The organism is Vibrio cortegadensis (genome assembly GCF_024347395.1).
Classification (GTDB): Bacteria; Pseudomonadota; Gammaproteobacteria; order Enterobacterales; family Vibrionaceae; genus Vibrio; species Vibrio cortegadensis.
Genome location: NZ_AP025472.1, coordinates 1,324,515 through 1,381,270, shown reverse-complemented (window position 1 = coordinate 1,381,270; position 56,756 = coordinate 1,324,515). Strand labels below are relative to the sequence as shown.

General features: G+C 40.8%; 65 protein-coding genes and 1 pseudogene (1 of these 66 only partly in view). 21 read left to right on the top strand and 45 right to left on the bottom strand.

Annotated elements, in window-relative coordinates; all coding sequences use genetic code 11:
• A protein-coding gene (locus OCV39_RS06585) for a hypothetical protein (RefSeq protein ID WP_261889340.1) crosses the window boundary here: on the bottom strand, positions 1–172 show its beginning. It extends 506 nt beyond the left edge of the window; the window shows 172 of its 678 coding nt (coding positions 1–172); its start codon is at positions 170–172; its stop codon lies beyond the left edge, outside the window.
• A 187-nt stretch (positions 173–359) separates the two neighbouring features.
• Positions 360–1,544, bottom strand: coding sequence for a tyrosine-type recombinase/integrase (locus OCV39_RS06580; RefSeq protein ID WP_261889339.1), 1,185 nt, complete (start codon positions 1,542–1,544; stop codon positions 360–362).
• A 181-nt stretch (positions 1,545–1,725) separates the two neighbouring features.
• Here OCV39_RS06580 and sbcB point away from each other — a divergent pair, with 181 nt between their 5' ends.
• From sbcB to purT, 5 genes are all read left to right on the top strand, one after another.
• Positions 1,726–3,150, top strand: a complete 1,425-nt coding sequence (sbcB, locus tag OCV39_RS06575) for an exodeoxyribonuclease I (protein ID WP_261889338.1) — start codon at positions 1,726–1,728, stop codon at positions 3,148–3,150.
• A 39-nt stretch (positions 3,151–3,189) separates the two neighbouring features.
• A complete protein-coding gene (locus OCV39_RS06570) occupies positions 3,190–3,555 on the top strand; it encodes a CidA/LrgA family protein (protein WP_017052304.1) in 366 nt (121 codons plus the stop codon).
• Positions 3,555–4,232, top strand: a complete 678-nt coding sequence (locus OCV39_RS06565) for an LrgB family protein (protein ID WP_113795711.1) — start codon at positions 3,555–3,557, stop codon at positions 4,230–4,232. Before OCV39_RS06570 ends, OCV39_RS06565 begins: the two co-directional genes overlap by 1 nt.
• A 337-nt stretch (positions 4,233–4,569) precedes the next feature.
• Positions 4,570–5,457 carry a cytidine deaminase gene (gene cdd, locus OCV39_RS06560; RefSeq protein ID WP_017052306.1) on the top strand — a complete coding sequence of 296 codons (888 nt, stop codon included), beginning with the start codon at positions 4,570–4,572 and terminating at the stop codon, positions 5,455–5,457.
• Positions 5,458–5,663: 206 nt separating this feature from the next.
• Positions 5,664–6,839 carry a formate-dependent phosphoribosylglycinamide formyltransferase gene (gene purT / locus OCV39_RS06555; RefSeq protein ID WP_261889337.1) on the top strand — a complete coding sequence of 392 codons (1,176 nt, stop codon included), beginning with the start codon at positions 5,664–5,666 and terminating at the stop codon, positions 6,837–6,839.
• Positions 6,840–7,077: 238 nt separating this feature from the next.
• On the opposite strand, the gene OCV39_RS06550 is transcribed toward purT, so the two are convergent.
• Positions 7,078–7,725, bottom strand: coding sequence for a thiopurine S-methyltransferase (locus OCV39_RS06550; RefSeq protein WP_029203337.1), 648 nt, complete (start codon positions 7,723–7,725; stop codon positions 7,078–7,080).
• Positions 7,726–8,025: 300 nt separating this feature from the next.
• Between OCV39_RS06550 and OCV39_RS06545 the strand changes: the two genes are divergently transcribed.
• On the top strand, positions 8,026–8,796 hold the full coding sequence (locus OCV39_RS06545; RefSeq protein WP_261889336.1) for a RelA/SpoT domain-containing protein: 771 nt from the start codon (positions 8,026–8,028) through the stop codon (positions 8,794–8,796).
• Between the two features lie 125 nt (positions 8,797–8,921).
• Here OCV39_RS06545 and ihfA read toward each other — a convergent pair whose 3' ends face one another.
• Complete coding sequence (ihfA, locus tag OCV39_RS06540) at positions 8,922–9,218, bottom strand: integration host factor subunit alpha (protein WP_017052310.1); 297 nt, start codon at positions 9,216–9,218, stop codon at positions 8,922–8,924.
• A gap of 515 nt (positions 9,219–9,733) precedes the next feature.
• Positions 9,734–10,864 carry an HD-GYP domain-containing protein gene (locus OCV39_RS06535; RefSeq protein WP_261889335.1) on the bottom strand — a complete coding sequence of 377 codons (1,131 nt, stop codon included), beginning with the start codon at positions 10,862–10,864 and terminating at the stop codon, positions 9,734–9,736.
• Between the two features lie 484 nt (positions 10,865–11,348).
• Between OCV39_RS06535 and OCV39_RS06530 the strand changes: the two genes are divergently transcribed.
• The gene (locus OCV39_RS06530) at positions 11,349–11,540 is read left to right on the top strand and encodes a hypothetical protein (RefSeq protein WP_017052313.1); all 192 of its coding nucleotides are present in this window, start codon (positions 11,349–11,351) and stop codon (positions 11,538–11,540) included.
• A 171-nt stretch (positions 11,541–11,711) separates the two neighbouring features.
• On the opposite strand, the gene OCV39_RS06525 is transcribed toward OCV39_RS06530, so the two are convergent.
• Both OCV39_RS06525 and OCV39_RS06520 read right to left on the bottom strand, forming a co-directional pair.
• The gene (locus OCV39_RS06525; RefSeq protein WP_136994501.1) at positions 11,712–12,050 is read right to left on the bottom strand and encodes a cytosolic protein; all 339 of its coding nucleotides are present in this window, start codon (positions 12,048–12,050) and stop codon (positions 11,712–11,714) included.
• Positions 12,051–12,063: 13 nt separating this feature from the next.
• Positions 12,064–12,306: a hypothetical protein gene (locus OCV39_RS06520; RefSeq protein ID WP_253825308.1), complete on the bottom strand. Its 243-nt coding sequence runs from the start codon at positions 12,304–12,306 to the stop codon at positions 12,064–12,066.
• A 518-nt stretch (positions 12,307–12,824) separates the two neighbouring features.
• Here OCV39_RS06520 and OCV39_RS06515 point away from each other — a divergent pair.
• The 3 genes from OCV39_RS06515 to OCV39_RS06505 are packed head-to-tail and all read left to right on the top strand — an operon-like array spanning position 12,825 to position 17,349.
• Positions 12,825–14,255, top strand: coding sequence for an ABC-three component system protein (locus OCV39_RS06515; RefSeq protein WP_261889334.1), 1,431 nt, complete (start codon positions 12,825–12,827; stop codon positions 14,253–14,255).
• Positions 14,252–14,965 (top strand): ABC-three component system middle component 1, encoded by a 714-nt coding sequence (locus tag OCV39_RS06510; protein WP_261889333.1) that lies wholly within the window; start codon positions 14,252–14,254, stop codon positions 14,963–14,965. The genes OCV39_RS06515 and OCV39_RS06510 overlap by 4 nt, the downstream gene beginning before the upstream one ends.
• Positions 14,962–17,349 carry an AAA family ATPase gene (locus OCV39_RS06505; protein WP_261889332.1) on the top strand — a complete coding sequence of 796 codons (2,388 nt, stop codon included), beginning with the start codon at positions 14,962–14,964 and terminating at the stop codon, positions 17,347–17,349. The genes OCV39_RS06510 and OCV39_RS06505 overlap by 4 nt, the downstream gene beginning before the upstream one ends.
• Before the next feature lie 235 nt (positions 17,350–17,584).
• Here the strand turns inward: OCV39_RS06505 and pheT are convergent, their stop codons facing one another.
• From pheT to OCV39_RS06485, 4 genes are all read right to left on the bottom strand, one after another.
• Entirely contained in the window at positions 17,585–19,990 is a 2,406-nt protein-coding gene (gene pheT, locus OCV39_RS06500; protein ID WP_261889331.1) for a phenylalanine--tRNA ligase subunit beta, read from the bottom strand.
• Positions 19,991–20,008: 18 nt separating this feature from the next.
• The gene (pheS, locus tag OCV39_RS06495) at positions 20,009–20,992 is read right to left on the bottom strand and encodes a phenylalanine--tRNA ligase subunit alpha (RefSeq protein ID WP_113795726.1); all 984 of its coding nucleotides are present in this window, start codon (positions 20,990–20,992) and stop codon (positions 20,009–20,011) included.
• 452 nt (positions 20,993–21,444) lie between these two features.
• Positions 21,445–22,563, bottom strand: a complete 1,119-nt coding sequence (locus OCV39_RS06490) for a GGDEF domain-containing protein (protein WP_261889330.1) — start codon at positions 22,561–22,563, stop codon at positions 21,445–21,447.
• A 158-nt stretch (positions 22,564–22,721) separates the two neighbouring features.
• Positions 22,722–23,576 carry a sulfurtransferase gene (locus OCV39_RS06485; protein ID WP_261889329.1) on the bottom strand — a complete coding sequence of 285 codons (855 nt, stop codon included), beginning with the start codon at positions 23,574–23,576 and terminating at the stop codon, positions 22,722–22,724.
• A gap of 342 nt (positions 23,577–23,918) precedes the next feature.
• On the opposite strand from OCV39_RS06485, the gene OCV39_RS06480 reads away from it, so the two are divergent.
• From OCV39_RS06480 to OCV39_RS06470, 3 genes are all read left to right on the top strand, one after another.
• A complete protein-coding gene (locus OCV39_RS06480; protein WP_084654970.1) occupies positions 23,919–25,526 on the top strand; it encodes an ABC-F family ATPase in 1,608 nt (535 codons plus the stop codon).
• Between the two features lie 70 nt (positions 25,527–25,596).
• On the top strand, positions 25,597–26,010 hold the full coding sequence (locus OCV39_RS06475) for a VF530 family protein (protein WP_113795730.1): 414 nt from the start codon (positions 25,597–25,599) through the stop codon (positions 26,008–26,010).
• A 428-nt stretch (positions 26,011–26,438) separates the two neighbouring features.
• The gene (locus OCV39_RS06470) at positions 26,439–28,394 is read left to right on the top strand and encodes a BCCT family transporter (protein ID WP_261889328.1); all 1,956 of its coding nucleotides are present in this window, start codon (positions 26,439–26,441) and stop codon (positions 28,392–28,394) included.
• A 402-nt stretch (positions 28,395–28,796) separates the two neighbouring features.
• On the opposite strand, the gene OCV39_RS06465 is transcribed toward OCV39_RS06470, so the two are convergent.
• Complete coding sequence (locus OCV39_RS06465) at positions 28,797–29,045, bottom strand: DUF3297 family protein (RefSeq protein ID WP_029203587.1); 249 nt, start codon at positions 29,043–29,045, stop codon at positions 28,797–28,799.
• A gap of 531 nt (positions 29,046–29,576) precedes the next feature.
• On the opposite strand from OCV39_RS06465, the gene OCV39_RS06460 reads away from it, so the two are divergent.
• Entirely contained in the window at positions 29,577–30,533 is a 957-nt protein-coding gene (locus OCV39_RS06460) for an IS110 family RNA-guided transposase (protein WP_261889315.1), read from the top strand.
• 579 nt (positions 30,534–31,112) lie between these two features.
• Here the strand turns inward: OCV39_RS06460 and catB (OCV39_RS06455) are convergent.
• Positions 31,113–31,745, bottom strand: a complete 633-nt coding sequence (catB, locus tag OCV39_RS06455; RefSeq protein ID WP_261889327.1) for a type B chloramphenicol O-acetyltransferase — start codon at positions 31,743–31,745, stop codon at positions 31,113–31,115.
• Between the two features lie 153 nt (positions 31,746–31,898).
• A complete protein-coding gene (locus tag OCV39_RS06450) occupies positions 31,899–32,291 on the bottom strand; it encodes an NUDIX hydrolase (RefSeq protein WP_261889326.1) in 393 nt (130 codons plus the stop codon).
• A 198-nt stretch (positions 32,292–32,489) separates the two neighbouring features.
• Here OCV39_RS06450 and OCV39_RS06445 point away from each other — a divergent pair, with 198 nt between their 5' ends.
• Together OCV39_RS06445 and OCV39_RS06440 are read left to right on the top strand one after the other, a co-directional pair.
• A complete protein-coding gene (locus OCV39_RS06445) occupies positions 32,490–32,741 on the top strand; it encodes a type II toxin-antitoxin system Phd/YefM family antitoxin (protein ID WP_113796440.1) in 252 nt (83 codons plus the stop codon).
• Positions 32,738–32,998: a Txe/YoeB family addiction module toxin gene (locus OCV39_RS06440; RefSeq protein ID WP_113796438.1), complete on the top strand. Its 261-nt coding sequence runs from the start codon at positions 32,738–32,740 to the stop codon at positions 32,996–32,998. Before OCV39_RS06445 ends, OCV39_RS06440 begins: the two co-directional genes overlap by 4 nt.
• A 135-nt stretch (positions 32,999–33,133) precedes the next feature.
• Here OCV39_RS06440 and OCV39_RS06435 read toward each other — a convergent pair whose 3' ends face one another.
• Complete coding sequence (locus tag OCV39_RS06435) at positions 33,134–33,583, bottom strand: hypothetical protein (protein WP_261889325.1); 450 nt, start codon at positions 33,581–33,583, stop codon at positions 33,134–33,136.
• An 837-nt stretch (positions 33,584–34,420) separates the two neighbouring features.
• On the opposite strand from OCV39_RS06435, the gene OCV39_RS06430 reads away from it, so the two are divergent.
• Both OCV39_RS06430 and OCV39_RS06425 read left to right on the top strand, forming a co-directional pair.
• Positions 34,421–34,666, top strand: coding sequence for a type II toxin-antitoxin system CcdA family antitoxin (locus OCV39_RS06430; RefSeq protein ID WP_261889324.1), 246 nt, complete (start codon positions 34,421–34,423; stop codon positions 34,664–34,666).
• Complete coding sequence (locus tag OCV39_RS06425) at positions 34,666–34,983, top strand: CcdB family protein (protein WP_171757578.1); 318 nt, start codon at positions 34,666–34,668, stop codon at positions 34,981–34,983. Before OCV39_RS06430 ends, OCV39_RS06425 begins: the two co-directional genes overlap by 1 nt.
• Before the next feature lie 127 nt (positions 34,984–35,110).
• Here OCV39_RS06425 and OCV39_RS06420 read toward each other — a convergent pair whose 3' ends face one another.
• The 13 genes from OCV39_RS06420 to OCV39_RS06360 all read right to left on the bottom strand — a co-directional run bounded on the left by OCV39_RS06420 (position 35,111) and on the right by OCV39_RS06360 (position 43,565).
• Positions 35,111–35,590, bottom strand: coding sequence for a DM13 domain-containing protein (locus OCV39_RS06420; protein ID WP_261889323.1), 480 nt, complete (start codon positions 35,588–35,590; stop codon positions 35,111–35,113).
• A gap of 743 nt (positions 35,591–36,333) precedes the next feature.
• Positions 36,334–37,185, bottom strand: coding sequence for an IS3 family transposase (locus tag OCV39_RS06415; RefSeq protein WP_261889306.1), 852 nt, complete (start codon positions 37,183–37,185; stop codon positions 36,334–36,336).
• On the bottom strand, positions 37,182–37,490 hold the full coding sequence (locus OCV39_RS06410; RefSeq protein ID WP_261889322.1) for a transposase: 309 nt from the start codon (positions 37,488–37,490) through the stop codon (positions 37,182–37,184). Before OCV39_RS06410 ends, OCV39_RS06415 begins: the two co-directional genes overlap by 4 nt.
• A 191-nt stretch (positions 37,491–37,681) precedes the next feature.
• Positions 37,682–38,164 (bottom strand): MazG-related protein, encoded by a 483-nt coding sequence (locus tag OCV39_RS06405; protein ID WP_261889321.1) that lies wholly within the window; start codon positions 38,162–38,164, stop codon positions 37,682–37,684.
• A gap of 720 nt (positions 38,165–38,884) precedes the next feature.
• Positions 38,885–39,367, bottom strand: coding sequence for a putative signal transducing protein (locus OCV39_RS06400; protein WP_136996049.1), 483 nt, complete (start codon positions 39,365–39,367; stop codon positions 38,885–38,887).
• A gap of 101 nt (positions 39,368–39,468) precedes the next feature.
• Complete coding sequence (locus OCV39_RS06395; RefSeq protein ID WP_261889320.1) at positions 39,469–40,074, bottom strand: ATP-binding protein; 606 nt, start codon at positions 40,072–40,074, stop codon at positions 39,469–39,471.
• 210 nt (positions 40,075–40,284) lie between these two features.
• On the bottom strand, positions 40,285–40,548 hold the full coding sequence (locus tag OCV39_RS06390) for a Txe/YoeB family addiction module toxin (RefSeq protein ID WP_113795376.1): 264 nt from the start codon (positions 40,546–40,548) through the stop codon (positions 40,285–40,287).
• Positions 40,541–40,795: a type II toxin-antitoxin system Phd/YefM family antitoxin gene (locus OCV39_RS06385; protein WP_113795377.1), complete on the bottom strand. Its 255-nt coding sequence runs from the start codon at positions 40,793–40,795 to the stop codon at positions 40,541–40,543. Before OCV39_RS06385 ends, OCV39_RS06390 begins: the two co-directional genes overlap by 8 nt.
• 207 nt (positions 40,796–41,002) lie before the next feature.
• Positions 41,003–41,470, bottom strand: a complete 468-nt coding sequence (locus OCV39_RS06380; protein WP_261889319.1) for an RDD family protein — start codon at positions 41,468–41,470, stop codon at positions 41,003–41,005.
• Between the two features lie 164 nt (positions 41,471–41,634).
• Complete coding sequence (locus tag OCV39_RS06375) at positions 41,635–42,069, bottom strand: GNAT family N-acetyltransferase (RefSeq protein WP_261889318.1); 435 nt, start codon at positions 42,067–42,069, stop codon at positions 41,635–41,637.
• A 155-nt stretch (positions 42,070–42,224) separates the two neighbouring features.
• Complete coding sequence (locus OCV39_RS06370) at positions 42,225–42,617, bottom strand: NUDIX hydrolase (protein WP_261889317.1); 393 nt, start codon at positions 42,615–42,617, stop codon at positions 42,225–42,227.
• A 138-nt stretch (positions 42,618–42,755) separates the two neighbouring features.
• Positions 42,756–43,115 (bottom strand): VOC family protein, encoded by a 360-nt coding sequence (locus OCV39_RS06365; protein WP_171757591.1) that lies wholly within the window; start codon positions 43,113–43,115, stop codon positions 42,756–42,758.
• Between the two features lie 156 nt (positions 43,116–43,271).
• A complete protein-coding gene (locus OCV39_RS06360; RefSeq protein WP_261889316.1) occupies positions 43,272–43,565 on the bottom strand; it encodes an STAS domain-containing protein in 294 nt (97 codons plus the stop codon).
• A gap of 409 nt (positions 43,566–43,974) precedes the next feature.
• On the opposite strand from OCV39_RS06360, the gene OCV39_RS06355 reads away from it, so the two are divergent.
• The gene (locus tag OCV39_RS06355) at positions 43,975–44,931 is read left to right on the top strand and encodes an IS110 family RNA-guided transposase (protein ID WP_261889315.1); all 957 of its coding nucleotides are present in this window, start codon (positions 43,975–43,977) and stop codon (positions 44,929–44,931) included.
• A 34-nt stretch (positions 44,932–44,965) separates the two neighbouring features.
• Here the strand turns inward: OCV39_RS06355 and OCV39_RS06350 are convergent, their stop codons facing one another.
• From OCV39_RS06350 to OCV39_RS06340, 3 genes are all read right to left on the bottom strand, one after another.
• Positions 44,966–45,361: a DUF3465 domain-containing protein gene (locus tag OCV39_RS06350; RefSeq protein WP_261889314.1), complete on the bottom strand. Its 396-nt coding sequence runs from the start codon at positions 45,359–45,361 to the stop codon at positions 44,966–44,968.
• Positions 45,362–45,509: 148 nt separating this feature from the next.
• Positions 45,510–45,734 (bottom strand): hypothetical protein, encoded by a 225-nt coding sequence (locus tag OCV39_RS06345; protein ID WP_261889313.1) that lies wholly within the window; start codon positions 45,732–45,734, stop codon positions 45,510–45,512.
• 453 nt (positions 45,735–46,187) lie between these two features.
• Positions 46,188–46,520 carry a zinc ribbon domain-containing protein YjdM gene (locus tag OCV39_RS06340; protein ID WP_261889312.1) on the bottom strand — a complete coding sequence of 111 codons (333 nt, stop codon included), beginning with the start codon at positions 46,518–46,520 and terminating at the stop codon, positions 46,188–46,190.
• Positions 46,521–46,836: 316 nt separating this feature from the next.
• Here OCV39_RS06340 and OCV39_RS06335 point away from each other — a divergent pair, with 316 nt between their 5' ends.
• Both OCV39_RS06335 and OCV39_RS06330 read left to right on the top strand, forming a co-directional pair.
• A complete protein-coding gene (locus OCV39_RS06335) occupies positions 46,837–47,058 on the top strand; it encodes a TA system antitoxin ParD family protein (protein WP_102577755.1) in 222 nt (73 codons plus the stop codon).
• The gene (locus OCV39_RS06330; RefSeq protein WP_261889311.1) at positions 47,051–47,341 is read left to right on the top strand and encodes a type II toxin-antitoxin system RelE/ParE family toxin; all 291 of its coding nucleotides are present in this window, start codon (positions 47,051–47,053) and stop codon (positions 47,339–47,341) included. Before OCV39_RS06335 ends, OCV39_RS06330 begins: the two co-directional genes overlap by 8 nt.
• A 188-nt stretch (positions 47,342–47,529) precedes the next feature.
• Here OCV39_RS06330 and OCV39_RS06325 read toward each other — a convergent pair whose 3' ends face one another.
• The 14 genes and pseudogenes from OCV39_RS06325 to OCV39_RS06255 all read right to left on the bottom strand — a co-directional run bounded on the left by OCV39_RS06325 (position 47,530) and on the right by OCV39_RS06255 (position 56,653).
• On the bottom strand, positions 47,530–47,943 hold the full coding sequence (locus OCV39_RS06325) for a hypothetical protein (protein WP_261889310.1): 414 nt from the start codon (positions 47,941–47,943) through the stop codon (positions 47,530–47,532).
• 790 nt (positions 47,944–48,733) lie between these two features.
• Positions 48,734–49,264, bottom strand: a complete 531-nt coding sequence (locus tag OCV39_RS06320) for a DUF1294 domain-containing protein (protein WP_261889309.1) — start codon at positions 49,262–49,264, stop codon at positions 48,734–48,736.
• Between the two features lie 154 nt (positions 49,265–49,418).
• Positions 49,419–50,021 carry a hypothetical protein gene (locus OCV39_RS06315; RefSeq protein WP_261889308.1) on the bottom strand — a complete coding sequence of 201 codons (603 nt, stop codon included), beginning with the start codon at positions 50,019–50,021 and terminating at the stop codon, positions 49,419–49,421.
• A 140-nt stretch (positions 50,022–50,161) separates the two neighbouring features.
• Positions 50,162–50,485, bottom strand: coding sequence for a hypothetical protein (locus tag OCV39_RS06305; RefSeq protein ID WP_261889307.1), 324 nt, complete (start codon positions 50,483–50,485; stop codon positions 50,162–50,164).
• A gap of 49 nt (positions 50,486–50,534) precedes the next feature.
• Positions 50,535–51,386: an IS3 family transposase gene (locus tag OCV39_RS06300; protein ID WP_261889306.1), complete on the bottom strand. Its 852-nt coding sequence runs from the start codon at positions 51,384–51,386 to the stop codon at positions 50,535–50,537.
• The gene (locus OCV39_RS06295) at positions 51,383–51,691 is read right to left on the bottom strand and encodes a transposase (protein WP_261889305.1); all 309 of its coding nucleotides are present in this window, start codon (positions 51,689–51,691) and stop codon (positions 51,383–51,385) included. The genes OCV39_RS06300 and OCV39_RS06295 overlap by 4 nt, the downstream gene beginning before the upstream one ends.
• Before the next feature lie 205 nt (positions 51,692–51,896).
• The gene (locus OCV39_RS06290) at positions 51,897–52,343 is read right to left on the bottom strand and encodes a hypothetical protein (RefSeq protein ID WP_261889304.1); all 447 of its coding nucleotides are present in this window, start codon (positions 52,341–52,343) and stop codon (positions 51,897–51,899) included.
• Between the two features lie 175 nt (positions 52,344–52,518).
• On the bottom strand, positions 52,519–53,385 hold the full coding sequence (locus tag OCV39_RS06285; protein ID WP_261889303.1) for a restriction endonuclease: 867 nt from the start codon (positions 53,383–53,385) through the stop codon (positions 52,519–52,521).
• A 151-nt stretch (positions 53,386–53,536) separates the two neighbouring features.
• Positions 53,537–54,169 (bottom strand): type B chloramphenicol O-acetyltransferase, encoded by a 633-nt coding sequence (catB, locus tag OCV39_RS06280; protein WP_261889302.1) that lies wholly within the window; start codon positions 54,167–54,169, stop codon positions 53,537–53,539.
• Between the two features lie 54 nt (positions 54,170–54,223).
• Positions 54,224–54,847: pseudogene (locus OCV39_RS06275) on the bottom strand (IS3 family transposase); the annotation flags it as partial.
• A gap of 86 nt (positions 54,848–54,933) precedes the next feature.
• Positions 54,934–55,077, bottom strand: coding sequence for a hypothetical protein (locus OCV39_RS06270; protein ID WP_261889301.1), 144 nt, complete (start codon positions 55,075–55,077; stop codon positions 54,934–54,936).
• Positions 55,074–55,382, bottom strand: coding sequence for a transposase (locus OCV39_RS06265; RefSeq protein ID WP_017054517.1), 309 nt, complete (start codon positions 55,380–55,382; stop codon positions 55,074–55,076). The genes OCV39_RS06270 and OCV39_RS06265 overlap by 4 nt, the downstream gene beginning before the upstream one ends.
• Positions 55,383–55,605: 223 nt before the next feature.
• Positions 55,606–56,085, bottom strand: coding sequence for a hypothetical protein (locus OCV39_RS06260; RefSeq protein WP_261889300.1), 480 nt, complete (start codon positions 56,083–56,085; stop codon positions 55,606–55,608).
• Between the two features lie 154 nt (positions 56,086–56,239).
• Positions 56,240–56,653, bottom strand: coding sequence for a hypothetical protein (locus OCV39_RS06255; protein ID WP_261889299.1), 414 nt, complete (start codon positions 56,651–56,653; stop codon positions 56,240–56,242).
• Between the last annotated feature and the right edge of the window lie 103 nt (positions 56,654–56,756).

Sequence of the window (56,756 nt, the reverse complement as noted above, 5' to 3'; positions counted from 1 at the left end):
AAATTTCCCCACTTTCATAACAAGCATTTGCTAAAACAACTTTTCGGGCTGTTGTAATATGCCCATACTCATTGAATTGGTATCCCCCAAACGCAGAAACTAGCTGGGAATTAGTACACCCTGCGAGTAAAAATGTAACCACAATTACGCCTACTATATTTTTAAATTTCATTTTTTTACTATCGTTAGATTTTTTGGATAAGTTTCGATCCTAACCCAACAAAAAGGACGCTGCACTTTATTTTACAAAAAATGAAAAAAAAGTTTGGAACTTTGAGGTACTCGAACAGCAATAAAATCTTACAAAACCCATAACAATAATGCTTATGACGCAATACAATAGATCACGTAACACTTAGCTAATTTATCGATGTCAGTTCTATTTTAACTTGCCCAAAAAGAGCATCCGCAAATATCTCATACCCTTCTTTTTGCTCAGCCAACCAATCATGTTTGTTATATATGGCCATAACTCCAACTAGCTCATGACCGAGCATCTTTTCTGTAACGTGTGGCATGGTGCCCTGCTCTGAACATAAAGTAGATATACTGCGCCTGAAGTCATGAGTTCGCCAGTGAGGTAAGTCCATCGAATCACGAAGCCTTCTTATATAACGATTTGCCCCTGAAATAGTGATTGGCTTATGTAATGATGCCCCTGGGAAAAGGTAGTCATCATAAATATTCATTAATCGCTCTAACATTGGTTTAATATGTTTAGGAATTGGCCTGCGAATGGTATTACCCATTTTGCTCAGTTCTGGTGGTACGGTCCAAACATCATTAATCATGTCGAAATGGCAACGCCTTGCTTGGCGCAATTCTGATATCCGGTTACCCCAAAGAATGGTCATTAGGTGTAAATTCTTCGTTGAAGTACCTGCTTTACTACGCTCAATAGCTATCCACACTTTTGCCAATTCCGGCAATGACAAAACTCGATCACCAGCTGTTGATTGTTCTCCAACATCTTGCTGTTTTATCTTTTCAAAATGAGTACCATCGATAATGAATTTTGATTTGCAAAAATTGAGACAACCTCGCATCTTTGAGAAAGCAGAGTTGGCCGTTTTAGGATTCTTCTTGGCGATTTCATCAAACCAGTGCATCCATTCTCGTGCAGTGACTTTCTCTACATCTCTATCTAGAAATGCATGATAGAAATAGTTTTTCGCAACCGACTCATAAAGAGTGCGTGTTCCCTCTTTTTGATTTGAGACTTTATTTTCAAACCAGAAATCTAAGCAGTCTTTTAGGGTGATGAAGTCGGTTTCACCCGTTAAGGCTATTTCAGGGTTTCGCCCTTCTTCTTTAAGTTCAAGCATCCTTTTGTGGATTTGCCTTGCATTCTTAAGGCTTATTATCGGATACTTGCCTATACGTATGCGTTTGTTTTTACCGTTGTATCTGCATCTATACTGAAATGTGATATTTGCCTTTGGAGATATTTTAGCTATTAAGCCTTCTCCATCATTCAATTCTGCGACTCCGTCATACTCATTTGACTTAGAGATAGCCTTCAATTGTTTATCAGTTAAGCTCATTTGTTTGCCTTTAAAATTAGGACGCAGCACTTAGCAAAAATGGACACATATTTAGACGCAAATACATATGTAAAACGCACTAAAACAATAAAATTCGATTGAAAATATAGCACAACAAATGATGCTAATCGACTGATAACAAAGGGCTGTTTTGAATAATCCAAAGCAAAGCACAAAAAGCATGAATACTGATGAACAGGCTACATACTTCTTCTTCGATTATGAGACTTGGGGCGTGAGTCCTGCCAAGGATCGTCCAAGCCAGTTTGCTGGTGTACGTACCGACCAAGATTTCAATATTATTGGTGAACCTCTTGTTATTTACTGCCAACTACCATCAGATTATCTGCCGGGGCCAGAAGCGGCTTTAATTACTCGAATCACGCCACAGAAAGCGATGAAAGAAGGCCTCCCTGAACCTGAATTTATCGCTAAAATTCATGCTGAACTGTCAAAGCCAAATACCACCAGCTTGGGTTACAACAGCATTCGATTCGATGATGAAGTGACACGCTATACTTGTTACCGTAACTTTATCGATCCGTATGCATGGAGCTGGCAGAACGGCAACTCTCGCTGGGATCTGCTCGATGTAATGCGCGCCTGTCATGCTTTGCGTCCAGAAGGTATTATTTGGCCTGAGAACGATGAAGGCTACCCAAGCTTTAAACTTGAGCACCTTTCAAAAGCGAATGGCATCGAACATGAAAATGCCCATGATGCGATGGCAGATGTGATCGCAACGATTGAGCTGGCGAAAAAGCTCAAAGCAGCACAACCTAAGATGTTCGATTATCTCTACAACATGCGCCACAAACGCAAACTGAACGAGCTGGTGGACATCGTGAACATGACTCCTCTGATGCATGTTTCAGGTATGCTTGGTCGAGATTGTTCCTACACAAGTTGGATTGTGCCTGTTGCTTGGCATCCAACTAATAACAATGCCGTCATTGTTGTTGATTTAGCAAAAGATCCAACCCCACTTTTTGATCTAGGTATTGATCAACTGCATAAACGTATGTTTACCAAGCGTGACGATCTCGCAGCGGATGAACTTCCTGTTCCAGTTAAATTAGTCCATTTGAATAAATGCCCAATTCTGGCACCGGCTAAAACATTAACCGCAGAAAATGCAGCTAACATTGGCATTGACCGCGAACAGTGCTTAAAACATTTGGCGTTGTTGAGACAGAATCCTGAGATCCGTGAAAAGCTGATTGGTCTGCACAGCATTGAGCGTCAATTTGAATCGTCTGATGATGTAGATACTAAATTATACGAAGGCTTTTTCTCTCCAGCGGACAAAGCTTCGATGGATATTATTCGTCAAGCTGATCCACAACATCTTGGAACTCTTGATATTACATTCCGAGATCCGCGAATTGAGCCGCTGTTATTCCGCTACCGTGCGCGTAACTACCCTTGGACACTCAGTGAATCAGAACAACAACGCTGGGCAAACCATAGTCGCGAGTACTTCGAAAGTCGTATTGAAAGTTATATGCTTAATCTGGAAAACTTAGTTCACGAACATGAAAGTGACGAAAAGAAGATCGCTCTTTTAAAATCGGTATACCAGTACGTGGAGAAACTCGTCTCTTAAGTACAAAATACGCTTATCTTCTATGGAACATATCTCACTATGGCGAAAACGCTTCTTGGCTACATTGTCTCTTTTGCATTGATATTAGGATCCCTTTCCGCTGGGCTTGGGATCCAGCATTTACTGTCGCTCTCAATTCCTGGCAGTGTCATTGGCATGCTTATTCTTTTCGGGTTAATGGCCTCTGGCTTAGTTCCGGTACATTGGGTTCAACCTTCTGCAAGCCTACTCATCCGTTTTATGATACTGCTGTTTGTGCCCATCAGTGTCGGGCTCATGGAACATTTCGATATGCTGCTGAATAACGCTCTGCCGATTATGGCCAGTGCAGTTGGCGGTACTCTTATTGTTTTAGTGAGCTTAGGTTGGGGTTTAGACCGATTTTTGAAGAAGGGGAACAAGTAATGTGGTTACTCGTTACGATTGCCGTTTTCCTATTCGCTCGATGGCTTAGTATAAAATCAAGCAACCCTATTATGAATCCATTGCTGATCAGCATTGCGATCATTATACCGCTGCTGACTTTCTTGAAAGTCCCATTTGAAACGTACTATGCCGATAATGAATGGATCAGCTTTTTGCTTCAGCCTGCTGTTGTTGCCCTCGCTTATCCTTTGTATGAACAACTTCCACAGATACGTGCGAATTGGCGCATCATCATGCTTGCTTGTGGCGTTGGCAGCGTGCTGTCTATGCTGAGTGCCACGCTGATTGCTGTTTATTTTTCCGCAGACATCACGCTAATAGCAAGTTTGTTAGGCAAGTCGGTCACCACCCCAATTGCGATGGAAGTCTCAAGTCACTTAGGAGGAGAACCTGCAATAGCCGCGATTTTGGTGCTCATTGTTGGCTTGTTTGGAGCGATTGCTGCCTACCCTATTTATAGCTTACTGAATATCACACATCCGATTGCAAAAGGTTTAACCATGGGAACCGTTTCTCATGCATTAGGCACTGCGACATGTGCAGAAACCGATCCCAAAGATGCTGCGTTTAGCTCTTTGGCCTTAGTTTTGTGCGGTGTGATTACTTCTATTCTTGCACCCTCTTTCTTTGATTTGGCCGTTTGGCTTTCAAATTAAGGCTAAGTTTTCAAATTAAGACCAAGCTTTCAGATTAAGACTAGGCTTTCAATCATAAAGGCGTTGATTCTCTAATCTCGCCTTAAATGTGGTCAATTAATCATCAGCGATTGACCATTTACCACTTATCCTCTTTCATTTCGCCCACTTTGTGTCGCAGTCAGGGGCAACAATACATGACGTGAATAACAATTTTCCCCTTGTAATCGTTATCATGTGTGACCTCACTCTAATATTGCAACAGAACACCTCGTTACATTTGATAATGTGACCTGCGCCTCAGCATCATTTTACTGATGTCATAGAATTAACTTCAACGCTTATACAAGGATTCACCATGAAGAGTCGCATTATTCAGGCATTAGAAGCCGCACCAACTAACATTACAGAGTTCTTATCTCCTATTCTTCTTGCTGACAATTTTGATGCGACAATATCAAAAGAGCAGTTTGATGAGCTTCTTTCTATTACTCAAATGAAAGATAACGAACTGCGCATTGCACTACTGCCATTTGCTGCGGCTTACTCTTACGCACCAATCTCCAAATTTTATGTTGGAGCGGTAGTTCGAGGTCTTTCTGGCCGTTTGTATTTCGGTGCAAACATGGAAGTGGCTGGCGCACAACTTGGTCAAACTGTTCACGCAGAACAGTCGGCTATCAGCCACGCTTGGATGAAAGGTGAAGAGGGACTGAGCGACATTACCATCAACTTTAGCCCATGTGGCCACTGTCGCCAGTTTATGAATGAATTGACAACAGCAAAAGAGTTGATGATCCAACTTCCAGAACGCGAAGAGATGTCACTTCAACAGTACCTTCCAGATTCATTCGGCCCTGCTGATCTTGGTATTACTTCTGGCTTGATGACAAAAACTGATCACCAAGCAACCACCTCTGACAGTGATCCACTTATTGTCAGTGCTCTGGGTGCTTTAAACCGTAGCCATGCGCCTTACACTAAAAACCTTAGTGGTGTCGCGATTAAAGTGAGCAACGGAAATACTTACCTAGGCGCTTACGCTGAAAATGCAGCATTCAACCCTAGCCTACCACCACTTCAAGTTGCGATTGTACAACTACTGATGGCTGGTAATGATATTCAGGATATTGAATCTGCTGCTCTAGTTGAAATGTCAGAAGGGGCAATCAGCCACCTTGCAGACACTCAGTCTACACTTGAAGCGATTAACCCTGATATCCCTGTTAGTTATGCTGCGCTGTAATTCGAGACGCGCATAATCAAGCGATGTTGAAGTAACGATACATAACTCAGCATCGTAATGATTACATTTTGAGAAAGACGCTATTCATTAGCGTCTTTTTTACGTTTAAAATTTCACCGAACAGTTGCGCAAACGTTTGCTTCTTGATTTGAATGCAGTATTATCGCCGCAGTCATTTTCTGAAAAGCATAAATTTAAGGGTTAACATGTTTGGTACAGCTACGCGCAAAAGCGCAACTCGTGTTCTATTACTAGGTTCTGGCGAGCTTGGTAAAGAAGTCGCCATTGAATGTCAGCGGTTGGGTTTAGAGGTCATTGCGTGTGATCGCTACCCTAACGCTCCTGCAATGCATGTCGCGCACCGTAGCCATGTTCTAGATATGTTAGATGGTAAAGCTCTGGAGAAAGTCATCGAGCTTGAAAAACCAGATTATGTTGTTCCTGAGATTGAAGCAATTGCTACTGATAAGCTGGTCGAATTAGAAGCGAATGGATTGAATGTGGTGCCTAGTGCGAAAGCGACTCTGCTGACGATGAACCGTGAAGGGATCCGCCGCTTAGCTGCCGAAGAGTTATCGCTACCAACTTCTCCTTATCGTTTTGCTGATTCTTATGAAGATTTTGTTTCCGCCGTTGAGTTTGTAGGGCTACCTTGTGTCGTCAAGCCTGTCATGAGTTCGTCAGGTAAGGGGCAAAGTGTTATAAAAACCGAGAACGATATTGATTGTGCCTGGAATTATGCGCAAGAAGGCGGACGCACTGGCGCTGGTCGAGTCATCGTTGAAGGCTTTATCGATTTTGATTATGAAATAACGCTGCTGACGGTGCGTGCTGTCGATGGTGTACATTTTTGTGCGCCTGTTGGACATCGTCAGGAAGATGGCGACTACCGTGAATCATGGCAGCCTCAGCGTATGTCTGAAAGTGCACTTAAAGAAGCTCAGCGTGTCGCAGAGTCGGTAGTTAATGCGCTAGGCGGTTATGGCATCTTTGGGGTAGAACTGTTTGTAAAGGGCGATAACGTTGTTTTCAATGAAGTCTCTCCACGCCCACATGATACCGGAATGGTCACGCTGATTTCTCAAGAGTTGTCTGAATTTGCTCTGCATGTTCGAGCGTTCACTGGTATGCCAATCAACACCATTACTCAATATGGTCCGTCGGCATCTGCTGTTGTTCTTGCGGCTGGTACTTCGGACAACATCTGCTTTGACGGTTTGCAGGATGCACTGGCAATGCCTCAAACTCAAATCAGATTATTTGGGAAACCGGACATTGATGGAACGCGTCGTCTAGGTGTGGCATTGACTCGTCGTGAGACTATCGAAGAAGCCGTTGACGCTGCCATACTGAGTGCCAGTAAGGTTACGATTCATTTCTAGGCCAACAATGTTAGGAATGCTATCGAGTCTGTGCTTGATGAATATTTGCTAGCTAGGTTTTGTTTAGATCGGTTCTGGTTAGATAGGTTCTGGATAGATAGGTTTTGGCTAAATAAGCCCTTACTTAATGAACTTTTGCTGCAAAGCGTTAGGTTTCCACTAGGATTCCTTTCCACTAAGCCTTTGCAGCAAATATTACATTGTTACGCCGTCACTAAAGATTCACACGGTTTCAGCACTATTTTGCTTCTAACAGCCAAACCTCTTCTGCAAATCGACTCAGCCCTTTTTTAATTCGTGGGTGATTCTCGTCAGCATCATCTCTATAAAGGTGTGTAATAGTAAAATCGTCAAACAGTGTCTTGATCTCTGCATGCGGAACACTGAATGGAGGCCCTGCCATCTCTTCTTGTGCGTAATCCAAGCCTACCAGTAATATCTTTCCTCCTGGTTTCAACACGCTTTTCAGTTTTTCAACATAAGCTTGACGCATAGATTCAGGCATAGCGATCAAAGCCGCTCGGTCATAAATCAGCTCTACATCATCAATTGGCGCATTGAAATAGTCCCCAGCATAGATATCAAGTTCATCAAACTGATAGCGTTCATATTGGCCGTTCATCGTTGTCACTAATGGCGTGTACAAATGCTCAGCAAACAGAGCCCGCACAGCGATTTTGCTCAACTCTACGCCTTGCACACTATCGTGCTTAGACGCCAACCAGATCAAATCTTCGCTTTTACCACACATAGGAACAAAAACGTTTTGTGTGCGTGATGGCTCTAACGCTTGCCAAAACTGAGTTAAAAGAGGGTTTACATCTTCTAAATGGAAGCCAATTTGATTCGCGGCCCATTTATTATGCCAAAATTCAGGATCGTTCATGTTTAATTCATATTCACTGTAGATAATGGATACATCAAATAGAGAGTAACTGATTACAAGCTCAGACAAAACCTTCGCATTAAATTGACATACGAAAGAAGAGGTTTGTTACTCTCTGTTTTAACAGAAATAAAGTGCAATGTAGCTCACATTTTATTGATGTATTAAGACTTCAGGGTTGGTTTTAGTTTTTCTACCCCAAGGTCATTAATAGTTAAATTTGGTTATACAGTTAGATTTCTTGAAAACACGTTACTGCCTTTAAGTGCCCTTTTTTGTAACAGTAATCTAGGAGTGTAAATGGCCCCTTTTCTCCGTACAGCAGCATTAATGCTATTGGTACTCAGTCGCGCGCCTGCATTTGCAGCAACCGTGTCATCACCTTCCACTGAACAAAACCGATCCTCACAGAATGAAGTCTCTCCTACGCTTTTCAAACATAGCCTAAGTGGACTTTACGGAATAAAACCCATTAAATCGTCACCAACTCAACCTTATGATGATTTTGATATTCTTTACAGCAAAGCACACCAAGCTCAACTGGAGCTAGAAACTATCTGTAAAAGCACAGCGTTATTAACTGATTCTTCCGCACTCTTTGCTGGTGTGAAGTCACAAGATCGTGCCATTGAGAAAATTAATCTAGAACTTGATGGTCAAACAAACAGAATCACCGACCTCGCTCGTGCCACGATAATTGCAGACGATGTAGAAAGCTTAGTCACGGTATACGAAACCATTAGCCGTGAAGCTGAAATCGTAAAAGTCAAAAACCGATTTAAATCCCCAGCCCCTTCAGGCTACCGTGATTTAAACCTGTTGGTTCGTCTTCCAAAAACAAACATCGTCGCTGAGGTTCAATTGCACTTAAAAGCAATAGCGGAAGTGAAAAGTGGAGCCGAACATGAGCTTTACGAAATCATCCAAGGTATTGAACGTGTGGCGAGTGCGCAAAATCGAGCTCTGAATGATATTGAAACCGCGCAGATAACGAGTTTGCGTCGTCAATCTTTAGAACTCTACCAACAGGCGTGGCAGCCTTACATTACCACTCAACTTAAAGCAGCATAGTCACGGCTAACAATACTTGCTTAAACGCTACAACGACAAAGGCACGCTAATCAGCGTGCCTTTTTAATTTGATTCATTAGATACAAAAAGACCACGCGAGGCGTGGTCAATTGCTTGGGCGTAGCTTACTTATCTAACTTAATGTCTTCAACGCGAGCTTTTAATTTCTGCCCAGGTCTAAAAGTAACTACACGGCGAGCAGTAATTGGAATGTCTTCTCCGGTTTTTGGATTTCGGCCCGGACGTTCGCTTTTTTCACGAAGATCAAAGTTACCAAAACCAGAAAGTTTAACCTGTTCGCCACTTTCGAGTGCTTTACGAACTTCTTCAAAAAACACTTCAACCGTTTCCTTGGCATCCCGCTTACTGTATCCAAGTTTTTCAAACAAGTTTTCAGCCAAATCGGCCTTTGTGAGCGCCATAAAACTATCCTCAAAGGTGTGTTAAACATTGCTACTTAATTAGTAGCGCCAAAGCATTTCACTTAGCCAATCAACAACATATCGGCTTTACTTGGAAAGTGTATGCCAAGCTTCTGATTTTCGCCAACTTTTTTCAGTCCATCTAGATATACATCATATAAATCAAACAGATAAGAATTCGGTACAATGAGCACAAAAAGCACATCAAAAGTCAAAAAATAGACAACTGCGGAATTTAAATTCAGAAATAACAAAATAATCAGTACAAAACTCTATTTGATAGATCGCTTAAAAATTTTGTCAATTTGTGTATTTACTCATAAATAGTTACTAAAATCAGTATGTTGAACACTCAAAGTGCATACTCAATTGGTCACACTGAAATAGTTGCATAACATGAATAAGTCATTTTGATGCTCAATATTATCCCCCGAAGAGAACAAATATTCCAAGCATACCGTCTACCTTTAACCCATTGAGTTATCGCGATACTTCGTAACACCAAACCCATCGTGCTATCCGCCAATTGCATCTCTGTTTTTATCTCTAATCGCGACAAACTGGTCTAGGTTATCTAAAAGCAAATCAACGCATTCGGGATCAAAAAGTAAGCCACTGTTCTCTTTTATGTAAGCAATTACACCTTCCATTGACCACGCCTCCTTATAAGCTCTCTTACTCAATAGTGCATCAAACACATCCGCTAAAGTGACAATTCTGGACTCCAATGGAATGTTTGTGCCCGACAAATTGTCAGGGCTTCCACTGCCATCATAGCGTTCGTGATGATGTCGAATAATGTTTTTGAGTAGACCCATATCGCTTCCCATCACCCAATCTTTATCTATGTAACAAAGCACTTCATCTATAATTTCAACACCATATATTGTGTGCTTTGACATTATTTTTCTGTCATTGGATGAAAATCGTTTATCACTAAAAAGTACATCATCTGGAATTTTGTATTTGCCAATATCGTGAAAAGGAGCGTAATGAGCGATTAAATGAATAAATCTATTGTCGATTGGATGAGTGTCCGCCAACAACCTTGCCAGCAGTTCACTGTACTTTCCCATTCGAATCAAGTGCTCTTTTGTCTCCGGATCCCGCGCATGCCCAATGTTTAATGCAATCGCGAGTGCAGACCGAAGATGATGCTGACGCTCACAGTGCTTAAGTATAAGGCCGTTAACAACCTGCGATATAAATGCACAATCTCGTTGAAGTTTTTGACAATCGAAATAGCTCTCTGTGTCTGCATTGATAAATAGAACACCAATCGTTTTCCCGTCATAAATTAACGGTGATGTGTAACTGCTTCGGTGCCCTATCTGAAGAAGTTTTACGGTTCGATCATTCTGATTCAACCGTTTTAAGTCGCTCACAACACGGACATTTTGCTCTGTAACGACACAAGTTAAACTCGACCTAAGTGATAGCACTTTTTTATACAGATCGTTGGTTGAAGAGCCCTCTAGCGAGTCTAAAACAAAAAAATTCGCTAACTGATCGTCATCAACCAGCGTCACAGAGAAGCGAGAAAGGTTTTGGTAAGTCTCTTTTGAAAGTTTAAATATCTGCGTGAATATCGATGATAGTTCTTGTTCTGTGTTCGCAACATAATTTAGTCGCTGGTAATCAAACATATAACCAACCTATTTTCATATTTATGTTTATTCTCAAATTCAAAAGTTACGGTCACACTATGTGTTGAACTACTATTACTATTGCATATAGAGGCCACTTAAAAAATAGGGTTAATACAATTATCAAACTGTGATCAAAAAATGTTAATGAATAGATATAAAAATACTTACCTAAACGTTGCTTTTAAGATCAATATCTCACTGATCTCATAAACATCGGTCGAATCACTGTCACCATGCGCTCCATTTATCACCAATCACATCGACTCAGTTTTCACACTCTCTCCCTTTTAATTTCCAGTTTTGGTGCTTATTAGTTCCAAAAATGAAAATTAAGCTTACCTACTTTTGGCTGATATCGCGTTGACGACCACGCTTGAGAGGCGCATTCTTTGCTTTCCATGCAGAACAATAAAGACTTCGTTATGAGTGAATTCATTAGCAGTTTGTTCTGTACAACAAGTCGATTAGGGGGAAAGGTCACATGAATAAAATTGTTATGTTAGTAATGGGGCTATTTTTTACGAGTCGGTTGTTTGCCAGTATTGTTCCTCATGCCACTCAACTTGAGCATGACGCCCCTATTCTGATTCGTTCAGCACTCATCGTCGGCGTTGTGAGTTATCTCATCTGGGCTGGGTTCAAGTACCTTAAAAAGAACAAAGCATCTCGTTAGTTCTGTGTTGTAGTACCGAGCTGAGCATTTAAACCATGACTTATGGCGCTCATGCTACCATGCCTCAGGTATACCAAGAGTGTGATGTTTTGGAGGGAGCAGAGAAAGCGCCCTCTCAATCAATATAGCCACTATAAAGTATGAAGTTGTAGACTGGTTGGGATGCCGATTTCAGTCCATTCGGGTTATAAAGGTTTGCTCGTCATCCACAAAAGCCACATAGTCACCGTGATAGATAAACACCCGACCACGCCCTTCAACTAGGCAGGCAAGTTGTGGGTTTAAATCTTCATCAAGATCTTTGCTTTGATATGTACCAGTATCGGTGATCACACCACGGAGTGTAGGCAAAAATCCATAGCTGCGTTTAGCTTGATCAATCAGGCTCAATTCACTGCTAATAGAGAAGTAAGATGGGATTGGGCCTGCATCTTCGATAAACATCGGTTTTAGTTCTTCAAAAGCTGTAATCACCAGCCAGTCGATGTCGTTTACATGATGGATAAACATTGTTGATAAATACCTAGTTTCTCGATAGTTCTGATGCGGGGATTCTATCACTATCAGGGGCAGAACGTAGTAGCGATTTTGTTGCTAAAGGCAAGATCAGCGCCTTCTCCCCGCTCCCGTTTTTGCCATACGCAATTTGCTCACCATCGTGAGATATAGCAATACCGTACTTAACCGTTGAATCATGAGCCATGGCATTAATGCTACCAAGTGCCATGAATACAAAGAGTGTGATGTTTAGAATTAAACGTTTCATAGTGTCTCTCTACTTACTTTAGAGGGAACACAGAAAGCGCCCCTCTCAATCAATATAGTCACTATAAAGTGTGAAGTTGTAGGCGGGTCAAGTCATGCTTCCTACTCTCACTTATATAATTCGTAGTGTACCTTTTGGTAATCCAATAAGAATACTCTTGATCAAACATCAACATCACAAGCAAGAGACAAGACCAACCAATGACTGACAGCCTAAAAAAGAATGATCAGGCATAATACACTCAATTCAACGTTTCAAAGCATATACTTAAGTTTCGTTGATTGAAGTAACTGCTTTCAACTAACTGAAGATTCGACCTTTTATTACTTTTCAATGAGCATAATAGGGAGTAAGTCAAATTTTGAAGTATGTGTCTCGTGTTATATTCATGCGCAAGTTCAGTGGTGATTATAGTCATAGTTGTGAAGGTCTAAGCGATACAGCTTAAAGAAAATAACACTTAACAAAATGTTATCACCACAGATTCGTTTCATACACAGTGACATGGGAGTCCTTAGATGGCTTTTGATGCATCACCATCTTGGAGTGGCTTTAACTATCAAGGAAAGGTGGCTCTTTACTACACTTTACGACAAATCAATTCTCTTCCGTTAAACACCGATTTCTCAAATCTGAGCTTGGTGCTAGAGGACAACGAAGATTTTGAGATACGTGATAGCGGTAACTTTGTTTCCTTTCATCAAGTGAAAGCTTATAACACTTCTTCATACAGCAAATATTCAGATGCGTTGTTGGAAATTACTTTAGAGTTATCAAAACAACCAAATGTACTAGGAAAAATCCACACGTGGAAGCAGGTAAATCCGAAGACTGATTTTACGAACATAATTGATTCGTTAAGAGATGACATTCAATCAATTATTGATGAGTATAGATTAGCAAACCCCAAAACAGGTGATAGTTATATTGAAAAGGCAGTATCTAACACATCAAATAGACCAAAGCCCTCATCGATAATCCGTTCTGCGTTTCCTAGTTACTCAGCATCAAATATATCCTCTGAACTAGACAGAATAGTTAAAAATCAAAACAATGCAATCTCACGTTTAGAGGCGTATATCTACGATGACGGAAATAGCTATTGCGACCTTAGTTCGATAAACCTAAAAATTAAATCCGAAATATCGAAATTGTTGTCATCAAGGAACTTAGTCAATACCCCAGAACGTATTCAGAAAACGTTACACCACTTCTTGGGAATAATAGATAGTTACATAATAGATAGACACAAAGCTAAACAAAGTACTGATAAATTATCTATTGGCTTTGTTGAAATTATCGAGGCCGTGACTCAGGATCACGAGGGCATCGGTCTACAATATCTATCATACGCATTTAAAGATCAGTTTGCATATTTGATGGATGAATACATAAACGATCCAACCTTATACCAGGAAGTTGGTGATAAATGTAATTTGAAAGAATCAAAGAATATTCTTTTGAGCCTAGGTGCATTGGAGCTATGGACCTACTACAGGCACTTTTGTCCACATATAAATCTACAAGAACTAAATAATACTGACAACGCTATAAATGTTGATAAAAATGGTATTAGATTTGTACTTCTAAAAATATTACATGAGTTAGATTATAATTGTATATCCAATATAAAAGAGAAGTGTCAAATGTTGTATAAAACAACATCTTTGCCCATTAAACGATTTCTTCCCAGTACAATAATGGTAGGTGTACCAATTGCCTATATAGAGAGGCAAATAATATCAAACAGCAATATGTGGGAATTTCTCTTTGAAATTGAAAATATTATCTATGATGGTCCAGATGTTCACGTATTTTCACCTAAAACATTGACTCATACTGAAGCTCCAATTGGAGAGGATGACGATCCTCGCTCTAAGAGAGATGATATGTTAACTGACATATCTTTAGTTCCAATATCAAATGTTAAGGTGGCACTAAGCTCATGAATAAACTAATAAATCGAATTTTAATTAGCAATGGATACCAGGAAACTGAGGTATTTTTACACCAGGATTCTGCGGAACTAAACCTATTCAAACCTAATCTGGGGAATCACCGACAAGAATATTTCTTAGTCGTAAAACTTAATGATCAGTCTGATGAATCAGCTCGAAAGTTTCTTGATATTCACACTCAAGATTGGTTTGATAAAATAAATACAAGTGGTTTAGTTGAACAAGAGTTTGCCAAGAACTGCACTCTAATTCTTTGCCACAAAGAAGACAAGATCGATAGAAACACTCTCTTAATGATCGAAGAAGATCAGTACAATTTTAAAAAAAACATAATAACTTATTCAGATAGTGAATTATTAGATTTACAGAGTTATATAGATAAAAATCAGTTATCTGAAATAAGCGAAGGTGTAATTAATAGTATAATAAATCAAAATGGAGGAATGAGCTTTCTTCACTTCAAAAGTAACAATAAGGAACAAAAAGATTACTATTCACTAATACTAAAGATAATTTTGAAACTTCCTTTTATTAGTTACTTACCTCAAGAACAAGAGTTGAGTAATCTATTAGGTGATATCGAACATTCTTTTTCATCCAATCAATTAAGTATTTATAAGAAGCTAACTGAAAGCAGTGATCTATGGGTAGAAGATGAGATAGAAAAGAAAATAGAAGATATATGGGGAACGGATTCATGATTCGACTTACTAAAGTTACATTTACTAACTTCAAGATATTTGGAGAAGAGCCTTACACGATCAACTTTTCAGATCAACGTCTAATACTACTAGATGGTCCCAATGGTTACGGAAAAACTTCTGTATTTGATGGTATAGAGCTTGGTCTAACAGGAAACTTAGAGCGCCTGATCTCACTTGAAGGGCGCCAGAACCCTACTGATATCGTAGTTGCTCATAAAGGCAGAGATAATGTAAAAATCGAACTTGTATTCACTGATAATAACGGAAATTCCAGAATTTTCATTCGGATGTTAAAATCAAACGTGCCTAATAGCGCCAAGAAAATATCCAAGTTCCAAGAATTGTGGGATATATATGAATCTATTGATGGCGTATTGACTCCCTCAAGTCAGAATCAATTAGATCTATACTTTGATAGTAGTCATTTTAAACGTGATTTTTTACTCTTTCATTATGTTCAACAAGAAGAAACTTCCCGATTTCTTAAATCAAAGAATGAAACTCAGCGAGCAGAAGAGCTGGCACAGTTGTTTGGTAACACCCGTGAAGCTGATGATAAACTTAAACGACTGGTTGAAATCAAAGGGAAAATATCTAATAAAAAGCGGGAAAACATATCTACAATTGATCAGATTAAAGAGCGTTATAGTATTGATGTAGATACAAGTGAAGGCGTGGAAAGTTCAGATGAACATTTTTACATTTTACCTTGGCTAAATAAAAGTAATAATCTTGTTGTTTGGGACGCAGAAAACATCTCTGACCTAAACGAAGAAAAGTTGAATACCTCACTGAAAGAAGTTGAATATATCAAAGGTTTTTTAACACACAAGAATTTCTTTATCAGAAATCTAAAGTTCGAAAAAGCGATAGCACAAAGAGAAGTTATTCAGTTATTTATTGGCTATGTAAACAGTATAGATGGTTACGATAAATATGTTAAAAAATCAAATGACAATAGTTTAATAAAAGGCTTTCTTTCTGAACTAACTTCTAACATGCTAGAAAGCATAACGACGACTAAATTGCTTAATGACGCATTGGAGTTATTAGGATATAACGATGGTAAAAACTTCATTAATCAACTAAACGAGTTGATTGAGTTGGAAAAAAAATCTATAGGTTTAAATTCCGTATACTCCGAATTAGTCGCCCACCATAAAGCGATGCAGACCGATCTCAGCAATGTCCCTAAAGAATCTGCCTGCTTGTTATGTGGTCACGACCACAAAACCCACACAGCTCTCAGCGATGCAATTGCCAAACATGGTCATTTACTTAAGCAAGAGTTGTCTGGTCAAGACAAATTTCTCTTAAAAGCCAGAGAAGCATTTAATACTAAGTTTATTTTACCTTTAGCACGAATGTGCTCAGATTATATCGAACAGAACCCTTCTCCTTCACCGGAGGAACTGCTTGCTTTATCTAAAGCACGAAACTTAAAAAGCAGGTTCAAGAGCTTACGTGAATGGCTTCAAAAAGAAGGCATACTCTTTGAAGATCTATTAGCTTCTTCTTTTCCTATATTAGATAGTAGTAATTACATTAGAGAAGCCTCCAATACTCTATCTGAACGTATCCGCTCAGCCGTAGGGACTGCGCCACATGGATTCTACGAAACTAATGTTAATGGTGTTTTTGACCGCATATATTCTGACTATTTCGATTCAAATCTAACTCTAACTGCAGAGATACAAGAAGAACAGCTAGAAAGGAAAAAACGTTATATTAAAGGACTTTACTTTAATTCACTCAAAGAAGTAACAAAGAAACTAGCTAAGTTGAACAAAGCTATAGCTTTACAAGAAAAAGCAGAGGCAGAAGTCAATGTACTCGTTAGGATAGTAAAGAGCAAAATAAAACAATATAGAAAAAAACTGATTACAGAGATAGAGATTCCATTCTATATCTACTCAGGAAAAATACTCCAGTCTCACCAAGCTGGCTTAGGTCATGGAATCTTTATAAAGGATCCAACAGGTAATGATGAGCTAAAGAATGTAAGACTAGTATCTAATTGGGAAAGCGACCATGATATTCTTAATACCATGAGTTCAGGACAGATCTCAGCAATAGTGATATCTCTAACACTAGCTCTACACAGGGTATACTCTTCCCGCTTCTCTTGTATTCTGATAGACGATCCTGTGCAAACCATGGATGATATAAACATGTCGTCGTTAGTAGAAGTTCTAAGGAATGACTTCAAGGATAGGCAAGTAATTTTGTCCACACATGAAGACAAAGTGGCAAGGTACTTTACTTATAAATACTTAAAACATAATGAAAGCGTTAAAATTGTAAATTTAATGCAAAGAAAAGAGTATATACCGACAAATCGTTTTATATACAGAAAAGGAGAGTTGGAACCTCAAGCTTAAAACAGACTTGGTCCTTATTAGGGGTACTGGTAGATAAGATTATTTACATACAGGAAGCCCCTTCTAATATGTACATTATACGAGCTGATCTGAACAAACTTATCCATAAATTTCTAGTTTAAGGGCATTTTTGACAAGCTTTTGCTAATTCTAAGTTAGAGCCCTCTATTTTACCAACCCAACAAAAAAGGCCTCGCAATGCGAGGCCTTTGATTTTTCTATCTATCAGAAGAGATTAGTCGCGAAGTGCTGCGCCGAATTTCTCTGAGATTGAAGCTACGATAGCATCTACTGAACCAGCGATGTCTGCATCTTCAAGTGTGCGCTCTACAGACTGTAGACTAAGTGCGATAGCTAGGCTCTTCTTACCTTCTTCAACGCCTTGACCAACGTATACGTCGAACAGTTTAGCGCCTGTTAGGAATTCGCCACCAGCAGCGATACACGCATCTACGATGTCGCCAGAAGCAACTGCTTCGTCAACAACAACAGCGATATCACGACGGTTTGCAGGGAACTTAGATACGGCTACTGCTTCTGGAAGCACGCGAGTGTTGATAGCTGCCCATTCGATTTCGAATACGATAGTACGGCCGTTAAGACCAAACTTACGCTCTAGTTCTGGGTGAACAGTACCAATGATACCCACTTCTTTGCCGTCTACTACGATAGCCGCAGTTTGACCTGGGTGAAGTGCTGGGTGCTTCGCTGCTTTGAAGCTGTATGCGATTTCGTTTGCAGAAAGCTCAAGAACGGCTTCTAGGTCACCTTTAAGATCGAAGAAATCTACAATGTTAGTTGCAATGTCCCAGTGCTCTTCGCCACGAGTACCAGAGATAACGCCCGCAAGCATCATTTCTTGGCGCATGCCGTTTTCAGCTGTTGCTTCAGGGATGAAACGTAGGCCTGATTCGAATAGACGAACGCGAGACTGTTGACGCTTCTGGTTGTGAACAACTGTGTTTAGAAGACCTTGGATTAGGCCAAGACGCATTGCTGACATGTCCGCAGAGATTGGGAATGGCAGGATTAACGGCTCAACACCAGGTACAACCAATTTTTGCTGTTCTGGTTCTACGAAACTGTATGTGATTGCTTCGTGGTAGCCACGGTCTACAAGAAGGTCACGAACGCGCTTAAGCGGTTGGTTAGCTTCTTTGTGGTCATTCATTTTAAGTGCCGCTTTAGGCGCTTGGTTTGGAATGTTATCGTAACCGTAGATACGACCTACTTCTTCAATTAGGTCTTGCTCGATTGCGATATCAAAACGCCAAGATGGAGACGTTGCCGTCCAACCTGCGTCTGTGCTTTCTGTATCTTCAACAACAGCTACTTCACAACCTAGGCGAGTAAGAATTTCCACTACGTCTGTAGATGGGATTTCGTGACCTAGTAGGCTGTCTAGCTTAGCGCGACGTAGAGCAACTACGTTTGCTTTAGGAAGATCAGCTTCAGATTCGCTGCCGTTTACTGGCGCAACTTCACCACCGCAGATTTCAACTAGAAGCTGTGTTGCACGCTCCATTGCTGCTGCTTGAAGTGTTGAATCAACACCACGTTCGAAACGTAGAGAAGAATCAGTGTGAAGGCCGTAAGCACGTGCGCGACCACGGATGTGATCCGGTGCGAAGAATGCAGCTTCAAGAAGTACGTCTGTCGTTTCAGTAGTAACACCTGAATCTTGACCGCCAAAGATACCAGCGATTGCTAGTGCTTTGTTTTGGTCTGCGATAACAAGTGTGTTGCTGTTTAGTTCAGCTTCGTTGCCATCTAGAAGTGTTAGCTTTTCGCCCTGCTCTGCTAGACGAACCACGATACCGCCTTCGATCTTAGCAAGATCAAATGCGTGCATTGGTTGGCCTTGCTCTAGCATCACGTAGTTTGTGATGTCTACAACTGGGTCGATTGAACGGATACCGCAACGACGCAGTTTTTCTTGCATCCAGATTGGAGATTCCGCTTTCACGTTTACGTTCTTAACCACACGGCCAAGGTAACGTGGACAAGCATCAGTTGCTTTGATTTCAACAGATACTGTGTCTTCAATGCTTGTTGCAACAGCTTCAACTGTTGGCTCTGTAACGTCTGCGCGGTTTAGTACGCCAACTTCACGAGCAAGGCCACGGATGCTGAAGCAGTCTGCGCGGTTTGCTGTTAGGTCTACGTCGATAGTTACGTCGTTAAGCTCAAGAAGCTCACGTACGTCCATACCTAGCGTTGTGCCTTCTGGCAGCTCAAGGATGCCGTCAGACTCTACGTCGATACCTAGCTCAGAGAAAGAACAAAGCATGCCGTGCGATGGAACGCCGCGTAGTTTTGCTTTCTTGATTTTGAAGTTGCCAGGCAGTACTGCGCCAACAGTTGCTACTGCTACCGTTAGGCCAAGACGACAGTTAGATGCACCACATACGATGTCTAACAGCTCTTCTTCGCCGATATCAATTTTTGTAACTTGTAGTTTGTCTGCGTCTGGGTGCTGACCGCACTCAACCACTTTACCTACTTTAACGCCGGTGAATTCACCAGCAACAGGTTCTACATCGTCAACTTCCAAACCAGCCATAGTGATTTGGTGAGCTAGCTCTTCGCTGTTAATTGCAGGTTTAACCCACTCGCGTAGCCAAGATTCACTGAATTTCATAGTTTTGACTGCCCCGGATTACTTGAATTGTTTAAGGAAACGTAAGTCGTTCTCGAAGAACGCACGAAGGTCATTTACGCCGTAACGAAGCATCGTTAGACGCTCTACACCCATACCGAATGCAAAACCAGAGTATTTCTCAGGGTCGATGCCAACAGAGCGAAGTACGTTAGGGTGAACCATGCCACAGCCTAGAACTTCTAGCCATTTGCCATCTTTACGTTTCACGTCAACTTCAGCTGAAGGCTCTGTGAACGGGAAGAATGAAGGACGGAAACGCACTTCAACTTCTTCTTCAAAGAAATTACAAAGGAAATCGTTAAGAATACCTTTAAGTTGTGCGAAGTTTACGTTCTCATCCACTAACATACCTTCCACTTGGTGGAACATTGGCGTGTGAGTTTGGTCGTAATCGTTACGGTAAACACGGCCCGGAGCAATAAAGCGGAAAGGTGGCTTGCCGTTTTCCATTGTACGGATCTGAACACCAGACGTGTGCGTACGTAGCATTAAGTCTGGGTTAAAGAAGAACGTATCGTGGTCAGTACGAGCTGGGTGATCGTCTGCGATGTTGAGTGCATCGAAGTTGTGGAATGCATCTTCGATTTCAGGGCCAGACTCAGTGCTAAAGCCAAGCTCACCAAAGAACTGTTCGATACGCTCAACAGTGCGAGTAACAGGGTGAAGACCACCGTTCTCAATGCGACGACCTGGTAGGCTCACATCGATAGTTTCTGCAGCTAGCTTCGCTTCAAGCTCTGCACGTTGTAGTGCGTCTTTACGAGCTGCGATCGCTTGTTGAACAGCACCTTTCGCTTTGTTGATCTCTTGACCAGCAGTGCGACGCTCTTCAGGTGGAAGTTTACCTAGGCTTTGTAATTGAAGAGTTAATTCACCCTTCTTACCTAAATACTGAACTCGCACGTCATCAAGTGCGACTAACGAATCAGCGCTTTCAATCGCTGTCGTTGCATTAGCAATGATCTCTTCTAGATGTTGCATCGTATCCTCATCTACCCAGTGGTAGTTCCATAAGGGAGTATTGGTATTTTGAATAGCTATACATAGTAATCAAACAGACAAGCAATGCCAAATTGAATATTGAAATGAAGCGGTTATCGGACGATATTTCATCAATAACCTTAAACAATAAATTCAAATGGATAGAAATTTGTGGAAAAAGGCCAAAATTAGCCAAATTTAAAGAGAACGGGATATTTGAAATGATTGCGAATATTGTAAAAATTGCGCTGCGCTTTGCCGTATTTTCGTGTCAAAGCGAGGGTAATACTGTTGAAATGACGGTGAGGGCTTGGTTTATAGACGCGATATTTTACATTCACGCGACTTCTAATCCCTTACACTCACCTCAGAAAAAGTGGTAAACAGAAAGAGTGATCAATCAACGTTAAAAGGCCAAACCACATTAACGATTATTGACTCTGCGATGTAGTTTAAGATTCTGTTGGTTCGTTGCTCTTAACGCAATTTTTACCCGCTTGTTTCGCTAAGTAGACGGATTCATCTGCCGCTTTGATCAAGTCGTTATACGTCACCATTTGCTCGGTACGCTGCGCCACTCCAATGCTAATACTTCCCTTCCAGCGACCATCACCCACCGGTATGTTCAGCTTTTCCACTTCAAACCTTGTTAACTCTGCAATATGCAATCCACCAACTAAATTGGTTTGCGGACATATAACAAAAAATTCATCACCTCCAAGACGACACACAAAATCATCACTTCTGAACGCATCTTTTAACGCTTGAGATAATTCAATCAAGACGATATCACCGGCATCATGCCCGTAAGTGTCATTGACATACTTGAAGTGATCCGCATCGATCATGATGCAAACCAAAGGCAAATCTAACTCGGTAGACTCGTTCCAGTAGCTATTTAACTGCTTCATTGCATGACGGCGGTTAGGCAACTTCGTGAGAACATCAGTAAGCGATAGCTGTTCAAGTTCTCTATTGGCAAGCAAAAGCTGTTGTGTTCTTTTCTCTACCATATCTTCTAGAGATTGATTCAATTTCAACAACTGCTTATTTCTGACTGAGACTTGCTCAAAAAGTCCATTCAATGCGTTAAGTAATGGCTCTGTTGAACTATCAACCTCTTTTTCACCTTGCTTATACGCTTCTTCTGGCGAAACCCCAGACTCAATCGCCTTCACTTGGCGAGCCATATTTTGATCAATACCGAGTATGTGATAAGCCAGCCAATGGATAAGGAAGTCTAAAAGCAGCTCCGCACTTTTTGGATCTTCTTCGGTGATAAAGGCTTGCATACCCATCACTTCAGACATAAATGACCGATGCATTTCAATGTGGTATTCAAGGTGTGCAGGATAGATATTGGTATCCCTCATCATTGCTTCTTCTTCGCGAAAGTGAAACTCCGCATAGCGAGAAAGCTCAAACAGAGCGACGTTAATATCGCTAAATGACAAGGTATTTTCTGATAATAATGAGCCATACTTGTTGATTATTTCGACTAAAAACTGATGCTGTTCATCGACATCATCGAGGCCCGTTTCAAAGTTTTTATCCCACTGGAATGATTTCATTACTATCGTACCTGCTATTCACTCGACATCGTTCAAGCGACCAAATGATTATTTTATATAATGGTAGTTTACACAAAGGCGGAACCTACATTCGGTTGACCTACTTAAAAAATGACATAGATCCGCAAACAAACCTGTTTAATCAACGATTTTATTTTTTAAGTACGATTACTGAACGAATTAACAGGCAATGATGGGCAAGATCCCCACTCTGCCCACGAACCATCGTATAAACGACAATCCATTTTTCCCACAACACAGGCCGCCAATAATATGATGCAAGCCGTAATCCCTGAACCACAACTGAAAATAAGAGGCTTATTCTCATGCTTTAGATGTACAGTAAACAGTTCATCCAACTCTTTAACTGATTTATAGCAGAGACCGTCAAGCACTTGTGCAAATGGTAGGTTGATTGAATTGGGAATGTGTCCACTTCGCACCCCTTCTCTTGGCTCGGCAGCATTGCCACTAAAGCGTTCTGAACCACGAGCATCAATAACCATATATTTGGCTGATGTGAGATTGTCAAAAACAAAACCTGATGTGCAAACACGATGAGGTTGATAATTGGTTACTAGATTGTCAGCACCATTTGAAGACACTTCCAAAGAGTCAGTGGTCGCTTTCCCTTCTTCTATCCACTTAGGTAAACCACCATCTAGAACATAACTATTTTCAAATCCCATCGATTGCAAGATCCACCATGCCCTAGGCGCAGAATAGATACCTTGATTATCATAAATCACAACAATACTGTCTGATTGAATACCGAGCTTTTGCGCTGCTATCGTAAATTGATCTACGGTTGGGAAGGCATGAACCTGTGTCGACTCTTTATCGATGAACACGTTTTCTAAATCAAACTTGCGGCTTTGAGGAATAAAAGTAGGGATTTGATAGACGAGAGGCTCTTTACCAATGACAGTCTCCATACTGGCATCTAATACAATGACATTCTTGTTATTTAAGTTTTGAGCCAACCATTCGGTCGTCACTAATGGACTTCCCATCCTATACCTCCAGAATCAAAAGATTATAACATTCACGCTTACATCACGCAGAAAGAGAGACACTACATGAAATACTCATATTATGCGAAATGCAGGCCTACACCCAATACCGATTTCTGACTCTAATGAGCATCAACACCCTCCAAGCCACTACTTTTTACTATTTTTGTCAAATGTTAGCCTTCATTTCTTTGCTATCAAACTTAAATAAACCGCAACTAGACTACATTTATCTTTACAACTCTGTATAATGCGCCGCCTATTTGCCCTTACTTTCGCATCGCTAAAATTGGCTATCGTGTCAATTGTTCGGCTTGTCAGTACACACCTAGGAATACTTCTTTGATATCTACCGCAAACATCACAATGCAATTTGGCGCTGAGCCTTTATTTGAAAACATTTCTGCCAAATTCGGTAATGGTAATCGCTATGGTTTAATTGGTGCGAACGGATGCGGAAAATCCACCTTTATGAAGATCCTAAGCGGCGCACTGACACCAAGTTCAGGCAATGTCTCTATCACTCCCGGACTAAAACTTGGTGTTCTTAGCCAAGACCAATTCGCATTCGAACAGCATAATGTTATTGATGTTGTGATTATGGGTGATAAGAAACTTTGGGAAATCAAGCAAGAGCGTGACCGTATTTACGGCTTACCTGAGATGAGCGAAGAGGACGGCATGAAAGTAGCCGAACTCGAAAGTGAATTTGCGGAAATGGATGGCTACAGCGCAGAGAGCCGTGCAGGTGACATCCTTCTTCAAGCTGGTATTGAAGAGGAACTTCATTTTGGTTTGATGCAACATGTTGCGCCAGGCTGGAAACTTCGTGTTCTTTTGGCACAGGCTCTTTTTGCGAACCCTGATATTTTGCTACTTGATGAACCAACCAACAACTTGGATATTCACACCATCAATTGGTTAGCTGAGGAACTGAATCAACGTAAATGTACGATGATCATCATTTCCCACGACAGACACTTCCTAAACTCTGTTTGTACTCATATGGCAGACATTGATTACGGTGAACTTCGTATTTACCCGGGTAACTACGAATACTTCCTTGAAGCTTCAGGTTTGATCCGCGATCAGCTTCTTGCAAGTAATGCGAAGAAGAGTGCTGAAATCAGCGAGCTTCAAGATTTCGTAAACCGTTTCGGTGCGAACGCTTCTAAAGCGAAACAAGCGAGCTCTCGCGCTAAAAAGATGGATAAGATTAAGCTGGATGAAGTGAAATCAACGAGCCGTATTAGCCCATCGATTGACTTCGGCGAAGGTAAAAAGCTTCACCGTCTAGCTCTTGAGCTTGAAAATGTTGGTCATGCTTTTGAAGATGAAGTGCTGTTCGAAGGCGGCAACTTAATCCTTGAGGCTGGAACTCGATTAGCGGTCATCGGCGAAAATGGTGTCGGTAAAAGTACCCTACTTCGCTGCTTAGTGAATGATCTTAAGCAAAATGAAGGCATCATTAAATGGTCTGAAAATGCGTCTGTGGGTTACTGCCCTCAAGATAGCACTGCTGACTTTGACAACGATTTATCCATTTTCGATTGGATCTCTCAGTGGCGTACAGCGAAGCATGATGATCTTATGGTTCGTGGCATTCTAGGTCGTTTACTCTTTACCGCTGATGATGCTAACAAAAAAGCTAAAAACTGTTCTGGTGGTGAGAAAAACCGTCTGCTTTTCGGTAAGCTAATGATGCAAGACATCAACGTACTGGTGATGGACGAACCAACGAACCACATGGATATGGAAGCAATTGAAGCCTTAAACAGTGCGCTTAAAGTGTATACTGGCACACTCATTTTTGTCAGCCATGACCGCGAATTTGTGTCATCATTGGCTACGCGCATTATTGATGTGAAAGACAAAAAGCTTGTCAACTTCCAAGGTACCTACGAAGAGTATCTGGATCACCAAACAAAAATGCTGCAAGTCGCTTTATAATTAAGCGATTTTAATAATTTAAATACATAGCCGCCGCTGAAAACTGCGGCTATTGCGTAAGGAATTCTTTATGACTGATGAAGAAAGAATCGAACTTCAACAGAACAACCCACTGCATGGTCTTAAACTAGAAACTCTACTGCAAGAACTTGTTGATCACTACGGTTGGGAAATTTTAGATACGGCAATGCGTCTGAACTGCTTTAATACCAAACCAAGCATCGCCAGCAGTATCAAATATTTGAAAAAAACGGAATGGGCAAGAGAGAAAGTGGAAAATTTCTATCTTTACCGTTTCAAGCGTATGCCAAAAGCATCCGATCTTGAATACGACATGCCTCCTCGTTCTCGTACATTTAAGCATGGTCTTGAGCCAAGAGAACCTATGGAATTGACTGTTGAGTCTATCCTGCTTTCTCAAGCAAAATCGGCATCTGCTCATAAAGAGAGAGCATCTCGCGGCCGAGGTCAATACCGTCGCTAATTGACACCAAAAGAGATAAGCCAAATCATCCATATTGATTTGGCTTTTTTTTGTTTGAATTCCGTCAAAACACACGATGGTTTTCTTAGCTTTTTTACTCTCCTCACGAGTAATATTTATCTATCTGATCACCATTTTCACTTTCAAATTCATCACTCACCTCTTTAAATTTCCATCATTATATTCACGCCAAATATAATGAAAAATCAGCATAAATTTATATCGACAAAAATAGAATTTGGGATTATTTTAGCGCAAATTTAACCACGCCAATTCAGGGTCTTCTCACCAACGTTTTACGCTTCAAAGCTAACTACTCGCACACTATTTAAACTTGTCGCTTCAATTACCCCCTACCTGATATTCAAGTAGTGGGGGCGATTCTGTGTGCGCTCGATTAATACTGTTTATTTGTTACGGAACATAACATGAACAAACACTTTGAACTTATCGACAAACCCACTTTTTTCGGTGCTTTAATACTACTTTTTTCAGTGATCACTCCTTTACTCATTTTCCCTACAGAGGGGGCAGAATGGATTTCAATCGCTAAATCTTTCATGACAGACAAGTTAGGCTTTGCTTATCTAGCGCTTGGGCTAGCGGCGTTCTTTTTCATGATTTATATCGTTTTTTCTGACATTGGCCAAATCAAGCTAGGGGATCCCGATGAAGATGCGGAATTCTCACTGGCCTCTTGGGCAGCCATGCTATTTTGTGGTGGCATAGGGGCGAGTATCCTATATTGGGGAACGATTGAGTGGGCTTATTACTACCAAAACCCACCTTTCCAATTAGAGTCAGGAAGTGAGGAAGCCGTACGCTGGGCAGCGACTTACGGTATCTTCCATTGGGGTCCGATCGCTTGGTGTATTTACATGATCCCAGCCATCCCTATCGCTTACTTCTTTTATGTCCGCAAGCAACCGGTTTTAAAAGTGTCAGCGGCTCTTATGCCTGTGATTGGCGAAGCCCATAGCTTTGGTAAGCTTGGAAAATTTATCGACATCTTGTTTATTTTCGGTTTATTGGGTGGCGCGGCAACCACTCTCGGACTTGCTGCTCCTTTGATTAATGAAGGGATTAGCTATCTATTTGGTATTCCTGCCACCACAGGAAGTCAGATTGGTGTCTTACTGCTTTGTACGGCTATTTTCGCTTACTCTTCTTATAAAGGGATGGACGAAGGCATTAAGGTTCTCAGTAATATCAATTTCTGGGGAGCGATTGGCCTTCTGCTCTTTGTTCTATTCTGTGGCCCAACAATATTCATGCTGGAAACAGGCTTAGACTCCATTGGTCGTATGCTTTCAAACTTCTTTGTGATGGCAACTTGGGCTGAACCTTTTGGCGGCATGGGTACTTTCGCCAATACTCACTTCCCTCAAGATTGGACGATTTTTTATTGGGCTTGGTGGCTCGTGTTTGCGCCAAGCATGGGGTTATTTGTTGCGCGGATCTCTCGTGGACGAACCATAAAACAGATGGTTTCTGGAGCCGTTTTCTTTGGTTCGTTAGGCTGCGCGATGTACTTTATGATCTTAGGTAATTATGGGTTATCGCTACAGTTATCTGGTCAACTTGATGTGGTTGGTATCTTAAATGCCGAAGGAGCAACTCGAGCGATTTTCTCGATTTTAGAGCAACTGCCATTTAGTACTGTAATCATCGCGTTGTTCACCGTGCTATGCATCATTTTCACGGCCACAACGTTCGATTCTATTTCTTATATCTTAGCCTCTGTTGTACAGACAAACGTAACTGAAGATCCAATGCGTTGGAACCGTCTATTTTGGGCATTCACCCTATCCTTCATGCCCTCGGTTCTAATGTTTATGGGTGGACTTGCTACATTACAAACTGCGGCCATTGTCGGTGGCTTACCCCTGCTTGTGATTGCTGTCATGCTGATGGTCTCTGGCGTAAAAGCGGCAATGTTGGATTTGAGCCATCAAGATGATTACGTTGATCCTGTCATCAACATATCAGATCTCCCTGAAGTCGATCCTTGGAGCAAAGAAGGCCAAGCTCTCGCTCGTTTTGAGCTACTTCGCGATAGTGCAATTGACGCTGCAAACATCGAACGCGAGTCCATTGAGGCCATTTGGAAACTCAAAAAACAACTGCGTCGTGAAGCACTTGCAAGAGGTGAATCGAGCTTGGAACTGGGAAATGCTCCAGATGAGATCATTGAAGAGTTACGGCTGTTAACCGAAGTCGCAGCAAAAGCTAAAACACAGAAACTTGAAGCATCAGAGCAAGCTCAAACCGCTCGAAGTGCTTTTAACAACCTTATGAAAGACAAAGAGTTAACTGAGGCGAGCTTAGCCCAAGAGGAGACAAAAGCCGCGATTCAAGCAAGGTTACACTCCAACATTGAGTAAGCATTTAGTCTGGTTTTGGTGGCATCGTTCTGAGTAAACGACAGTTTTATTTCCTCAGGATAAGTCACGATCACTCAAACATGCTGTCGGCTTCCATTTCGGCCTCCGGCAGTATGTACTCTAGTGTTAACGAACCGTTTCACAGTATTACACCGTGATTCAACCTCAACATATTACTGCTAAAATCAATTCATAGTCAGGGCGCCACGCGTGGAAAAGACGGTAAACTAAGTCAGTTCACTTGGTTACAACTGCTCACATCGAGGATTAAGGAATTGGGGAATTGAGGAGTAAATTTGTGAAAGGAAAAACAAGTAGTGTTATTGGTTGAAATACAACACATAAAGCAAGAAGAACCCTAAACCTTATGTGTTGATAATAAGTAATACATAGAAGCTAATTTTAGATATAGTAAGCTTCAACAGTACCTTTTAGTGTGATCAGAATTGGCTGACCACGACGATCTAATGCTTTAGGTGATGGGATTTTTACCCAACCTTCGCTAATACAGTATTCTTCAACATCAGTACGTTCTTTACCATTAAGACGGATACCGATTGGGTATTCGAAACATTCAGCCACATGGTGCGGGCTGCGTGGGTTGCCAGCAAGGTGATCTGGTAAAGTTGGTTTTGAGTTAGTATCGCTCATTTTCATGACCTGAAGTAAATAAAAAGTGCGCCATTGTAGACAATACAAGCCTTTCGCTCAAGCCTAAAAGTCAGCTCATAATAAGGCTATGGCACATAAAATAATGCACTGATTACAATTACATCAACTTAAAGTGAAAAGGTCATGGCATACACGAAAATTACAGCTCTGTTCTACCAAGGCTTAGTCTAAGGTATATGTTCCACTTTCTCCATCCGACAAAGCTTTGCTAGCTATGACCGTGCTGAGTAAACCACTGCACGTAAACACTAAATTCAAACCGGAGTAAAATCGGCAAGCGTTAGAAGTCACTCTTAAATGCTTGTATGGATAATAGGCACTCCAATCGGGTAAGGTGAGACCCAGACTTTAGCTGCAACTAAAGTTCTTCTATTTGGTAGTTCGATTAAATGATGGCTCCTCTATTGAGAGACCGATAACAAGTTCGAACGCCAGATAGAACTCCAAGCACCACACTCGAATAGTCTTCTGGGTCTCGAGCCCGCATTTGCAAGCAAGAGTTAGCTTATTATGAATACAAATACACTTCAAAACATTAATGTCGGCGTTGATACTGGCAAGTCACAATTAGATATTTACATCCGCCCTCTCGACATTTACTTCACTGTCCCAAACACCGAAAAAGGCATCCGTGATGCCATCAAAACCATTAAGAAACACAAACCTCAGCGCATCGTCATCGAAGCGACTGGCCGATTAGAAATGCCCTTCATACTCGAATGCGATAAAGCCAAATTACCTTATGTGATTGCTAATCCGTTGCGTATTAAAAAGTTCGCAGGTGCCACTGGACAACGAGCTAAAAACGACCGATTAGATGCTGCTCTTATTGCACATTATGCTGAACGTATGCAACCCGAACTCACCAAACTGAAAAGCGAAAACATTCGCCTTATGAGTGACTTAGTCGCAAGGCGCAACCAGCTACTCACCATGCAAACCATGGAAAGAAATCGGCTACAAATATTACCAAAGAATATCTCATCAACCATTACTCCTATCCTTACCGCTCTGAAGAATCAGATAGAAAAAGTTGAAGCAAAGATAGCGAAACTGATTGATAGCTGTCCTGAGTATCAAGCCAAGAATGCGATTCTCCAAAGCATGCCTGGCGTGGGTAAGGTCCTTGCGGCCTCCTTAATTAGCAATGTGCCCGAATTAGGGTTTATCTCCAATAAACAAGCATCTTCGCTCATTGGTGTCGCACCAATAACAAGAGAGAGCGGCCGCTTCAAAGGCAAACGGATGATACAAGGAGGGCGAGCTCAAGTTAGGACCGTTATGTATATGGCGATGATGTCAACTATTCAGTGTAACCCAGTTTTCAAGGCAATTTATGAACGATTACTTGCAGCAGGAAAACCAAAAAAAGTAGCGATAGTTGCTTGTATGAGGAAGATGGTTGTGATTTTAAATTCAATGCTGAGAGACGGTGTGATGTGGGATAAAAATAGCGTCAAAAATTAACTATTGACGCCATAGTCTCTTGTTATATTGCCCGCACGACAGAGCCAAGTTTAGTGCCAAGGTGCTGAATTGGTTGCAAATCTACTGGCTTTGAACTCAGAAGTAAAACGGATAGTTCGAAACTCAATCATAGACAACAAAACGCACTTGGCTAAGAAACGAAATTAGGCAAATTTGAGAAATTCGATTAGCTAGAATGACAAAGAATTCGAGCAAGAAACCTGACAACAAAGTGCGCTGAAGCCACAATTCTCAATGAAGTCCCCACGAAAAAGAAGCCGCACAAAATGAACTTGAGCCAGCAAAACTTACTAATGAGGAGACTTGCGTGACGTTGCTGCTAATTAACCAACACACTTTCTACGTCCGATGATCATTTTGATGGCAATTTTCACGAAACGGACAGGTGTGTAGCTCGGACGCAGAACGGACAATTTAACCCTTTGAATCTTATGTAATATAACGCCCAATTAAGGTGCGACAACGCTATAACACCCAAGCTAAACCATTGCGCCGTAAACACAAAATTTAAATCGGAGTAAACTCGCCACGCGTTGAGAGTCACTCTTAAATTGTTTGTTATAAGCGTACTAACGTTTTCCAATAATCATAAAGACCATCGATATTTGAAGAACACATTAAGCTCATAGCTCCCTTAACTTGTTCGTCGCTCCATTCCCACCACTTCATTTCTAACAACTGAGATATCTCAGCCTCTGTGAACCTGTAACGTATATGTTTGGCTGGGTTTGAACCGACTATTGAATAAGGAACGACATCTTTGGTAACGACTGCACGACTTGCGATAATTGCACCATCGCCGACAGATACACCACTCATAATCATGGCTTCAGTGCCAATCCATACATCATTACCAATGATCGTGTCACCCGAACGCTCAAAACCATCTTTAGCATCCGCGAAATTTTCATTGTCTTGATAGAAAAATGGAAATGTACTGACCCAGTTATTCTGATGCCCTTGATTCCCTGCCATCATAAACACCGCACCTGAACCAATTGAGCAGTAACTTCCGATAATTAACTTATCAATATCAGTTCTATCCGGTAGCAAGTAACGAGCACAATCATCGAAACTATGATTATGATAATAACCAGAATAGTAACTGTGTTCACCCACAATGATGTTTGGGTTCGTAACTTGTTCTTTCAATGATTTACCCACAAAAGGGCTTTCAAAATAGTTGTTCAACTTGATTCCTCTTGGAAGCTTATAACGCCCAATTAAGGTGCGATAACGCTATAAAACCCAAGCTAAACCATTGCACCGTAAACACAGATTTTAAATCGGAGTGAAATTGGCAAGCGTTAGGAGTCACTCTTAAATTGTTTGTTAGAACGATACTTAAAGGTAGCGCCCAACTCTAGAATACTCGGCAAGAGCCAAACTATCAGCTTCAATGCCAACAGGAACTGACGACAACGGGTACCAATCCACACTCTCAGCCTCTTGTGCTGAAATTTCGCCTGTCCAATTATCAACAACATAGTAATGGATTAATTGTAACTCGCTAGTTGGATGATAAAGTGAACAAAGGTATTTGTAAGATTTAGGGCTCACATTCAATTCTTCGTTAACTTCACGGAACAAGGTTTGGACTTGGCTTTCACCACTTTCAATATGGCCACCGGGGATATTAATTACGCCCGCATCTGTTTCTCTCGTTTCGCTGCGTTTTTCGAGTAATACACTATCGTGTTCTATCAACAAAAAAGATACGCATTCATGCACTATCATCAAATTTTCCTGTAAGTTCTAACGCCCAATTAAGGTGCGACAACGCTGTAACACCCAAGCTAAACCATTACGCCGTAAACACAAAATTCAAATCGGAGTGAAATCGCCACGCGTTGAGAGTCACTCTTAAATTGCTTGTTATGTGCCTCTAGGCTACACTGTACTTAATTACGTACACGAACACTTTGGAGCAACCAAATGGACGCTATTAGTTACACTGCCGCTCGTGCAAATTTAGCAAGTACTATGCATAAAGTTTGTAACGACCACGCACCTGTTATTATTACACGCAAAAGTGAAGAGCCTGTTGTAATGATTTCGCTCGAAGACTACAAAGCGATGGAAGAAACAACTTACTTACTCCGCTCTCCTGCTAATGCTAGAAATTTACTTGATTCAATATCAGAATTAGAATCAGGCAAAGGCGAAGTACGAGAACTAATTGAATGAAACTAACTTTTGCAACCAAAGCTTGGAATGATTATCTGTACTGGCAAACCACAGATAAAAAAATTCTAAAGCGCATAAATACTTTGATCAAAGATATCCAGCGCTCGCCCTATGAAGGGATTGGGAAGCCTGAACCTCTAAAGCATGGACTTTCTGGGTATTGGTCTCGACGTATAAACGATGAACACCGGATTGTGTACAAGTATCAAGAGGACACGATCCTCATTGCTCAAGTTAGATACCATTACGGCACATAACGCCCAATTAAGGTGCGACAACGCTATAAAAACCGAGCTAACCCATTACGCCGTAAACACAAATTTCAAACCGGAGTAAAATCGACAAGCGTTAGGAGTCACTCTTAAATTGTTTGTTAGGCTTTGATCCTACCGTTATTCAATAACCCCAGTCATAATCATCAGAAGAATAGGCCCTAGTAAAACAACCACACTAGCAAGCAAACAAAGTAATGAAATACCAAATACTCGCCAATTTGAATGAAACTCAAATTCACTCGAAGCATTAATGTCATTTTTTTCCATTTGGTAAGTCTTAACAACATACCGTGCAATTACGATATAGACAGCCGTAAACGCTGAACTAGGTACATTTTCTGGTAAGAATGGCATTAAAATGACCAGTGCAAGAATGAATAATGCGCCATATTTTAAAGTATTTTTTCGACCATTTTCATTTTTCAGAGCGACAAAATTGGCATATATAAAATACACAAGACCAACAGGACCACCTAAAGTACCACATGCCACCTGAGTTGGTGAGTAGAGCCTTTTTGCGCCTTCAATGTTATAACTTGAATTAACCAAACTGTTTGATGTATCCATATACATAATCCTTTATTTCACCGTACGACCGTACGACCTTGCGCCAATTTTTAAATGAAGGTACTACTGCTACGATAGAATATAAAGACAGAATACTCGCATAGGATAGACACACCAAATGTGACACCTGCTAACTTATTAATTATTAATATGAAACTTTAGATTACGTAAAAGCCTAACGCCCAATTAACTTGCGCAGCAACGCAATACGGTGGTCTGCATTGCGCCATAATCACTAAACCTGATTAGAAGTAAAAATGCCACGCGTTGCAAGTCAGGTTGAATTGTTTGTTAGGTGATTAATTTTACGCCTGATTTTACCAACAAAATAGACGCTTAGAATAGCTTTACGCTCTGAATGAGAAGAGACGCCCTTTTCTCTTTTACTGCTGCCTATGAATGAGAAACCGATAAATTCAAATTAGAACGATTTCAAAGCAAAAATGCCACGCTGTAGCATGTCCGCGAAATTCATCCACTGAACGTTATTTTGACGATTGACTCACAGCGAATAGAAACTGAACTTGCACTCAAAACTGTAAAAATACGCCTTTTAACATTCGTAATTTCAGATTTAAAACCACGATTCATTGAGCCAATTAACAACATCAAAATCAGGAAAAACTCTTGGGGAAAGACCATTTCACCAGACCACACCTAACGCCCAATTAAGGTGCGACAACGCTATGACACCCAAGCTTAACCATTGCACCGTAAACACCAAATTCAAACCGAAGTGAAATTGCCACGCGTTGGGAGTCACTCTTAAATTGTTTGTTATATGCTTATTTAACACCTATACTTTATGCGCACAAACAACACGCACAGGACTCCACCATGAGAAACGCATATAGTACACAAACACCAAAGAAAGCTGCAAATTTGAGCTTAAATAGTGAATTACTTGCTGAAGCCAAGCGACTAAACATAAATCTTTCAGCGACAATGGAGAAAGCACTCGAAAAAGAAGTAAGCCAGCTCCTTAAAGCTGAATGGCTAGAACAAAATTCAGATGCTCTTCACGCTTGCAATGAACTTACTGAAAATCACGGATTATTTTCCGATTCTTACCGAGTATTCTAATGTCACAATTTTCACTATACCAAAACAACGATAAAAGCACTGCTACAGCGTACCCATACTTTGTTGATGTTCAGAGTGAGTTGCTTGATACGTTAAATACTCGCTTAGTTATCCCATTAACACCTATCGAGTTATTAGAAAAGAAAGCTCCGAGCCACCTATGCCCTGTAATTCACATTGATGAAGGTGACTTCGTGATCCTAACTCATCAAATGGCTAGCGTTCCAGCTACCATTTTACGTGAGCCAGTCAATGAATTGAGCACTTTCAGAAATGAAATCATAGCTGCTATCGACTTTCTAATCACCGGCATATAACGCCCAATTAAGGTGCGACAACGCTGTAACACCCAAGCTAAACCATTGCACCGTAAACATAAATTTCAAATCGAAGTGAAACTGCCACGCGTTGGAAGTCACTCTTAAATTGTTTGTTAGGAGTGGCTCATTTTTGGTATTTAGCTGATGTGATAAACTCACCAAATGTCTCACACCATACAATGACCGTATTATATTTAGATACATCGATTCCTTTCGGTATTTTGACCACGAAGTTTTCGAAAGTCTTAACATTACCAATGCGAACCATGTTGTCTTTTAATCGATTAAAATCAGATTCAGTTTCGACAAACTCGGTTGACAGGTAAAGCTTGTAATCAGGACCGGGAGCAAGGCTTCCAGTTAATGTGATGTACTCTGGACCAACTGCTACCTGACCTTCACCCCAATGAAAGGAATCACTATCCTTGAGGTCTTTTTTGAACGTCGCGGAAAACTGTGCTTGGGAAGATAATTGAGTGACTTCAGACTCAGTTGGAGATGTTGGTGCAATAAGAATTGGCAGCATATAAATGCCTAAACCAACACCGAATGCCCCCACAGACAAGTGAGTAATAAAAAGTAATATAATTGTCTTTATTTTCATAGCAGTCCCTTCCTTAGTAACAACTTATCTTACCAACAAAACAGATACTTGAAATAACAATTGTGTCTTCATATGAAATGAAGTCTTTTCTCTCTAGCAGCTTTAATCAAATTCAACTTGAGAAGATGCCTCCAGACCACTCCTAACGCCGCATTAAGGGGTGAACAACGCCTCCACCCAACCTAAAGCATTGTACCGTAAACACTAAATTTGAAGTAGATGCAAAAATGCCAAGCGTTGAGAATCCCTCTTAAATGCTTTGTTATATTGCCCGCACGACAGAGCCAAGTTTGGCGCCAAAATGCTGAATTGGTTACAAATCTACTGGTTCTGAACTCAGAAGTAAAATGGACAGTTCGAAACTCAATCATAGACAACAAAACGCACTTGGCTAAGAAACGAAATTAGGCAAAATTTGAATAGTTCAGTTAGCCAGAATGACAAAGAATTCGAGCGAGAAACCTGACAACAAAGTGCGCTGAAGCCACAACTTTCAATGAAGTTCCCACGATAAAGAAGCCGCGAAAAATGAACTTGAGCCAGCGAAACTTACTAACGAGGAGACTTGCGTGACGTTGCAGCTAATTAACCGACACACTTTCTACGTGCGATGGTCATTTTGATGGCAACTTTCACGAAACGAACAGGTGTGCAGCTCGAACGCAGAACAAAGATAAACAGATAATTTAACCCTATGAATCTTATGCAATTGGTGTACCCCACAAAAAGTAGACAGTACATAACTACATACTTTCGTACTCAACGGGACTGACATGCCCCAACGCTGAGTGTCTTCTCTTTCGATTGTAGAACACTTCGATATATTCGAAGATCCCCATTCGGGCTTCTTCGATTGTTTGATAATCTTCTGCGTAAATCAATTCGACTTTCAGTCGACTGAAGAACGACTCCATTACCGCATTGTCCCAACAGTTACCCTGACGGCTCATGCTTGGTACTCCTCCATGCTTTCGCATGAAGTCCTGATACTTATAAGCTCTGTATTGTACACCGCGGTCTGAGTGGACTAAGACGCCTTTCGGCGGCTTGCGTGACTTAAACGCCATTTTCAAAGCGTTGGTGATGAGCAGCTCTGTCATGTTGGTATCTAATGACCAGCCCACAATGCGTCTCGAGTGAAGGTCTAACACTGTCGCGAGGTAGAGCCAACGGCTCTTTACCCAGATATAGGTGATGTCGGTGACCCACTTCTGATTGGGACTCTCGGCTTCAAAGTCTCTACGCAATAAATTATCGGCGACATTCGTCATCGCCGCGACATCTTTACTGTATTTAAACCCTTTTCCATTGCGAGCCTTAATACCCTTTTTCGCCATAATATCAGCAATATAGTTCACACTGCAGGCATAGCCTGCTTTGTTTAACTCTTCAGCTAAGCGAACTGAACCATACCTAGCCCGATACTCGGCAAAGGTACACATAACTAGCTGTTCAAAGCGGCTTCGACGCTTTGCTCGCTCGCTAAGCGAGCGACCTAACCATTTGTAGTAACCACTCGGGGACACACCTAATGCACAACACATAAGAACAACGGCATACTCACCCACATAACTTTCGATGAACTCGTACTTCACTCTTGCTGCTTCGCGAAGTACGCCGAGACCTTCTTTAGGAATTCCATCTCATCTTTAAGTCGCTTGTTCTCGCGCTTAAGCGCTCGCAGTTCTTCGGATTCTTTCTTGGAGTAATCAACACCGTCTAGGGTGTTAAACTGTTTATCAGACAAGCGGTTAAATTGACGCTTCCAGTTAGCAATCTGTTGGGCGCTGACGCCCAATTCTTTCGCAACGGATGCGGCTGTGCGACTTGGAAGCTCGGACAGACGAACTGCTTCTTTGCGGAATTCTTCGGTGTACGCTGGATTACGATGTTTAACCATAAATCACCTCTCAATTAGACCCTAGATCTAACTTAGTAAAGTGTCTACTAAACGTGGGGTACTCGGTAATATAACGCCGCGTTAAGTGGTGAGCAACGCTACCACTGCACTCAAGACATTATGCCATAAACATTGATGCATATCTTTGAACTGAAGCCGCCAAGCGTTGGGAATCCGTCTTAAACGCTTTGTTATGGCGCTGAACTCGACGTTAGTTCTTGTATGTCAATTAGGTCGACTTCCCTACCCAAAATACGCTTGTACTCGATTAAGTGATGAACAGGGATTACTGGCAATATGATGCCTTGATAGGCTTTTTCAACTGACGCTGAATAATCAATTTCAAGCGGATACCAAGAGCCGTCTAAAGCTGATTGTATCTTTGTATTTTGAGATAAACCGATTTCAATTTTTTGATTTTGGTAAACCAACTGGAAATACTCTAGATCCCAACCGTATTCAGTATAACGAGTTAACGGTTTAGATATGAATTGAGATACGTGAGCCAAGAGCTTATTTACGTCAGAGTCGTGGATATAAAGGTCTATGTCTGCAATTTCACGGCTACCACCATGAATAGTTGCAGCTAGTCCACCGACAATTTGGTACTCGATGCTCTCTGCATCCAAAAGTCCTTTCAGCCACTTCAAGGCTACTTTCACTTTCTCACTCACCTAGTCCCCTTAGCTGAATTTTGCCCTGCGCCATAACGCCCAATTAAGGTGCGACAACGCTATAACACCCAAGCTAAACCATTGCACCGTAAACACAAATTTCAAACCGGAGTAAACTCGCCACGCGTTGGGAGTCACTCTTAAATTGTTTGTTATATTGCCCGCACGACAGAGCCAAGTTTAGCGCCAAGGTGCTGAATTGGTTACAAATCTACTGGTTCTGAACTCAGAAGTAAAACGAATAGTTCGAAACTCAATCATAAACAACAAAACGCACTTGGCTAAGAAACGAAATGAGCTGAAATTAGAGTCATTCGAAGAGCCAGAATAGCAAAGAATTCGAGCGAGTAACCTGACAGCAAAGTGCGCTGAAGCCACGATTTTCAATGAAGTTCCCACCAAAAAGAAACCGCGCAAAATGAACTAGAGCCAACAAAACTTACTAACGAGGAGACTTGCGTGACGTTGCAGCTAATTAACAGTCAAACTTTCTACGTGCGATGGTCATTTTGATGGCATTTTTCATGAAAAGAACAGGTGTGTAGTTCGGACGCAGAACAAAGATAAACGGATAATTTAACCCTTTGAATCTTATGCAATATAACGCCCAATTAAGGTGCGACAACGCTATAACACCTAAGCTAAACCATTGCGCCGTAAACACAAAACTCAAATCGGAGTGAAGCCGCCACGTGTTGGGAGTCACTCTTAAATTGTTTGTTATGGCGCTGAACTTGAAGCTAGCTGCTGAATGTCAATTAGGTCTACTTCCCTACTCAATATTCGTTTGTACTCTACCAGTTGATAAGCTGGCATAACCTGTAATTCAATGCCTTGATAACTTTTGACAACTGACTTTGCAAAGTCGATTTCTAGTTGATGCCATGAACCGTCCAATGACGATTGGATTTTGGTATTTTGAGATAAACCGATTTCAATTTTTTGATTTTGGTAAACCAACTGGAAATACTCTAAATCCCAACCGTATTCAGTATAACGAGTTAACGGTTTAGATATGAATTGAGATACGTGAGCCAAGAGCTTATTTGCATCAGAGTTGTGGATATAAAGGTCTATGTCTGCAATTTCACGGCTGCCACCATGAATAGTTGCAGCTAGCCCACCGACAATTTGGTACTCAATGCTCTCTGCATCCAAAAGTCCTTTCAACCACTTCAAGGCTACTTTCACTTTCTCACTCATCTAGTTCCCTTAGCTGAATTTTGCCCTGCGCCATAACGCCGCGTTAAGTGGTGAACAACGCACCCTACCTAAACTGTTGTGCCGTAAACACTAAAGTAGAATCAACCCGAAAATGCCGAGCGTTGAGAATCCGTCTTAAACGCTTTGTTATGAATATTTTCCATACGTGATATGACATTATCCACCCTCACTTCGATATCTAATTCATCCAGGCGGATATAGTCGATGTCCCATTCGTTTAAAAGTGACAAGATTTTCCTATCTACACGCCTATGAAATTCAAGATCTTCGGACCTATATCCATCAGACTCAAACGGTACTACACCAAATGGAAGGTAAACATGGAAATCATAACCTTCTGCGTGCTCTTTGCATTTAGCTGAAATCATTTTTTGCATATTTATTGGCATATCAAATGTGTCACGAACATTCCAATACGATTCAACGTCTATAAACGATCTTTCCGTGAGGAAATTACTCTCCCCTTTTTCCAAGTCTGCTTTCTTTTTATAATACGCTAGTTGAAAAGTTCTTAAATCTTCTCTAGTCATTCGATCGGTATTTTTACATTCCATGCTATCCAAAATAGACCTAGCATCAGGTGTAATAAACTTTTTAATGTGCTTACTAAACTCATCATTTCTCATCAAATGATCTGATAAAAAGGTTTTCCCTACCGAGCTAGCTCCGGTTAAGGCTATTCTCATGATTAAAATTTCCTTGTTATTTACTTCGAAGAGCATCTGCCTATGGGCATGTAAACTGAATATTCATAACGCCCAATTAAGGTGCGACAACGCTATAAAAACCAAGCTAAACCATTGCACCGTAAACACTAAATTCAAATCGGAGTGAAACCGGCAAGCGTTAGGAGTCACTCTTAAATTGTTTGTTAGCTGTCTGTCGATGTTGTCAGGTTAGTAATGATATCTGCACGAAATAATTGTAATCACTCCATCATCAATCGCATAAACAAGACGATTTGAATCATCAATTCGGCGAGACCAAAAACCTGTTAAATTTTCCTTTAATGGCTCCGGTTTACCGATACCATCAAAAGGCGAACGTTTAACATCATTAATGAGCTTGTTAATTCGCTTAAGCGTTTTTTTATCCTGCCCCTGCCAATAAACATAACTATCCCAAGCCTCATCGGTCCAAGCTAATAGACGATTACTCATCGAAAATATCTCGCTGTATTACTTTACCCGCTTTGTATTGAGCGATAGATTTATTTAAATGCTCTGCATTAGCAGGAGAGCGCATTAAATAAATGGTTTCCATTAAGCTATTGTAATAATCCAGCGACATTACTACCGCATCTTCAGAATCTCTACGAGTGATTACTGTTGCATCCGCATCATTAACTACACCATCAAGAACGGCTTTCAAACCATTTCTAGCTTCTGTGAAAGAGACAATTCTCATAACGACCTCACATGTTCAATTTAAAGTACAAGTATAAATCAATATTGTGAGTTGTACAACAAATGGGACATTGGACTGCATATGCAGCTAACGCCCAATTAAGGTGCGACAACGCTATAACACCCAAACTAAACCATTACGCCGTAAACACAAAATTCAAACCGAAGTAAAATCGGCAAGCGTTAGGAGTCACTCTTAAATTGTTTGTTAGCTTACGATCACCTTTGTATTCGCTATACGATCGTGTAGAGCTCGTCTTTGCTTACCAAAGATCATTAGAAGATTAATAATACCAATCAGACCACCTATCCAAGGGATATAACTGATAAAAAGAAGAAATGCATATCGTTTAAACACTAAATCTTGAACCGTTGCTTGAGAGCTGTCTGTATATACAACCTTAATGTTTAGTATTTTCTTGCCTACGGTTTGACCTGATTCAGAAAGAAACTTCCAATTAACAACACAATATAGCCCAAACCCAAGAGCAGCCATTAATACTTGGTATGTCATTGGAACTTCAACTGGTGAGTTCTGACTTATACCATCAAATCCGCCTGTGAAATAAGCTAAAGGTAGCATCACAACACTTAGAATGAGCGAATCGATAATTGCAGCGCCAATTCGTGACCATCTTGACGCTAATTCATACTGATTTTCTTGAACATCTTCCATAATGACTTCCTTGATTAAATCGACTAGTAAGCTAACGCCGCGTTAAGTGGTGAACAACGCTACCACTGCACTCAAGACATTATGCCATAAACACTGATGCATATCTTTGAACTGAAGCCGCCAAGCGTTGGGAATCCGTCTTAAACGCTTTGTTATACGCGTAGTTAAGTCCTGAGTGAGATACTCATTACGCTATGATTTGGCTCACTTTCAATATCAACCACCGACCAACCTAGAGACTGGTACAACGGGGCGACATTTGTATAAGCATACAGATGACTTTGAAGCATTTCTGATACTTGCTCAACACCTCGGTTAATCAACTCACTAGCAATGCCCTGACCGCGCAACTCTGGCGAAACAAAGACAGCATTAAACCAAATGACATCTGAACTTCCATGTGGCTCTTTAAAACGAGAATAAGCCAATCCACCGATAACTTCGTTGTTTCTCAAAGCAACCAAAACTGGAGGAAGATTAGCTTCAGGTTTATAGGTATCAACGAAGAAAAAGTCAGACCATTCACTTTGAAATAACCTTTCTAGATCAGCCCAATACGGACTGTTCTCACCACAAACTCTGAATACTAACTTGTTCATATTCGATTATTTCCTAAAAGCATATAACGCCCAATTAAGGTGCGACAACGCTGTAACACCCAAGCTAAACCATTGCACCGTAAACACAGATTTTAAATCGGAGTGAAATTGGCAAGCGTTAGGAGTCACTCTTAAATTGTTTGTTAGAACGATACTTAAAGGTAGCGCTCAACTCTAGAATACTCGGCAAGAGCCAAACTATCAGCTTCAATGCCAACAGGAGCTGACGACAACGGATACCAATCCACACTCTCAGCCTCTTGTGCTGAAATTTCGCCTGTCCAATTATCAACAACATAGTAATGGATTAATTGTAACTCGCTAGTTGGATGATAAAGTGAACAAAGGTATTTGTAAGATTTAGGGCTCACATTCAATTCTTCGTTAACTTCACGGAACAAGGTTTGGACTTGGCTTTCACCACTTTCAATATGGCCACCGGGGATATTAATTACGCCCGCATCTGTTTCTCTCGTTTCGCTGCGTTTTTCGAGTAATACACTATCGTGTTCTATCAACAAAAAAGATACGCATTCATGCACTATCATCAAATTTTCCTGTAAGTTCTAACGCCCAATTAAGGTGCGACAACGCTATAAAACCTAGACTAAACCATTGCACCGTAAACACAAATTTCAAACCGGAGTGAAATCGCTAAGCGTTAGGAGTCACTCTTAAATTGTTTGTTAGACGCGTGTTTCAGACCACACTGCAAACTCGTTACCACTTGGCTCAACGAAATGAAAACGGCAACCCCCGGGGAAATCGAAAATTGGTCGAACAACCGCACCACCATGTTTTAGTACTTTACTCTCAGTTGCCGATATATCCGCACTATAAAAAACTAAAAGTGCACCGCCAGTTGATGTTTGACTACAAGCATCAGACTTAAAAAATCCACCATCTAAACCTTGATTCGAAAATGCCGCATATTCAGGACCATAATCAACAAATGACCAATCAAAGACAGATCTGAAAAAAGCTTTCGTTGCAGCTAGATCCTTTGCTCCAAATTCAACGTAATTTAGCTTTTCATGTACATTCATATATTACTCCATTAATACTTGTGATCGAGAAAGCGACTAACGCCCAATTAAGGTGCGACAACGCTATAACTCCCAAACTAAACCATTGCACCGTAAACACAAAATTCAAATCGGAGTGAAATCGGCAAGCGTTGGGAGTCACTCTTAAATTGTTTGTTATGTACGTATTTGAAACTGTACTCCTGAGCATTCCAGCACCACATCACCAAACTCGCCTATCAACCTAATTTTTGGACAACTATCATCAAAATAATCGATATTTCCGTAATCAATAGAACCGTCAATATCTTGCGTGCTCTTAACTAATTCTTGCTCTAACAGGCCTGTTATATGAATTACATTGGAGAAAGTTATGCAACCAACCTTATAGCAAGTATATTCATTGTTTTTAGGTAAATCGTAGTATGGCGAGTCAGGCCAAATACTAAACTCAACATTAATTACTAACATTGTTTCACTCAGGGACCACCCGAGTACAAAAGAATCTTGCAAGTCTATCCCATTAAGATAATTCAAATTTAAGCCTCAAGTACATAACGCCCAATTAAGGTGCGATAACGCTATAACACCCAAGCTAAACCACTACACCGTAAACACAAAATTCAAACCGGAGTGAAATCGCCAAGCGTTAGGAGTCACTCTTAAATTGTTTGTATGGATAATAGGCACTCCAATCGGGTAAGGTGAGACCCAGACTTTAGCTGCAACTAAAGTTCTTCTATTTGGTAGTTCGATTAAATGATGGCTCCTCTATTGAGAGACCGATAACAAGTTCGAACGCCAGATAGAACTCCAAGCACCACACTCGAATAGTCTTCTGGGTCTCGAGCCCGCATTTGCAAGCAAGAGTTAGCTTATTATGAATACAAATACACTTCAAAACATTAATGTCGGCGTTGATACTGGCAAGTCACAATTAGATATTTACATCCGCCCTCTCGACATTTACTTCACTGTCCCAAACACCGAAAAAGGCATCCGTGATGCCATCAAAACCATTAAGAAACACAAACCTCAGCGCATCGTCATCGAAGCGACTGGCCGATTAGAAATGCCCTTCATACTCGAATGCGATAAAGCCAAATTACCTTATGTGATTGCTAATCCGTTGCGTATTAAAAAGTTCGCAGGTGCCACTGGACAACGAGCTAAAAACGACCGATTAGATGCTGCTCTTATTGCACATTATGCTGAACGTATGCAACCCGAACTCACCAAACTGAAAAGCGAAAACATTCGCCTTATGAGTGACTTAGTCGCAAGGCGCAACCAGCTACTCACCATGCAAACCATGGAAAGAAATCGGCTACAAATATTACCAAAGAATATCTCATCAACCATTACTCCTATCCTTACCGCTCTGAAGAATCAGATAGAAAAAGTTGAAGCAAAGATAGCGAAACTGATTGATAGCTGTCCTGAGTATCAAGCCAAGAATGCGATTCTCCAAAGCATGCCTGGCGTGGGTAAGGTCCTTGCGGCCTCCTTAATTAGCAATGTGCCCGAATTAGGGTTTATCTCCAATAAACAAGCATCTTCGCTCATTGGTGTCGCACCAATAACAAGAGAGAGCGGCCGCTTCAAAGGCAAACGGATGATACAAGGAGGGCGAGCTCAAGTTAGGACCGTTATGTATATGGCGATGATGTCAACTATTCAGTGTAACCCAGTTTTCAAGGCAATTTATGAACGATTACTTGCAGCAGGAAAACCAAAAAAAGTAGCGATAGTTGCTTGTATGAGGAAGATGGTTGTGATTTTAAATTCAATGCTGAGAGACGGTGTGATGTGGGATAAAAATAGCGTCAAAAATTAACTATTGACGCCATAGTCTCTTGTTATGTGAATTTTTACTCGTACTTTTTACCGTTGTGCTTTAACCAACCATGCGAATGTCTATTGTTAGGATCGTGGTGTGTCCAGTGCATTACACCACCCTTTCTATTCCATTCATATTCACCGTAAAACTGAACTCGATCGCCTACTCTTAAGTTAGGAACCCTAGGCGCAAGATCGATATTGTGAGCAACAAGTAAGGTTTGTTTACTTTTCAGTCTTATTATGAATTTTTGATGTCGACTTCCATCATTATCATCGGGTAACAAACGAATTACAGTGCCAACCCCCTGAACTTGAAAGTCACTTTGATGGTTTTCATATGCCTGTTTCAATTTGTGATCATTGGCTTGCACGCCAACTGAAAGCAGGCACAAAGCTGCCACAAATATTGCTAAAAACTTCTTCATATACTCAAATCCTTTGGATTCACATAACGCCCAATTAAGGTGCGACAACGCTATAACACCAAACCTAAACCATTGCGCCGTAAACACAAAATTCAAATCGAAGTAAAATCGTCAAGCGTTAGGAGTCACTCTTAAATTGTTTGTTAGGCTAATTATTCTCAACATTCTGTTTCTGTAGCTCCAGTGCCTTAACTCTTCCAGTGCCATTCAAGCGAACCCAAGTTTCATGAATACGATTGATCTCCAGTAAGCCTTTATCTTCCAATCCACGACATATTTCTAGCATTTCTAACATAGTACATGGTGCAGCAATTAAAGATACTTCGCGGATATCTGTCCATTTATCTACAACTTCACCTAGGTGATCAATCAAGCTAATTTCCAATCTCGAAAGGTTTTTTCTTCGAGCGTTTTGTACTATATTAGAGACAAAAGTTGCTATTAAATTCTTCAAATAACTCACAGCCCTAAAAACTAGTAAGCAGCCACTAAAAACAGTTATGCCCATAACAATCGTTGCCCAGACTTTGGGTAATGGTTCTAAGGAATTCGGCAGTATTGCTGGAAAAAAGCCAAACCAGTTACCCAACACGCCCCTGTAAGTGTCTTAGAAACCGTAATATTCTTGAATATCTCTGAAACCCAGTTCACTTGATACCTCTTCGTTACACTATTAGCCTAACGCCCAATTAAGGTGCGACAACGCTATAACACCTGAGCTAAACCATTGCACCGTAAACACAAATTTCAAATCGGAGTAAAATCGGCAAGCGTTAGGAGTCACTCTTAAATTGTTTGCTAGAGCGCTGATTCAAGGGCAAGTGACTTACGCTTTCTTAACGTATTTTGCCGTTACAAACATTTCGCCAGCACCATCAAGCTTACAGTCCAATTGATGATCCTTACCTTCCACAACCCGCTTTATTACACCTTTTGTGCCAATTTTAAGGTTCTGAGAACTACCTTTAACTTTGAGATCTTTCACCAATGTGATTTTATCGCCTTGCTCCAACTGATTTCCATTAACATCATGAACTGTGAATTGATTTTCAGCCTCTTCAACTGGGTTCCATTCATAGGCACATTCGGGACAAACAAGATGTGTTTGATCTTGATAAACAAATTCAGATTGGCAATTTGGGCAAGGAGGAAATGACATTAGTTATGACTTCTATTAATTGATTTAACTTATATTTTAATGATTTATCACGTTCAGTCTATGCATTATGAAAGCGACAATGTGCACTAAAACATGAAAATCCGACTCAAATTTGTCGTGCGCTATAACGCCGCGTTAAGTGGTGACCAATGCTACAACTGCACTCAAGACATTATGCCATAAACACTGATGCATATATTTGAACTGAAACCGGCAAGCGTTGGGAATCCGTCTTAAACGCTTTGTTATGGCGCAACTCGCAACACCTGTGGTAATCTACTACACTATAGATCCAAACCTAGTTAGAGGACATATTATGGCTACTGCAAGTGTACGCATTGACCAAGATCTTTTTGATAAAGCAGCGATCATGGCTAAAGCACTAAACCGCACTACACCAAAGCAAATCGAGCATTGGGCTAAGATTGGCGAAATGATGGAAGATAATCCAGATCTACCCTATGAATTTGTTAAACAGGCTGTTATCGCAAAAGCTGAAAAAGAAGCCGGGAAGTTAGAGGCTTACTCTTTTGACTAAGATTACTAGCATTCTTCAGACACCTACTTTTAAGAAAGCAGTCAAGAAACTACACAAGAACCAAAAAACGGATCTAGATAATGCTATTCGAGCACTTATGGAAGATCCGTATCTTGGCGAGCAAAAGAAAGGTGACTTATCATTCTTGCGAGTACATAAATTCAAGATGGTGAAGCAATTAACTCTACTCGGCTATAGCTATGAAGATGGCACTGTAACTCTTGAACTAATGGCTCTCGGTTCTCATGAAAACTTCTACCGAGATATGAAAAAAATATATTAATTCAGTGTGTTGGAGATTGCAGCACACTACTTACATTCTGCTCGAAATTATCATTTTTCGCCTGCGCCATAACGCCCAATTAAGGTGCGACAACGCCATAACACCCAAGCTAGACCATTACACCGTAAACACAAAATTCAAATCAGGGTGAAATCGCCAAGCGTTAGGAGTCACTCTTAAATTGTTTGTTAAATGACTAAGACTTCAATACCTGCTGCTCTGTATCGAGCAAGATTATCAACGCCATCCCAGTCAGCTGGCATATCACTACTCAACTTGAATTTCTTCAAGGTCATGCGATGTTCTTCAGGTGTAAGTTCGACAGAAACTAATAAATTGTCTAGTAATATTACTAATTGTTCTTTTGTCAAAATTGGATTATTAATCAATTTAGATACTATTATTTTCAAGGGTATCGCGTGATCAATATCCTTTTTCTCAATACTAGCGGCCCTCAAACTATACGCTATTTTTCGAGGCTTAATTCGCCTTAAAGTCGCTCTAAGAATTCTTGTCGTCGCACGTTCAGTAACTTGCCCTTCAGCATAGCCTTTTAGTTGCCACAAAATGCTATCCAATACTTCTATTTCAAATGGTGTCATACTAATTTTACCCTGTCATTTAACGCCCAATTAAGGTGCGACAACGCTATAACACCCAAGCTAAACCATTGCACCGTAAACACTAAATTCAAATCGAAGTGAACTCGCCAAGCGTTGGGAGTCACTCTTAAATTGTTTGTTATATTGCCCGCACGACAGAGCCAAGTTTAGCGCCAAGGTGCTGAATTGGTTACAAATCTACTGGCTTTGAACTCAGAAGTAAAACGGATAGTTCGAAACTCAACCATAGACAACAAAACGCACTTGGCTAAGAAGCGAAATAAGTTGAAATTGGAGTTATTCGATTAGCCAGAATGACAAAGAAGTCGAGCGAGAAACCTGACAGCAAAGTACGCTGCAGCCACAATTTTTAATGAAGCCCCCACCAAAAAGAAACCGCGCAAAATGAACATGAGCCAGCAAACTTACTAACGAGGAGACTTGCGTGACGTTGCAGCTAATTAACCGACACACTTTCTACGTGCGATGGTCATTTTGATGGCAACTTTCACGAAACGAACAGGTGTGTAGCTCGAACGCAGTACAAAGATAAACGGATATTTTAACCCTTTGAATCTTATGCAATATAACGCCCAATTAAGGTGCGACAACGCTATGACACCCAAGCTAAACCATTGCACCGTAAACACAAATTCCAAACCGGAGTAAACTCGCCAAGCGTTAGGAGTCACTCTTAAATTGTTTGTTAGGCCACTGTACAACCGCTCATCTATTAGTAAAAAACACTCGATATTCGTTGAATCACAGTGACACCTGAGGGAGTAAAGGTCTAAAGAAATGCACTGATATTTAAGATTATAGTGAACCACAAAATTGCTTTGAACGGTTGCTTCTTCGATTTATGGCGTAGCTGATTTTGTGCGAACAATGCTCCAGGCCAGCCACCAAACAACGATAACATATGAAGTGAGTTTTCTGGCGTTCTCCACTGCCCAGTTTGAGCTGCTTTTTTGTCCACTGAAAACATTACATACGTAATGAGACTTATACCGATATAAAGTGGAATTATAAATAATGGTCGCCCAAAAACGATAAGTGCTGCACACGCGAAAACTAAATATGAACAACCAAATAATACGGTCAAAGGAAGTGCTTGCTTACCTTCTATTGTTACATCAACGGCATTAAATCGCCCACGATTATCTTCGCTAACTTCGAACGTTACTTCATCGTTTAACCTAGGTCGATGATTGCTATTTTTCACTGATGAAACATGAATAAAAACTCTCAGATTACCATTCAACGCTGATATAAAACCGTAACCTTTTGAGTCATTCCATTCTGTAATCTTACCTTTCACGACCTTTTCCTATTGATAAAGTAACCTACGTGGCCTAACGCCCAATTAAGGTGCGACAACGCTATAACACCCAAGCTAAACCATTGCACCGTAAACACAAATTTTAAATCGGAGTGAAATCGGCAAGCGTTGGGAGTCACTCTTAAATTGTTTGTTAGCTGAATTTCTCAAACGGCATTAGAAGACCATTTCGTTCGTTTAATAAAGCAACACGCTCTTCATTTGAAACAAGGTTTAAAATAAGCGATATTTCTATGAACCTTGTATGAGCCTCTCTAAAAATTTCAGACTCAAAACAACTTTCAATCCAATATAGCTCTTCACCACTTATGCTGTGAAATACTTCCAAAGGCATATAGTCGCAGTGGTCAGGGTTAGCAAAGTCTGATGTTTGTTCTATACCAAATGGACCGATATTATTACCGAAAAGCCACGGTAAAAGGTACACATTAGATAACATCGTTGCTGCTAATTCATACGTTGCCTTTTCTGTATTACCTAAACGATGAGATAAAATTGAGCGACATAGCATTTGGATTGGTTCGCCAATATCATCTGGAAATTGGGCGTCATACCACTCCATGTACTCTTTTGCTTTTTTCAAATCATCAAGTACAAGCAACAACGGAAATATTAAATACCTTTTCCCGTAACCGTCCGAGATAGCACCATACTCTCTAAGCTCACGATTAAGCCCAGATTTGTAGTTTGAGATTCTAGCTCGAATTTTCTTTTCTGTATCAGGAACTGTAAACATATTCAAATCTCATTCTATTCAGCTAACGCCCTGTTAAGGGGTGAGCAACGCAATACAAAAGCCGCCGCATATCACCTTAAACACTAAAACCAACGCATAGTAAAAATGCCATGCGTTGCGAATCCCTCTTGAACAGTTTGTTATAAGAAAAGTTTGAACACTATATCCCCATACCCCCAAAGAAACGTACCGAACAGTACGTATCCCAAACTCAAATATCGATATGAAATTTCCTTGTTTATCAAAAGATTGCCATCAATAAACTTCATACTCTCATTATTCTCATGAAAACCAATCAATGCACCTATAATAGTAAGCACCGCACCTGACCTTTGAGCCCAATACCAAGGCTCTTTCGCAGCCCAGAAGATATCCATGGCTATAGATCCAATAACCAGTATTGCTCCCAATCCCGCAGGGATGTAAACGTTTAAAACTTTAGATTTTTGACTTTCTTCGTACATTTTATTCTCTTTACTTTGGTGTACCCCACAAAAAGTAGACAGTACATAACTACATACTTTCGTACTCAACGGGACTGACATGCCCCAACGCTGAGTGTCTTCTCTTTCGATTGTAGAACACTTCGATATATTCGAAGATCCCCATTCGGGCTTCTTCGATTGTTTGATAATCTTCTGCGTAAATCAATTCGACTTTCAGTCGACTGAAGAACGACTCCATTACCGCATTGTCCCAACAGTTACCCTGACGGCTCATGCTTGGTACTCCTCCATGCTTTCGCATGAAGTCCTGATACTTATAAGCTCTGTATTGTACACCGCGGTCTGAGTGGACTAAGACGCCTTTCGGCGGCTTGCGTGACTTAAACGCCATTTTCAAAGCGTTGGTGATGAGCAGCTCTGTCATGTTGGTATCTAATGACCAGCCCACAATGCGTCTCGAGTGAAGGTCTAACACTGTCGCGAGGTAGAGCCAACGGCTCTTTACCCAGATATAGGTGATGTCGGTGACCCACTTCTGATTGGGACTCTCGGCTTCAAAGTCTCTACGCAATAAATTATCGGCGACATTCGTCATCGCCGCGACATCTTTACTGTATTTAAACCCTTTTCCATTGCGAGCCTTAATACCCTTTTTCGCCATAATATCAGCAATATAGTTCACACTGCAGGCATAGCCTGCTTTGTTTAACTCTTCAGCTAAGCGAACTGAACCATACCTAGCCCGATACTCGGCAAAGGTACACATAACTAGCTGTTCAAAGCGGCTTCGACGCTTTGCTCGCTCGCTAAGCGAGCGACCTAACCATTTGTAGTAACCACTCGGGGACACACCTAATGCACAACACATAAGAACAACGGCATACTCACCCACATAACTTTCGATGAACTCGTACTTCACTCTTGCTGCTTCGCGAAGTACGCCGAGACCTTCTTTAGGAATTCCATCTCATCTTTAAGTCGTTTGTTTTCGCGCTTAAGCGCTCGCAGTTCTTCGGATTCTTTCTTGGAGTAATCAACACCGTCTAGGGTGTTAAACTGTTTATCAGACAAGCGGTTAAATTGACGCTTCCAGTTAGCAATCTGTTGGGCGCTGACGCCCAATTCTTTCGCAACGGATGCGGCTGTGCGACTTGGAAGCTCGGACAGACGAACTGCTTCTTTGCGGAATTCTTCGGTGTACGCTGGATTACGATGTTTAGCCATAAATCACCTCTCAATTAGACCCTAGATCTAACTTAGTAAAGTGTCTACTAAACGTGGGGTACTCGGCAACATAACGCCGCGTTAAGTGGTGAGCAACGCAGAACACCACACCTAAACCATTGTGCCGTAAACACTAAAGCTGAATCAAACCGAGAACGCCGAGCGTTGGGAATCCGTCTTAAACGCTTTGTTATGTGAATGTTCTCTATACACTAATCAACTCTACGACTACGTCTCGTGGGATTTCACCGAAGTCATTAGCTACCAATATATGTTCATTATCTTCTGGTATTGCAGGATGTTCGATATGCTCATTAACAGAAATGATAGAAACACCATATTTTTCAAGCAAACCTATATCGATTTTGTAAACATAGCCATTACAGCTACCATTTTTTGTTGCATAATATTCAGCTCGTTCAAAGTATGGTGTGAATGAAAGACCAGAAGTTGGATAGCCTTTTTGTTCCAGCTGATGAAGTATCGCAGTATTAATTGTTGAAGCTCCCATGGTAATTCCTGATCCCATAGTCGCATGAGGAGATCCCATATATACAGGCGCACAAAAATTTTCGTGTGGCGTTTTAGGGATGAGTTTTCCATCTCGTTCATTGAAGAAATGGATATTTGCACCACGATATAAGTATTTCATATATTAAATTTTGTCCGTTAATTTTAATCTAGGAAGACTGAACCCGAGTATTCACATAACGCCCAATTAAGGTGCGACAACGCTATAAAACCCAAACTAAACCATTGCACCGTAAACACAAAATTCAAACCAAAGTGAAATTGCCAAGCGTTAGGAGTCACTCTTAAATTGTTTGTTATATGCGTTTTAGCGTAAGTATTCCATCTCCTTTTTCACTGCGGGAAATGATGGGTTGTAGTTCAGTGCCATCTAAATCTTTAACTTTATCAAAAAGTATACTTTCGCCACGGTTTTCTACATTGAATGATGTTCGAATTGCAGGGCAAACCTTCCTATAAACCATATTGCCGCTAAGTCTTACCGCAGCAATATGGCGACCATCAAGCATCAACTCCTTATCATCAAATTCAAACGTTCGATCACAAGGAAACTCATAATCGCCTAGTGCTATAGACTCGATATTGATTTTTTTAATAATTTCCCTAGCAGCAATGCTTATAAATTGATCCACGATTTTATTTGCTGTCGAAACTTTATTTCGAAAGCTATTTTTTTTGTCTTTTCTCTGCTTTTTACTATAAGGAGTTAAATCTACATCAACATAAGTATCGTTAAAGCTGACATACAAATTCCCAAGACCATGAATTTTATCCAACTCCCCTTCTGAAACCGTCACCAACTCCATGCGCTTATGTTTTTTTGCTTGTGCTAAAGCACAGCTTGAATATTTAGTCGCAACAAATATCCCTTTAGTTGCCTTAGCAACCTCAATTTTTTCAGCGAAAATGATGATATCGTTTTTGCTTACAGCCTTGCTAACATTCTTACATTCAAAAACATAAGTCGATGTATATTGCTCATTAACCTGAATATCTATCCAGAGATCGAATTCATGTTTTACTTCTTCATCGATTACAACTTTCCTATTTTCAATAGAGTAACGATTTTGAGTCAGAGCTTCATTACTACAGGACAAAATCATTCTTTCAATATTTTCTACAGCTTCTTCTAAATCTTGTCCTTTCTGATATACCGTTCTCACTACCGACCTCTTAATTTTTTCGATAAAGCATATAACGCCCAATTAAGGTGCGACAACGCTATAACACCCAAGCTAAACCATTGCACCGTAAACACAAATTTCAAATCGAAGTGAACTCGCCAAGCGTTAGGAGTCACTCTTAAATTGTTTGTTAGAAGCGTACTAACGTTTTCCAATAATCATAAAGACCATCGATACTTGAAGAACACATTAAGCTCATAGCTCCCTTAACTTGTTCGTCGCTCCATTCCCACCACTTCATTTCTAACAACTTAGATATCTCAGCCTCTGTGAACCTGTAACGTATATGTTTGGCTGGGTTTGAGCCGACTATTGAATAAGGAGCGACATCTTTGGTAACGACTGCACGACTTGCGATAATTGCACCATCGCCGACAGATACACCACTCATAATCATGGCTTCAGTGCCAATCCATACATCATTACCAATGATCGTGTCACCCGAACGCTCAAAACCATCTTTAGCATCCGCGAAATTTTCATTGTCTTGATAGAAAAATGGAAATGTACTGACCCAGTTATTTTGATGCCCTTGATTCCCTGCCATCATAAACACAGCACCAGAACCAATTGAGCAGTAACTTCCGATAATTAACTTATCAATATCAGTTCTATCCGGTAGCAAGTAACGAGCACAATCATCGAAACTATGATTATGATAATAACCAGAATAGTAACTGTGTTCACCCACAATGATGTTTGGGTTCGTAACTTGTTCTTTCAATGATTTACCCACAAAAGGGCTTTCAAAATAGTTGTTCAACTTGATTCCTCTTGGAAGCTTTGGTGTACCCCACAAAAAGTAGACAGTACATAACTACATACTTTCGTACTCAACGGGGCTGACATGCCCCAACGCTGAGTGTCTTCTTTTTCGATTGTAGAACACTTCGATATATTCGAAGATCCCCATTCGGGCTTCTTCGATTGTTTGATAATCTTCTGCGTAAATCAATTCGACTTTCAGTCGACTGAAGAACGACTCCATTACTGCATTGTCCCAACAGTTACCCTGACGGCTCATGCTTGGTACGCCTCCATGCTTTCGCATGAAGTCCTGATACTTATAAGCTCTGTATTGTACACCACGGTCTGAGTGGATTAAGACGCCTTTCGGCGGCTTGCGTGACTTAAACGCCATTTTCAAAGCGTTGGTGATGAGCACCTCTGTCATATTGGTGTCTAATGACCAACCCACAATGCGTCTCGAGTGAAGGTCTAACACTGTCGCAAGATAGAGCCAACGGCTCTTTACCCAGATATAGGTGATGTCGGTGACCCACTTCTGGTTGGGGCTCTCGGCCTCAAAGTCTCTACGCAATAAATTATCGGCGACATTCGTCATCGCCGCGACATCTTTACTGTATTTAAACCCTTTTCCATTTCGAGCCTTAATACCCTTTTTCGTCATAATATCAGCAATATAGTTCACACTGCAGGCATAGCCTGCTTTGTTTTAACTCTTCAGCTAAGCGAACTGAACCATACCTAGCCCGATACTCGGCAAAGGTACACATAACTAGCTGTTCAAAGCGGCTTCGACGCTTTTGCTCGCTCGCTAAGCGAGCGACCTAACCATTTGTAGTAACCACTCGGGGACACGCCTAATGCACAACACATAAGAACAACGGCATACTCACCCACATAACTTTCGATGAACTCGTACTTCACTCTTGCTGCTTCGCGAAGTACGCCGAGACCTTCTTTAGGAATTCCATCTCATCTTTAAGTCGTTTGTTTTCGCGCTTAAGCGCTCGCAGTTCTTCGGATTCTTTCTTGGAGTAATCAACACCGTCTAAGGTGTTAAACTGTTTATCAGACAAGCGGTTAAATTGACGCTTCCAGTTAGCAATCTGTTGGGCGCTGACGCCCAACTCTTTCGCAACGGATGCGGCTGTACGACCTGGAAGCTCGGACAGACGAACTGCTTCTTTGCGGAATTCTTCGGTATACGCTGGATTACGATGTTTAGCCATAAATCACCTCTCAATTAGACCCTAGATCTAACTTAGTAAAGTGTCTACTAAACGTGGGGTACTCGGGCTTATAACGCCGCGTTAAGTGGTGAGCAACGCTACCACCTTGCCTAAACCATTGTGCCGTAAACACTAAAGCTGAATCAAACCAAAAATGCCAAGCGTTGGGAATCCGTCTTAAACGCTTTGTTAGGCATTTAGTACTTTATAAACAATCAGTTAACTACTTAATCTCACCATTTTTTGATTCCAGTTTTACTTTCTCCCACTCGTCTTTTAATAACTCCTGGCTCTTAACAATTAGCTCAGCCATAGCACTATCTAACTCTTCTCTTTTACTGATATCAGTTAACTCAGGTATCTTAGAGATTAGGTTTTCAATTATCATATCGGCATTTGGTATGCCTTTTTCTTTTTTCGGGTTTAGTTGTAATCGTATCAAATAGCGCAGTTTATCGATTTCACCCAAAATTTTAGTGCACTCGGGAATATCTGTTTTATTCATTCGAGTCCATGTATGAGTTAAGCCACAGAAATCTGAAATATTCTGTCTTAACTTATCAAGCCATTTTACTCTTTCACTTGTTACTGTATTTATAAATGATGTTTTTTTACTATTCTTATGATTATTAACAATATTAAAAATACTAATTATTGCGGTAACAACAATTCCGATGGCGTAAAAATAATCCTTTATTTCCATTAAACTCATCCTCGAATACAAACCTTATGCCTAACGCCTGCTTAAGTGGCTGCCAACAGAAGACACTTAAGCAAGCCACCGTAATCACAAAACTCAACCAAACCAAAAGTGCCGAAGGTTGGCAGTCCGTCTTAAAGCATTTGTTATGCACGTTCTAAAAGTGGCACCTTTCAACAAGGTACGGAAGTTTCTGACTCTGTGGCTCATGATTAAACACCACATAATTCAACTCTTCGTAAACAGCTTCAAACATTATATGTTCTGAACTACCACCCAGGTAACGTTCAGCCCAACTTGGTGTACTTTTAAAAACTCGGCCTGTGAATTTTAAACTTGCATCATGTTTTACAATTGAATACCTACTATTTTCGTAAACATAGCCAACAATATCATGGCTTCGTAAAAACTGTTCTTCGCCATACCCTTCCAATGGTATTGCCCTGACACTTTCGCTTTTAAAAAGATAGTTGACATTCATTTCAATCGGTTCAAAACAACCATCTTCTACTACGATTTCTCCGCACCCAGCAAGGAGAAGTAATGATGTAATTTGAATTTGATACTTCATTTTCCACCTAAGTGCATAACGCCCAATTAAGGTGCGACAACGCTATAACACCCAAACTAAACCACTGCGCCGTAAACACAAAATTCAAATCAGAGTGAAATCG

Excerpts from the sequence above, each read along its gene's own strand:
- OCV39_RS06550 (WP_029203337.1), bottom strand. The coding sequence starts at position 7,725 with ATGAACGATCCTGAATTTTGGCATAATAAATGGGCCGCGAATCAAATT.
- OCV39_RS06370 (WP_261889317.1), bottom strand. The coding sequence starts at position 42,617 with ATGATAGTGCATGAATGCGTATCTTTTTTGTTGATAGAACACGATAGT.
- OCV39_RS06360 (WP_261889316.1), bottom strand. The coding sequence starts at position 43,565 with ATGTTAGTAATTAATGTTGAGTTTAGTATTTGGCCTGACTCGCCATAC.
- OCV39_RS06420 (WP_261889323.1), bottom strand. The coding sequence starts at position 35,590 with ATGAAAATAAAGACAATTATATTACTTTTTATTACTCACTTGTCTGTG.
- OCV39_RS06425 (WP_171757578.1), top strand. The coding sequence starts at position 34,666 with ATGTCACAATTTTCACTATACCAAAACAACGATAAAAGCACTGCTACA.
- OCV39_RS06450 (WP_261889326.1), bottom strand. The coding sequence starts at position 32,291 with ATGATAGTGCATGAATGCGTATCTTTTTTGTTGATAGAACACGATAGT.
- OCV39_RS06525 (WP_136994501.1), bottom strand. The coding sequence starts at position 12,050 with ATGTTTATCCATCATGTAAACGACATCGACTGGCTGGTGATTACAGCT.
- OCV39_RS06340 (WP_261889312.1), bottom strand. The coding sequence starts at position 46,520 with ATGTCATTTCCTCCTTGCCCAAATTGCCAATCTGAATTTGTTTATCAA.
- OCV39_RS06390 (WP_113795376.1), bottom strand. The coding sequence starts at position 40,548 with ATGAGTAATCGTCTATTAGCTTGGACCGATGAGGCTTGGGATAGTTAT.
- OCV39_RS06490 (WP_261889330.1), bottom strand. The coding sequence starts at position 22,563 with ATGAAATCATTCCAGTGGGATAAAAACTTTGAAACGGGCCTCGATGAT.
- pheT (WP_261889331.1), bottom strand. The coding sequence starts at position 19,990 with ATGAAATTCAGTGAATCTTGGCTACGCGAGTGGGTTAAACCTGCAATT.
- OCV39_RS06400 (WP_136996049.1), bottom strand. The coding sequence starts at position 39,367 with ATGAGTGAGAAAGTGAAAGTAGCCTTGAAGTGGTTGAAAGGACTTTTG.
- OCV39_RS06410 (WP_261889322.1), bottom strand. The coding sequence starts at position 37,490 with ATGGTTAAACATCGTAATCCAGCGTACACCGAAGAATTCCGCAAAGAA.
- OCV39_RS06545 (WP_261889336.1), top strand. The coding sequence starts at position 8,026 with ATGGCCCCTTTTCTCCGTACAGCAGCATTAATGCTATTGGTACTCAGT.
- OCV39_RS06530 (WP_017052313.1), top strand. The coding sequence starts at position 11,349 with ATGAATAAAATTGTTATGTTAGTAATGGGGCTATTTTTTACGAGTCGG.
- OCV39_RS06565 (WP_113795711.1), top strand. The coding sequence starts at position 3,555 with ATGTGGTTACTCGTTACGATTGCCGTTTTCCTATTCGCTCGATGGCTT.
- OCV39_RS06295 (WP_261889305.1), bottom strand. The coding sequence starts at position 51,691 with ATGGCTAAACATCGTAATCCAGCGTACACCGAAGAATTCCGCAAAGAA.
- OCV39_RS06445 (WP_113796440.1), top strand. The coding sequence starts at position 32,490 with ATGGACGCTATTAGTTACACTGCCGCTCGTGCAAATTTAGCAAGTACT.
- pheS (WP_113795726.1), bottom strand. The coding sequence starts at position 20,992 with ATGCAACATCTAGAAGAGATCATTGCTAATGCAACGACAGCGATTGAA.
- OCV39_RS06505 (WP_261889332.1), top strand. The coding sequence starts at position 14,962 with ATGATTCGACTTACTAAAGTTACATTTACTAACTTCAAGATATTTGGA.
- OCV39_RS06335 (WP_102577755.1), top strand. The coding sequence starts at position 46,837 with ATGGCTACTGCAAGTGTACGCATTGACCAAGATCTTTTTGATAAAGCA.
- OCV39_RS06325 (WP_261889310.1), bottom strand. The coding sequence starts at position 47,943 with ATGACACCATTTGAAATAGAAGTATTGGATAGCATTTTGTGGCAACTA.
- OCV39_RS06265 (WP_017054517.1), bottom strand. The coding sequence starts at position 55,382 with ATGGCTAAACATCGTAATCCAGCGTATACCGAAGAATTCCGCAAAGAA.
- OCV39_RS06380 (WP_261889319.1), bottom strand. The coding sequence starts at position 41,470 with ATGGAAGATGTTCAAGAAAATCAGTATGAATTAGCGTCAAGATGGTCA.
- ihfA (WP_017052310.1), bottom strand. The coding sequence starts at position 9,218 with ATGGCGCTCACAAAGGCCGATTTGGCTGAAAACTTGTTTGAAAAACTT.
- OCV39_RS06430 (WP_261889324.1), top strand. The coding sequence starts at position 34,421 with ATGAGAAACGCATATAGTACACAAACACCAAAGAAAGCTGCAAATTTG.
- OCV39_RS06260 (WP_261889300.1), bottom strand. The coding sequence starts at position 56,085 with ATGGAAATAAAGGATTATTTTTACGCCATCGGAATTGTTGTTACCGCA.
- OCV39_RS06520 (WP_253825308.1), bottom strand. The coding sequence starts at position 12,306 with ATGAAACGTTTAATTCTAAACATCACACTCTTTGTATTCATGGCACTT.
- OCV39_RS06255 (WP_261889299.1), bottom strand. The coding sequence starts at position 56,653 with ATGAAGTATCAAATTCAAATTACATCATTACTTCTCCTTGCTGGGTGC.
- OCV39_RS06510 (WP_261889333.1), top strand. The coding sequence starts at position 14,252 with ATGAATAAACTAATAAATCGAATTTTAATTAGCAATGGATACCAGGAA.
- OCV39_RS06355 (WP_261889315.1), top strand. The coding sequence starts at position 43,975 with ATGAATACAAATACACTTCAAAACATTAATGTCGGCGTTGATACTGGC.
- cdd (WP_017052306.1), top strand. The coding sequence starts at position 4,570 with ATGAAGAGTCGCATTATTCAGGCATTAGAAGCCGCACCAACTAACATT.
- OCV39_RS06470 (WP_261889328.1), top strand. The coding sequence starts at position 26,439 with ATGAACAAACACTTTGAACTTATCGACAAACCCACTTTTTTCGGTGCT.
- OCV39_RS06290 (WP_261889304.1), bottom strand. The coding sequence starts at position 52,343 with ATGAAATACTTATATCGTGGTGCAAATATCCATTTCTTCAATGAACGA.
- OCV39_RS06435 (WP_261889325.1), bottom strand. The coding sequence starts at position 33,583 with ATGGATACATCAAACAGTTTGGTTAATTCAAGTTATAACATTGAAGGC.
- OCV39_RS06375 (WP_261889318.1), bottom strand. The coding sequence starts at position 42,069 with ATGAACAAGTTAGTATTCAGAGTTTGTGGTGAGAACAGTCCGTATTGG.
- OCV39_RS06465 (WP_029203587.1), bottom strand. The coding sequence starts at position 29,045 with ATGAGCGATACTAACTCAAAACCAACTTTACCAGATCACCTTGCTGGC.
- OCV39_RS06305 (WP_261889307.1), bottom strand. The coding sequence starts at position 50,485 with ATGTACGAAGAAAGTCAAAAATCTAAAGTTTTAAACGTTTACATCCCT.
- OCV39_RS06515 (WP_261889334.1), top strand. The coding sequence starts at position 12,825 with ATGGCTTTTGATGCATCACCATCTTGGAGTGGCTTTAACTATCAAGGA.
- OCV39_RS06535 (WP_261889335.1), bottom strand. The coding sequence starts at position 10,864 with ATGTTTGATTACCAGCGACTAAATTATGTTGCGAACACAGAACAAGAA.
- OCV39_RS06570 (WP_017052304.1), top strand. The coding sequence starts at position 3,190 with ATGGCGAAAACGCTTCTTGGCTACATTGTCTCTTTTGCATTGATATTA.
- OCV39_RS06315 (WP_261889308.1), bottom strand. The coding sequence starts at position 50,021 with ATGTTTACAGTTCCTGATACAGAAAAGAAAATTCGAGCTAGAATCTCA.
- OCV39_RS06460 (WP_261889315.1), top strand. The coding sequence starts at position 29,577 with ATGAATACAAATACACTTCAAAACATTAATGTCGGCGTTGATACTGGC.
- OCV39_RS06485 (WP_261889329.1), bottom strand. The coding sequence starts at position 23,576 with ATGGGAAGTCCATTAGTGACGACCGAATGGTTGGCTCAAAACTTAAAT.
- purT (WP_261889337.1), top strand. The coding sequence starts at position 5,664 with ATGTTTGGTACAGCTACGCGCAAAAGCGCAACTCGTGTTCTATTACTA.
- sbcB (WP_261889338.1), top strand. The coding sequence starts at position 1,726 with ATGAATACTGATGAACAGGCTACATACTTCTTCTTCGATTATGAGACT.
- OCV39_RS06475 (WP_113795730.1), top strand. The coding sequence starts at position 25,597 with ATGACTGATGAAGAAAGAATCGAACTTCAACAGAACAACCCACTGCAT.
- OCV39_RS06350 (WP_261889314.1), bottom strand. The coding sequence starts at position 45,361 with ATGAAGAAGTTTTTAGCAATATTTGTGGCAGCTTTGTGCCTGCTTTCA.
- OCV39_RS06395 (WP_261889320.1), bottom strand. The coding sequence starts at position 40,074 with ATGAGAATAGCCTTAACCGGAGCTAGCTCGGTAGGGAAAACCTTTTTA.
- OCV39_RS06385 (WP_113795377.1), bottom strand. The coding sequence starts at position 40,795 with ATGAGAATTGTCTCTTTCACAGAAGCTAGAAATGGTTTGAAAGCCGTT.
- OCV39_RS06580 (WP_261889339.1), bottom strand. The coding sequence starts at position 1,544 with ATGAGCTTAACTGATAAACAATTGAAGGCTATCTCTAAGTCAAATGAG.
- OCV39_RS06365 (WP_171757591.1), bottom strand. The coding sequence starts at position 43,115 with ATGAATGTACATGAAAAGCTAAATTACGTTGAATTTGGAGCAAAGGAT.
- OCV39_RS06440 (WP_113796438.1), top strand. The coding sequence starts at position 32,738 with ATGAAACTAACTTTTGCAACCAAAGCTTGGAATGATTATCTGTACTGG.